Origin of the sequence: Polyangium mundeleinium (assembly GCF_028369105.1) — a bacterium.
GTDB lineage: Bacteria > Myxococcota_A > Polyangia > Polyangiales > Polyangiaceae > Polyangium > Polyangium mundeleinium.
In genome coordinates this window covers 4964877-5022547 of sequence record NZ_JAQNDO010000001.1, presented here as the reverse complement: position 1 = coordinate 5022547, position 57671 = coordinate 4964877, and the positions used below count along the sequence as shown (strand labels likewise).

Below are 57671 nucleotides of genomic sequence, written 5' to 3'. Positions count from 1 at the left end.
CCGCAGGCCGCGACGCACGTCGGCCGGAAGCGCAAGCGCAACGAGGACAGCCACCTCGCAGACCCCGACCTCGGCCTGTACATCGTCGCCGACGGCATGGGCGGCCAGGCAGCCGGCGACGTCGCGTCGCGCCGCGCAGTCGACGTCGCGCGGGCCTACGTGGCCGATCGGGTCGACGTGCTCACGCGCTTCGCGGCAAACCCCTCCCAGGAGAACCGCGTCGCGGCGCAGGAGCTCGTCGCCTCGGCAATCCAGGCCGCATGCGCGGACCTCTGGGCCATGGCCGAGAACGACCCCAAGCTCCGCGGCATGGGCACGACGATGGTGCTCTTCGCGGTCGCAGGAGATCGCGGCGTCGTCGGGCACGTGGGCGACAGCCGCGCCTACCTCCTGCGGCAAGGCGTGGCGAACCGGCTGACCGAGGACCACACGATCGTCGCGGCCTCGATCAAGAACGGCACGATGACGAAGGAGCAAGCCAAGGTGAGCGCCCTTCGCAGCGTGCTCACGCGGGCCGTGGGGACGCAGGCGTCGGTGCAGGTCGACACGCTGCTCGTGGAAATCATGCCGGGCGATCTCTTCCTGATCTGCAGCGACGGCCTCTACGGGTACATCGAGGACGAGGAGGTCCCCGCGCTCTGCGCCGGCGTACCGGACAACCTCGCAGAAGCGCTCGTCGACGTCGCGAACGAGCGAGGCGGCCGCGACAACATCACGGCGCTCGTGCTCTCGTTCCACGGCGCGACAGCAGAGGAGCCGGAGCCAGAGGCGCTCACGAAACACGAGGCGCTGCGCGGCATCCCGCTCTTCATGCACCTGACCTACCGCGAGCAGGCCGAGATCCTGGCGATCTCGGACGTGCGCAGCCACCCGATCGGCGCAGCGATCGTGACCGAGGGCGAGCCAGGCGAGGATCTCTACGTGATCCTGCGAGGGCGGGTGGCCGTCGAGAAGGACAACGTCGCCATCACGTCGATCATGACAGGCGGATACTTCGGCGAGATGGGCCTCGTCGACGACTCGCGGCGCTCGGCCACCGTGCGGGCCCTCGAGCCCGTACGCACGATGGTCATCACACGAACAGACATGATGAACGTCATGCGACGCGAGCCAGTGCTCGCCGTGAAGCTGCTCTGGAGCTTCGTGCAGGGCCTCTCGCAGCGCCTGCGCACGGTGAACACCGAGCTCTCCGAAGCACGCGCCGAGCTTTTCGAAGCCCAAGGCGTCACGCCTTACACGTCGTAGGTGGTTTCGTTTTGAAGGCGCTGCGCTGGGGCTTTGCCCCAGGCCCCAGCAGGGGCTGTCCGCCCCTGCACCTGGACCAGCCAGGGGCTGGACCCAAGCTCGATGAACTGCGCGGTGCGCAGTTCATCGAACAGGCCCGGTCAAGACCGACAGCGGCGTTGCCGACCAAGACAGCCGCGCTGCGGGTTCTGCTGGCAACCTGGGTTCTTCGTCGGCCTGTTTGAAAAACTGCGCACCGCGCAGTTTTTCAAACCTGGGTCCAGCCCCTGGCTGGTCCGGGGTCGAGGGGGCGGACAGCCCCCCGCGGGGACCGGGGCAGCGCCCCGGCGCAGCGGCCCCAACACGAAACGCTCAGCTCAAGCCGTGCGCTTCACGTACTCGAAATCGACGGGCCGCCCTTTGATGCCGTGCTTGGGGGGCCCGATCCAGTTTGCCATCTGCTTCGGATCGTAGATCGGCGCTGTCATGAGGCTCTTCACGTAGGCCTCGTCTGCTTCGCTCGGCATCCACTCGTCGCGACGACGCTCCCACTCTTCCTTCGTGAGGACGTTGCCCTCCACGTCGAAATGGAGCCCGCCGTAGATCCCTGTGCGCCGATGGAACCTTCGGCTCGGCAGCTTGAGCTTGTACGAGATCCCTGCCTCGGCGAGCGCGCGGTTCCACTTGTCGACTCCGCGCTGCGCGTCCTCGATGTACTCGTCGCGCAGCACCTCGTTCATCGCGTTGCGCAGCGGCACCTCCTCGCGACGGAAGCCCGTCACCAGGCCGGGACCTGCCGTGACGGGCACGTCCATCGGGTAGATGCTGTCGACTGCGCGATGATCCTCGTAGCTCTCCTCCTTCGCGCGCCCCTTCAGGCTCGACGCGAAGAAGTTTGCCGCGTTCGACGAGATCTCGCCGCCGAACAGGTCGAGCGACACCGAGTACCAGAAGTTCAAGTACTTCTGCATCGTCGGCAGATCGATGCCGCCTTCGGCGCGCGCGTCCTCGTTCTTGTTCTTCTTCATCAGCTCCGCGGTGCGCTGCACGATGCGCAGGATGCCCGTCTCGCCGACGAACATGTGATGCGCCTCCTCGGTCAGCATGAACCGCGTCGTTCGCGCGAGCGGGTCGAAGCCGCTCTCGGCGAGCGCGAGGAGCTGGTACTTCCCGTCGCGATCCGTGAAGTACGTGAACATGAAGAACGAGAGCCAGTTCTGACACGGCTCGTTGAACGCCCCGAGGATCCGCGGTTTGTCGGGGTTGCCGCTCCTGCGCTCGAGCAGCGCTTCGGCCTCCTCGCGACCGTCGCGGCCGAAGTAGCTGTGGAGCAGGTACACCATCGCCCAGAGGTGCCGACCCTCCTCCACGTTCACCTGGAACAGGTTGCGCAGGTCGTAGAGGCTCGGGCACGACTGGCCGAGGAGCCGCTGCTGCTCGACGCTCGCGGGCTCGGTGTCTCCCTGCGTCACGACGAGCCGGCGCAGCACGTTGCGGAACTCGCCGGGCACGCTCTGCCAGACGGGCTCGCCCATGTGATCCCCGAACCCGATCTTCCGATCGGCGACGGGGTCCGTGAGGAAGATGCCCCAGCGGTAGTCGGGCATCTTCACGTAGTCGAAATGGGCCCAGCCCTCGTGATCGACGCTCACGGCGGTGCGGAGATAGATCTGGTCCTCCTGGAAGCCCTCGGGACCCATCTCCTTCCACCAGTCGATGAACCTGGGCTGCCAAGCTTCGAGCGCCCGCTGAAGCTTCTTGTCGGACGCGAGATCGACGTTGTTCGGGATACGCTCGGAATTGACGACAGAGCTCACGTTCGCCTCCAGTCGAATTCGGGTCGCTCGGGCCGGCCGTACATCGTGAGCGCGCCCCGCTCGCCGACCGCATTCGGGCGCTGGAAGATCCAGTTTTGCCAGGCCGAGAGGCGCCCGAAGATCTTCGTCTCCAGCGTCTCGGGCCCCGCGAATCGCAGCGAGGCCTCCATCCCGGTCAGCGCGTCGGGCGACAGGCTCGCGCGCTCCTCGACCGCGATCCGCACCTCGTCGTCCCAGTCCATCTCGTCGGGCGTGAACGTCACGAGCCCGAGCTTCTTGGCGGCGTCCGCGTCGAGCAGCTCCGTTTGTCCTTCCAGACGCTTCACGGCCGAAGGATCGTGCAGGAACCGCGTCTCCAGACGCGTGAGGCCGTTCGGCATCGGGAACGGGCCGAAGTTCAGCGGCGAGAGGCCGATCACGGGCGGCTCGTCGCCGCCGTCGAGCATGTAGGTCCGGTCGCCGGCGAGGGCCAGCTCGAAGAGGCTGCCCGCGAAACACGAGCCGGGCTCGACGAGCGAGAACACGCTGCGCGCCGTGAGATCCAGGCGCTTCAGGGTGCGGCGCATCTTGAGCAGGATCTCGCGGGCGAACCAGTCGTCCTGCAGCGCGTGGAGCGCGCGATCCGCGGCGCGAACGGCCTCGGGATCGCCCTTCGTCCGGAGCAGCACGAGGCCCGCCTCCGGGTGGTTGAAGCGCAGGTCGAGCAGCGCGTCGTCGAGCTCGCGGAACACGCGCAGCGACCACACGTCGGAGCCGCTCTTGTGGAGCGCCTCCACCGTCGTCTCCGGCGTGCCCTCGGGCGCGCGCACCTCGATCTCGGCGACGCGCGTCGCGCTGTCGATGACGAGCGTGACGTACTTGTACTCGGACTTGATCTTGCTGCCGTCCTCGGAGCGCTTCACGTCGAGCGGGGCGAGCGTGACGCCCGGGCCCTGCTTGTCCTTCGTGCGCGCGGCGATCGCGTTTGCCTCCTCGATCACCACCTGATCGAAGCGGCTCTTCGGGATCGAACGATCGACGAGGCGCCACTCCTCGGCGCGCTTGCCGCGAACGCCCTCGGCGAGCGTGCTGAACACGTCGGCGAGATCGCGGCGGACCTTGCGCTTGTCCACGAGGCGCGTGAGCCCGCCCGTGCCCGGGAGCACGGCGAGCAGCGGCGTCTCCGGGAACGAGACCGCGCTCGATCCATCGTCGCAGAGCAGGATCTTCTCGCACGCGAGCGCGAGCTCGTAGCCGCCGCCCGAGGCCACGCCGTTCAGCGCGGCCACGTAGTGCTGGTCGCTCTCGGCGCAGGCGGCTTCGAGCGAGAGGCGCGTCTCGTTCGTGTACTTGCAGAAGTTGACCTTGAAGGCGTGCGTCGACGAGCCGAGCATGTAGATGTTCGCGCCGGCGCAGAAGATGCGCGGCTGCCCGCTCGTGACGATCACGACCTTCACCTCGGGGTGCTCGAAGCGCAGCCGCTCCACCGCGTCCGCGAGCTCGATGTCCACGCCGAGGTCGTAGCTGTTCAGCTTCAGCGTGTAGCCGGGGCGCATCGGCGCCTCCTCGACCACATCCATCACGAGCCGCGCGATCGCGCCGTCGAACGACAGCTTCCAGTGCTTGTAGCGGCTCGGATGTGTCTCGAAACGGATGGCGGGCGCCTTGGCCCCGCCGCTTTCACTCTCGATGCCCATCGCCGAAAACTCCATCACCGGGGCGGGAGGGTGTCAAGCAATATACTGCGTGCCTTTGCCGCGCTCATGAAATATAGTGCATGACGTGGCCGCCCGAAAGAAGCCCGACGCGGGCGCAGACGAACCGGAAGGCGTGGGCTCGCCGCTCCTGCGGGTGCTCGGCGAGCGGGTGCGCGAGCGGCGGCGCGCGGCGGGTTTGACGCTCCGGGATCTCGGGGTCGCGTCGGGCGTGAGCGAGCGGTTTCTGGTGCTCGTCGAGGGCGGCAAGGCGAACGTGTCCGTGGTTCGTCTCGACGCGATCGCGCGCGCGCTCGACACGTCGGCGTCGGCGCTGCTCGCAGACGCGCCCACGGAGGCGCCGCGCGCAGCCGTGAAGGGCCCGCTCGTGGCGCTGCTCGGCCTGCGCGGGGCGGGAAAAACCACGCTGGGGAGCCGCGCGGCGGCCCGGATCGGGTTGCCCTTCGTGGAGCTCGACAGCCTCGTCGTGACGCGGACCGGCATGAGTCTCACTGAAATCTTCGAGATGCACGGCACGGCCTACTTCCGCAGGCTCGAACGCGAGGAGCTCACGCGGCTCGTCACGCGTGGCGATCGTGGGATCGTCGCGACGAGCGGCAGCCTCGTGACCGATCACGAGACGTTCGAACTTCTCTGTCGCGAGGCCGTGACCGTGTGGCTGCGCGCGCGTCCCGAGGATCACTTCCAGCGCGTGATCGACCAAGGCGACGCGCGGCCGATGGCGAGCCGGCCGGCGGCGATGGAGGAGCTTCGCGCGATCCTGCGCGCGCGACGTGCCCTCTACGAGCGCGCGGCCCACATCATCGACACGTCGGCGCTTGGCCTCGAACGTGCGATCGACCGGCTTGTGAAGATCGTCAACACGGCGAGCCGTGGTAGGCTGCCGGCACCGCCGGTCGGTTGAACGCATGCCCCGCCTCCGCATCCTCAACGTCGTCTCCGAGTGCGTCCCTTTCGCCAAGACGGGAGGCCTGGCGGACGTAGCCGGCGCGCTCCCCATCGCCCTCGCGGCGCGAGGCCACGACGTACGCACCGTCATGCCGCGCTACCGCATCGCGAAGAAACACCCGGCCAAACGGCTGCCGATCTCGCTCGGCGTGCCCGTCGGCGGCAGTGAGGCGTGGGGCGCGGTGTGGGAGGCGCGGCTCGGCGAGAGCACGTCGCGCGTCTACCTGCTCGAGCACGACGAGCTCTACGATCGCAGCGGCATCTACAACGATTCGAACGGGGATTACCGCGACAACCTCGCGCGCTTCACGTTCCTCTCGCGCGGGGCGCTTCGTCTCGCGAGCGTGCTCGGGTTCATCCCCGACGTCGTGCACGTGCACGACTGGCCGACGTGCCTCGTGCCTGTGTACATGAAGACCCTCGACGCCCGTTCGCCGCTCGGCGGGGCCGCGTCGATCCTGACGATCCACAACATGGGTTATCAGGGCTGGTTCGACAAAAACGAACTCTACCAGACCGGCCTCGGCTGGGACGTCTTCCACCACCGCGCGCTCGAGTCCTACGATCGGCTGAACCTGCTGAAAGGCGGCATCAACTTCTCGACGATGCTCTCGACGGTGTCGCCGCGGTACGCGCAGGAGATCCAGACGAGCGAGGGAGGGCACGGGCTCGAAGGCGACTTGCGCGCGCGCGGCGGTGATGTGATCGGCATCCTGAACGGGATCGACGACGAGATCTGGAACCCCGCGACGGACAAACACCTCCCCGCGCATTTCGACGCCGACGATCTGCAAGGCAAGGCCTTCTGCAAGGCCGAGCTGCAGCGCGAGATGGGGCTCCCGGTTCGCCCCGACGTACCGATCATCGGCCTCATCAGCCGGCTCGTGCACCAGAAGGGCATCGACATCTTCGCGGGCGCGCTCGGGACGCTGCTCCAGCGAGACGTGCAGGTCGTGGTGCTCGGATCGGGCGAGAGCTGGGCGGAGGATCTTTTCACGCGGCTCAGCCACTCGACGGATCGATTCCGCGCGCACATCGGTATGAACGACGCGCTCGCGCACCGCATCGAGGCGGGCTCGGATCTCTTCGTGATGCCCTCGCGCTACGAGCCTTGCGGGCTGAACCAGCTCTACAGCCAGCGGTACGGTACGCTGCCCATCGTGCGCGCGGTGGGCGGGCTCGACGATACGGTCGAGCACATGGCGACGGGCTTCAAGTTCCTGGATCTCTCGGCCGACGTGCTTGCCGACACGGTGCTCGAAGCGGCGTGGATCTACCGCGAGCACCCCGAGCACTTCCGCTCGATGCAGAGGCGGGCGATGAAAAAGCCGTTTGGCTGGGATTACGCGAGCCGCCAGTACGAGGCGATGTACCGGCTCGCCATCTCACGGCATCGCGGAGAACGCTGAGCTCGTGGTGAGCAGGGAGCTCGCAAAGCGAGCTCCCTCGAGGGGGTGAATCGGCCGGGCTTTGCCCGGACGAGAGGGGGACGCGAGGCGTCCCCCTCGGGACTAATGCGCGTGACCGGCGTGATCGTCGGGGTGCTCGACCTGCTGCCCCGGCGTCGGGATCCGCCGCGTGGGCGGCCCCGCCTTCGGCTCGACGACCTCGCCCTTCGCAGTGAGCGCGCGCGAGAGGGCGCGGTGCTTCGCCTCGATCACGGAGGTGAACCCGTTGACCAGCGGGAGGAAGCCGTCGGGCTCGATCCCCTTGTCGCTGATCTTCGCCTGGGCCTCTTCCGCGGCCTTCTGGAACGCGCTCAAGGGCGGCACGGTGATCCTCGCCCAGGGATCGTTCGGGTTGTTCGTGCCGAACGTCTTGATGGCCTCGATGTCCTTCGCGAGCGCCGCGACGCCCTCCTTGAAGGCCGCCGTGTCGATCTTCTTCGCGAGCACCGACAGGACGAGCCCGCGCGCCCTGTCGTAGGCCGTGAGCACGAGCCGCTCGCCCTCGTCGAGCTTCGCCGCGTCGACCGGGTGCTCCTTGTGCCACGCGGCGATCGCGCTGCCGAGTTTGTCGGCGTTCTCGTCGAGCTTGGCAAAGTCGGCGACGAGCTTCTTGTGCAGCTCCTTGCCGCGCTCGAACTTGTCCTTCGTGTACTCCTCGCGCTGGTAGTACACGCTGGCCGCGGCGATGTTGCGGCTGAGCTCCAGCGAGAACGGGGCGAACGTCATGAGCGCCGCGTCGACGTCGGGCATCGCCGGCTCCTTGAGATCGGCGGCGACGGTGCACGCCCGCGCGTTGCGCTCGTGCGGAGCGCGCATGCCCATGTCGGCCATCTTGCGGCCTGCGAACGCGCTGTTGCCAGGCGCGGCGGAAGCGCGTGGTGCCGCGGAGGCGACGGGGCCCGCGGAGGGCGCAGCGGAGCCACCGGGCTTCGGCGGCACGAGCGTGGGCGGAGCCGGCGGCAGCGACGCCCCGGGGATGCCGAAGCTCGGGATCTTCTTCTCGCTCGGCTCGTCCTTGCCGAGGCTCCCGAGGTACGCGTCACGCGCTTGACGCAGAGTGAGCGTACCGAAGTAACAAACCTCGAGGCGGTAGTTCTTCATCGCCTGCGGGTCGAACTTCGGGATGGGGGCGATCGGCGTGCGCAGCGGCAGCTTGCCCTTCCCGCTCGGCAGCATCGCCGCAGAGGGCTTCGCCTCCGGCGCGGGCGCGGGCGGCTCCTCCTTCTTGCAGCCTACGGTCAGGGGAGCGAGCGCGAGCACGAACGGAAGGAAAGACCGCAGCCGGATCATGAAGACATGCCTCCTCGAAGATGCCCCACGCCGCGGCAAAGGCCGGGCGAAGGCCGGACCGGCATCATGCCCGACCAGCACGGACTTTCAAGCGTCGCACCGCGGCGATCCTGCCCCCGCCCCTTGCGGCCGCGCGCAGCGGAATCATGTTGGCCGTCGTGAAAAAAACCACCGACCTGCGCCCGCAGAAGCTCGAAGGCAAGAAGGTCTCCGGAAAGGCTCGCGGGCTCGCGCTCGTGCCGCTCCTCCGGGATGCGCCAGCGGCTTGGCGGCTGCTCCGCGACCGGGAAGCCGCGCTCTGGGCCAAGGCGCTCGTCGTTCTGTCGGTGGTTTACTGCGTCTGGCCGCTGGATCTCGTGCCCGACGCCGTACCTTTCATCACCTGGATCGACGACGTGGGCGTGGTGCTCCTCTTCCGGGTGATCCTCCACCGTCAACTCGGCCGGTACCACGAGCCCCGATCGGAAATCGTGGAGGACGTGCGTGGGCCTCGATCCGGAGCCGATGTCCGCGTAGCCTGAACGCGGGTTCCCGTGCGACTCCAACGTTTTACGCTCGAAAATCTCCGCATCGAAGACGAGCGCTCGTACCGACACATCGGTCTCTACGCCGAGCTCAAGCGTGCGCTCGTGCGTGACCACGTCACCTTCCTCGTGCCGAAACCCGGGACACCGGAGGCACGCTGGGATCGAGCGCTCTTCCTCAATCTCACGTTCTGGTCGCCCGACCAGCCTGGCGACGTCCTCGACAGCGACGCCATCCCCGCAGACGTGGTGATGCACGCGGGCTGGCACCACGTCACGCGCCGCGCGCTCGACGCGCTCGGAGCGACGGCGAGCCAGAGCCCCGACGCGCTCCTGCTCGGCGAGTCGATCGCGAGCGCGTTTGATCTCTACCTCGTCGGTCGCTTGCTCGGCCACGCGCCGGACGCCGCGTTCCTCGAAACGCAGGTGCCCGCGATGGCGGAGGCCGCGCTGCAAGCTGGCATGCCGGAAGACGCGTTCGAAGCGATGCTCGACGAGGTGTCGCGTGATCCTGACAAGGCGTTCGAGGATCTGCGCGAGCTGCTCTTCGACGCGAGCACCACGCTCGTGCGCGCGCCCTCCGTCGAGGAAGCGGCCGAGAGGATCGCGCGTTTCGACACGCATCGTTTCGGACCGCTCCTGCACCACTACGAACTCTCGACATGGATCCTGTACGCGCGCGCCTACGCGAAGGACGCCGGCGCGCCGGATCCCCAAGTGATGGCCGTCGACGCGACGATCCGCCGCGCGGACGTCGCGCTCGATTGGCTCGAAAAGCACTGGATCTACGGGCTCTCGGGGGATCCGGGCGGACCCGACGACCGCGAGGTTCTGCCACGATGAGCAAGAAACAAGACGACACGAAGACGGCAGCGGGCAACGTGGAACCCCCGCCAGAGACGATGAAATCGATCCCCGAGCGGACGAGCGTCTTCGACCTCGACGTGTCGGCCGAGGTGGTGACGGTGCCGCCGCCCGCGCTCGCAGGCGCGGACGACAACGTGAAGATCCCGCCGCCGCCGCCGGCGCCGCGCGCGAAAGCAGCCTCGCAGCCATCGATGGCGAAAAACGCCACGCCAATGCCGGCCGCGACGAAGCGCACGCCGACGTTGAAGGACGACGACGACGACAGGCCCTCGTTCTTCGAGGTCTTCGACGTCGACCGGCACGAGGCCAAGCACGCGCAGCCCGAAGCCGCCCCGGAAAAACCCTCGGACAAGGCGGCCCAGCGCGGCTCGCGGCCCGATCCGCGCGAGATCAGCCGCAGCCGGAAGATCGTCGACGAGGATCTGTTCAACCTGAGCAGCAGCCTCTTCAGCAACCAGGGGCTCACGCCGCTCGTGGCGCCCGACGTCTCGGCGCTCGGGATCTCGGCGCTCGGCAAGGATCTCACGACCGCGCCGAAGCCGGCCGATCCGGCCGCAGGAAAAGCCGACGCGGCAAACAGCGGAGGTTCGCTCTTCCTGGCCGCGCCACCCATCACGGCGCCGCCGGCGCCAATGACGAAGTCGTCGATGGACGCGATCGATCTCGACGTCGACGTCGCGGCCGCGACCGGAAAGCTCGATCGCAAGCGTCTCGGGATCGGCGTCGTGCTCGTCGCGGCCCTCGCGGGCCTCGTGTTTTTCCTGGTACAACGCGCGTCGACGACGTCCGAGGAGCCGACGGCCGCGGTCGCTACCGAGTCGACGACCACACCGCCCGGCACCGGGAACGACGCGCCGCTCGCCCTGCAACCGGGGGCCACGAACCAGGCGCCCGCGCCGAACACGAACACCCCGGCGCCGAGTGATCCGGCCGCAGCGGCGAAGGCAGGCACGGAGGCCCCCGCGGACAAACGCGCCGGCGCGGCCGACGCAGCGCCGAAAAGCGACGGCCGGGACAAACCGGCGGCGGGCGGAGACAAACCGCCGGAGAAGACCGACGCAAAACCCGCCGAAACGGCGGCGGGGAACAAGACGCAGGATCTCGCAGCCGCGATGGCCGCGGCGAACAACAAGCCCGCCGTGCCCGAGGCGCCCTCGGGCGGCGGCAACGAGTTCAGCAGGAGCGCCGCGGCCTCCGCGCTCGGCGCCGCCGCCGGCAGGGCCTCAGGCTGCAAGGCACCTGGCGACCCGAGCGGCACAGCCCGCGTGAGCGTCACGTTCGCCCCGTCCGGCCGCGCCACGAAGGCGCAGGTCAACGGCCCGCCGTTCGCCGGCACGCCGACCGGAGGCTGCATCGCCGCAGCGTTCCGCAGCGCCTCGGTCCCGCCCTTCTCCGGTGATTCCGTGACGGTGAGCAAGTCCGTCACGATCCGCTGATCTCCGCGTAGAACGCGTCGACGTTTCTCGTTCCGTTCTTTATCCTCCCGGCCCCGTGCTGGTCGCCCTCCGCGTCAAGAACTTCGTCCTCATGGATTCGCTCGAGCTCCGCCTCGAGCCCGGCTTCAACGTGCTCACCGGCGAGACCGGCGCGGGCAAGTCGATCGTCGTCGGCGCACTCTCGCTGGTGCTCGGCGGCCGCGGCAACGCCGAACAGGTGCGGCCCGGCGCCGACGAGGCCGAGGTCGAGGCGCTCTTCGACGTGACAGGCAGCGAGCAGCTCGCGACGGCGCTCGACGCAGCCGGCGTGTCCTCCGGCGGCGAGCTCGTCATCCGCCGCGTGGTGCAGCAAAACGGCCGCTCGCGCGCGTACCTGAACGGGCGTCTCTGCACCGCGGGCGAGCTGCAAGCGCTCGCGTCGGAGCTCTGCGACGTCGCCTCGCAACACGAGAGCGTCGCGTTGACCGATCCCTCGACGCACCTCGGTTACCTCGATCGTTTCGGCCGTCTCTCGACCACACGCGAGGCGCTCGCCGCAGAGGTCGAGAAGCTTGAAAAGGTCGTCGCCGAGATCCGCGAGGTGCGCGAGGCCGAGCGCGGCCGCGTCGAGCGCGAAGCATTCCTCGGCTTCCAGCTCCAGGGCATCGACACCGTGTCCCCGCGGCCCGGGGAGCTCGAAGAACTCGCGGCCGAGCGCCAGCGGCTCCGCCACGCCGGCCGGCTCCGCGAGCTGACCGAGCACGCGGCCGCGCGGCTCGATCAAGGCGAGCACGCGATCTGCGACGAGCTCGCGAAGCTCTCGAAGGATCTCCGCGCCGCCGCGGATCTCGATCCATCCCTCGAAGCAACAGCGAACACACTCGATGGTTTGTTCTCCGAGCTTCGAGAGATCGCCCGCGAGGTCGATCGGTACGCCGAGCGCGCCGAGGCAAACCCATCGCGGCTCTCGGAAATCGAGGACCGCATGTACCGGCTCGAAGGCCTCCTCCGGCAACACGGGCCCACGATCGACGACGTGATCGCGGCGCGGTCGCGCATCGCGACGGAGCTCGAAGGGCTCGGCAACGTGGAGACGAAGCTCGAAGCACTGGAGCACGAGCGCGACCGGCTGCTGCGCGTGGCGGGAGAGCGCGCGCGGCAGCTCTCACAGAAGCGCCGCGAAGCCGGCGAGAAGCTCGGCGCATCCATCGGCGGAGAGCTTGCCGATCTCGGGATGGGCGGCGCGCGCGTGATCGTGGACGTCGCGCCGCTCTCAGGCGAGAGGTCCGAGCTCGTCATCGACGGCGCGCGGCTCGGCCGCGACGGCATCGACCGAGTCGAGTTCCTCATCGCGCCAAACAAAGGCATCGAGCCGCGCCCGCTGCGCAAGATCGCCTCGGGCGGCGAGCTCTCGCGCGCGCTGCTCGCGCTCAAGCGCACGCTCGCAGAGTCAGGGCCGGCAGGGCTCTACGTGTTCGACGAGGTGGACGCCGGCGTCGGCGGCGCAGTAGCGGACAAGATCGGCCGCGCGATCGCGGACGTAGCGCGCCACCATCAGGTCCTCTGCATCACGCACCTCGCCACGATCGCAGCCTTCGCAGACGCACATTTCGTGGTGTCGAAGCAGGTCGACGGGCCCATCACGAAGAGCACCGTCAAGCGCGTCGAGGGCAAAGAGCGAGTCGCCGAAGTCGCACGCATGCTGGCAGGCGCGAAGGTCGGTCCGAGCGCACTGAAGGCAGCCTCCGAGATGTTGGACGAGGTGAAGGCGCGTTCGGTGGCCGCCGCTGCGAGCCCGAAGCGCGGCGCGAAGGGTCGCGCTTCGTGAGGGGGTGCTCTGCAGCGTAGCGCCGGGGTTTCACCCCGGACCCGACGAGGGGCTGTCCGCCCCTCGACCCGGACCAGGGCCAGCCCTGGACCTTTGGTGCATCGACCGCGATGCGGTCGATGCAAAAACGCATCGATTTGCGCTGTGGAACAGCGCAGTCAGGCACGGGACAATGAGTAGTCGCCGAGATCGACGCGGACGAGACCTTCGAGCCAGGGGTGCACCGCAATCGCCGCGCGGAAGAGCCCCTGCGCGATGCGCCGATAGCTCGCGTGCCCTTGCCGCGCCGATCGCAGCTCGACCACGTGAAAGAGCTCGCGCAGGTTGAGCGTCCAGAGCGTGCGGATGCGGAATCCGAGCGGCACCGCGTACTGCGCTTCCTGCGGGTGTTTGCTCTCGAGCTCCTCCCACGCATCGCACGCCGCGACCATCGCGTCAGTGTACGCCCGATCGAGCTCGAGCTCCGCGAGCTCCGCGGGCGTCTCGAAACCGAGCCGGCACGTGAGCCGCTGCGTCGCCGGCAGGAGCATGCGGTGCCGCTGCAGATCGCGGTACGCGCCGTAATCGAGCATCAACTCGAACGTCATCGTCGTCGCCTCGAAGCCACGCGGCACGGGATCGTGCGCGCCACGCCGCGCGACCGACGCGCGAACGACGTCTTCGAGCTCGCGCGACGTCGCATGCCGCATCGCCTCCGTGAGGCCACGCGCGTGCACGTTCGGCTCGCTGCTCTCGTACGCGAGCGCGAGCACGATCCGCTCCAGCGCGTCCTTGTCGTGCCGCACGAGCCGCACCGGTTGCCCGACAACATTCGTCGCACTCGCGTCCCAGGGACCGGGATCGTAGATCGATCGCAGCTTGTCCCCCACGTCGCCGCGCTGCGCGGACCGATGCTCGCTCCGCCCCGCGTACTTGACCAGGGTCGGCGTGACGGTGCGCGCAGCCACATGCATGGACGTCGCGACGTTGCGGACCTCCGCGAGCGGATGCGAGAGCATCTTCGTGAGCAGCGCTTCGAGCGCGCGCGCATTCGCAGTGAGGCCGAGGTTCGTCCGCGTGCCAGCCGGTAAGAGCCCGCGCAGAAGATCACAAGCATGCGCGCGGATCGCCGCCGCGTGCGCCGCCTCCGACGCGCCCGGCGGCCGGAGCACGCGCACGCGAAGCGCATCCATCACGCGCGCCATGAGATCGACGTACGTCGTGAAGAGCCGCTCCGCGCTGGCCCGGTACGTCTGTCCGAGCGACCCTTCGAGCTCGGGCAGGTCGACGAAACTGTTCCGATCGAAGACGACGTAGCGCGTGCTCTTCTCGGTGTACGAGCCGAGCCGGAGGTCCTCGATCACCTTCGAGGCCACGATGCTCACGTTCTCGATCGCGAGGTGCACGACCGCGTGCTCCGCGACCGACGCGTGTCCGTAGCCAACGACCCATTTTTCGTGGAACGCGCGCGCCTTCTCCGTCGCGAGCCCGAACGAGGGGCGCGTCGTCACGCCTTCCCCGACGTCGAGCTCCTGGTCGGTGAGCAAGCGCGCCAGGTTCGTTCGCAGATCGTCGCGGCTGCGCGAGTAGTAGGCAAAGAGGACGGCGATCACCTCCTCGGGCAAACCCGAGAGCGCGAAGACGTCGTCGGTCAGGCTAGATACGTACGGCGCGATCCGGCCGCGCGCAGCTTCGTCGAGGGGCATGGGACCCGTGGTCCGTTAGCGCGTCGTGGCCGCGGCGGCGACCGAAAACACGTCCCCGAAGATCTCGCTGTTCGAGAGCTGCCTGCTCCGGCGCGTCAGCACCTCGCAGCCGTTCTTCGTCACGACGAGCGTGTGCTCGAACTGCGCGGAGAGCGAGCCATCCGCGGTGACGGCCGTCCACTTGTCCGCGAGGACCTCCACGTCGTGGTGGCCGAGGTTGATCATCGGCTCGATCGTGAAGCACATCCCGGCGCGCAAGCGCATCCCCGTCCCGCGCTTGCCGACGTGCGACACCTGCGGCGCCTCGTGGAACACCCGGCCGATGCCGTGTCCGACGAACGCGCGCACCACCGAGCAGCCCTCGCCCTCGGCGAACTCCTGGATCGCCGCGCCGATGTCCCCGAGCCGCGCGCCCTCACGCACCTGCGCGATCGCGAGATCGAGCGAGCGCCGCGACACCTCGGTCACGTGCTTGGCCGCGGACGAAGGTTTGCCCACGTAGAAGGTCGCCGACGTGTCGCCGTAAAACCCGTTGTAGATCGTAGTCACGTCGACGTTGATGATGTCGCCCGGCTCGAGGACCCGCGCCCCCGGGATCCCGTGGCAGACGACCTCGTTCACCGAGGTGCACACGCTCTTCGGGAAGCCGTGGTAGTTCAGCGGCGCGGGCCAGCCGCCCCGCCGAACCGTGTCGTCGTGGACGAAACGGTTGATGTCCTCGGTGGTGATCCCCGGGCGGAGCATCTCCCCGACATCGAGCAGCGTCTCCGCGGCCATCTGGCACGCGGCCCGCATCCCTTCCACTTCCTTCAACGTTTTGATGCTGACGTTGCTCACGATCCGGACAGCTCCGCGAGGGCGAGGGCATCCGTCACGGCAGCCGCCACCTCGGCGGTGTCCGGCGACAGGTGCCAGTGAAGCCTGCTCGGCTCGTCTCCCTCGCCCGCAAAGCGACGGAGAAAGCCGATGAACGACGCGCCACGCAGGCGCATGTCGAACGCCTGCGCGACCCCGTAGGACGGGGCGGCGGGCCCAATGACGAGCTCGAAGGCCGTCTGCTCGAACGCCGGCGTGCCAAAGGCCGGCGGGACGACCTGAAGGACGAGGTGGTAGGTGCGGACCTGATCGAGCGATTCGACCGTCACCGTGCTCACCCGCACCCGCGAGACCAGCTCCGAGCCACGTGCCCGCTCTTTCAGGAGCGGATCCTTCTGCGCGTTCGAAACATCTGCGCCGAGGCCGAGGGCGCCCGCATCGACGACGTCGTCGAAGAGCTCCCGGTCGTGCCCGAGCCAACGCGGATGCACGACGACGTTCGGGTCGCCCTGGACGCCCGCAGCCCCGCACCCGGACACGAGCCCCCCGAGGGCCGCGCCGAACGCGACCGCCCTGGCCCGCCTGGCCGTCCGCGTCAAGAGCTGCGCCATGGGGCCTGCACCTAGCACGTCCCCTCCGATCTGTCAGTGCTGGCAGCCTCCTGCCTCGATCGGATCCCTTTCCATCGATCGGACGCGGGCTTCGTCCAACACCCCGAAGACCTCGGCGGGCCCCTTTTCCCGCAGAATCTGGTAGATCCCGTTTGCCGGCCGTGGGCCGGCGGGGCGGAGGAGTGGAGATGAAGGTGAACAAGCTTTGGGCGGCGCTCCTGGCGACGACGTTTGGCCTCGCGGCCACGGTGACCCCGGTGGTGGTCGAGGCGCAGGCCAAGAAGAAAGCGGCGACCGCGCCCGCCCAGATGGGCCCGGCGGTCACCAAGAAGCCCATCGCGCTCGAGCCGGCTTCGCTCAAGTGGGGCATGACGACGAAGCAGGTCGGCGAGGCGATCGACGCGCAGCTCGACGAGGCGTACAAGCCGCTCTACCAGAAGGTCTCGCCCGGCGTGAAGATGCGGGAGCTCGACGCGGCGCTCGCGGAAGAGAAAAACGCCTTCCGCCGCAGCAAGATCGAGTTCGGCAAGTTGCCGGTCGCCACGGACTCCACGCCGCTGCGCGGCGAGTACAGCTACCTCAACAAAGAGTGGATGTTGTCGATGAACCGGGACGGCAAGACCCGGTACTTCTTCTTCATCCAGGACAAGCTCTGGAAGATCATCGACGAGATCAAGCTCTCCAAGAGCGCATCGCTCGGCGCGAACTTCCAGGAAGCCGCCGTCAAGCTCTCCACGGCGTACGGCGCGCCGGGCCGGATCATCCCGCCGAACCCGGACCTCGGGATGTTTGCGACCGTCGTCGACTGGAAAGACGCGACGACGCACGTGCGCCTGATCGAGCGCGGTGATCCGGCGATCGCGATCGCGTACGAGGACAACGCGACGCTGCAGAACATCGAGTCGCTGCGCCCGAACAAGCCGAAGCAGGAAGACGCCATCGATCCTGCCGTGGCTGCCGCGATCCGCGGCGAGGAGAAGGCGCCCGAGCCGCCGCCTCCGCCCGCCGACAAGAAGAAGAAGTGAACCGACGAGGGCCCCGAAAGCCGCGGGGCCCTTCGCGTTTCAGGGCGAAACGCCCTCCCCCCTCTCCAGGACAAACCAAGGCCGACACGCGAGCGCGTCGCCTTCGCGGCCCCGCGTGGGCTCAGGTGACGAGCGACGCGCCTTCGGGGATGCGGATGCCGCTCGTCACGACGACCCGCGCCGAAGGCGCGACCGCGTGCACGGCCGGCTCGATGACGCCCTTCGTGGTGAGGTTCGCGCCGGGGCAACCCGCGCACATCCCAGCAAGGTGGAGCGTGATCTGATCGGGCTCCACCGCCACGAGGTAGAGTTCGCCTTGATCCGCGCGCACGAGCGGAGCGATCACCTCACGGCAAACCTTGAGCATCTGGTCGATGTTCGCAGGCATTCTCGAGCAATCTCCGGGAGCGAACGTAGCATGAAGCGATGTGCTCGCGCAGAGGTCGTTCTGCACGTTCGTTCGGCTGGGATGAGCGTTGGCTCCGCAACAACGCAGAACCGCAGCGTCAAAGCGTGAAGCAGACCGGGTAGCGATAAAGCAGGCACTGGAGGCGGAAGCTCGCGCGCTCGATCGCCCGGGCGTCCTCGGAGGTCCACACGTGGCCCGGCTCGGCCATGGCTTCGAGGCGGCTGCGATCCCCGAGGATCCGCGCCGCGGTGATCGGGCTCGTGCCAGGGATCGAACTCCAGGGCTTGGCCGCCGCGTCGAAGGCGAACCGGAGCGTGTCGCGATCGGCCGCGAGGTCCTCGCCGCGCGGGTCGAAGGAGAGCGCAGGCGGCGCGGCGTCGAGCGCGGCGACGAGGGAGGCGATCCAGCGCGAGGTGCGCGCCATACGGTCGTAGAAAAGCGTGTCCGGGAGGTCCGAGGCGCGGTGGTACCGAGGCGTGCGGCCGCTGGAGAGGAAGAGGAACGGGACGCCGTGATCCCGGAAGACGTCGTAGTCGGAGAAGGGCTGCGGCGCGTACCCAGGGATGTTCTCGACCGCGTGGATGCCGAGGCGGCGCACGTCGAGGCCAGGCTCGCGGACGTCGTCGACGATCGCCGGAAGGCCGAGGGTCTTCTCGGCGCCACATGCGTAGATGGCGTCCGCGGTGCGGCGCCAGACGACGCCGCCGATGAGGTCGAGGACGACGGCGAGGCGGACCGAGGTGAGGCCGCCGATCTCCTTGGGGAGCGCGGCGACGAAGCGTTGCGAGCCCTGGCGCGGCGTGCCGAAGTAGGGCGACTCTTCGGTGTTGAAGAAGGCGACGGCGATGCCGTACGGGCGTGGATGCTGCGCGAGGAGCGAGGGAAGCGCGCCGAGGAGGACGGCGACGGCCGCAGCGTTGTCGTCGGCGCCGAGGAGGAGGCCCTCGTCGGTCCTGCCGAGGTGATCGAAGTGCGCGCCGAGGACGACGGTGCCGCGCGGCTCGCCTGGGCCTTCGGGCGGGATCCATCCGAGCACGTTGTGCCCGAGCGGCGAGGTCGGCGCGGCGAGCGGCGCGAGGTAACTGCCGAGCGAAGGGAAAGGTTTTACGCCGGCCGCAGCGAGCGCGTCGGCGAGGTAGCGCGCCGCCGCGGCGTTGCCCTCGCTGCCGGGGATCCGGCCGGCCCACGCGGGCGCGGCGAGCGCCTCGACGTGCGCGCGCAGCACGGGCGAGAGCGGGTCGGTCTGCGGGAAATCGCGGCCCGAGAGCTCGCGCACGCCGACCTGATCGAGGACGAGGAGGAGCGCGAGCGCGAGGACGACGAGGGTGGCGATCCGGCGACGACGCGAGCGAGGCTTGTGTCGCGCGTTTGCCGCGGGGTCACGGGCCGGAGGCGCGGGCGGGGGCTCGCTCGCCACGACACACCACGCTTCAGATCGAGGAGGCGATCACGGAGAGGATCGTGCCCTCGCCGAGATCGGGCACGCGCTGGGCCGCGACGCCGTAGAAGCGGTTCGTGATTTCGAGGGAGCCGCGGTAGGGGCCGCTCTGCGTCTTGTTCGCGAGATCCATGGCCTCGACGGCCTGCGCGTTGACGTCGGGTGTGACGGGGGCGCCGTAGGCCTTCCCTTCGCGGACGAGGAAGACGTAGACGATGGGGACCTTCTTCTGCTTCTCGCGCTCGGCGCGGTCGAGCAGTTCGCGTTTCGCCATCTCTTCGAGGCGGAGCGCGAAACGCCGGAAGGACCAGCCGGTGACGAACATGCCCTTCACCTGGCCTTCCTTGTCCTTCACGGGATGCGCCGCGACCCACTGCGTGTCAGGCCCCGTGCGCACGCCGCGCATCTCCTGCATCTCGCCCCACGCCTCGACGACGCCCGCGCTCGGTTCAAGGCCCTTCTTCAGCGTAGGAAACGACGAGAGGACCGACTTCTGCGCGAGCAGATCCGGATCGGCCTCGCTGCGCAGAGCGATGCCCGTGGTGTCGACGAAGGTGAAGAAGGTGCTCTTCGCGATGTCGAGATCCTTCACCGACGCGCGCGCCCCGCGGACGGCCTTCTGCAAGGCGAGGAGGTTCGCCCCGGGATCGGCGTCGACGACCTCGCCGAGCTTCTTCGCGCCCTCGGGTAGTCCACGGCGCACCTGCGCGGCGTCCTCGTTCGCGATGGGCACGAGCTTGTCGAGCACGTACCCCGCGGCTTGCTCCTGCTCCTTCGTATTGTCCTCACACGCAGGGAGCGTCGCCACGAGGGCGGCAGGGACGATCAGAGAAGCGAGCCAGCTCGAACGCATCGGGACCTCATGCGCGAAAACGACGCGCGCGGCTGCATGCTACTAGAATGTCTCGGGGGTGACGAAGACGATCTCGACGCGCGCGTTGCGCGCCCGATCGCTGCCCGCAGGATCGACGACGGGTGAGGCCGCGCCTGCGAGGACGACGTCGACCCGCGGCGCGTTCGCCCCCTGGAGCGCCGCCGCGACGGCGTCCGCGCGCGCCTTCACGGCCGCCTGTTCCTTCGCCGAGGGCTCCTTGTCCTGGTGCACGACGACCGCGAGCGGGAACCGCGGGTTCTGCGCCGCGAGCTTGCCGAGCCGCGTGATCTGCTCGGTCGCGGCCGGCGTGAGCTTGTCGCCGGCGAAGAGGTTGCGCAGCGTGACCACGATGCCGCGATCATCGCGCGAAGGCGAAAACGACCGCGTGGCGGAGATCTCGCCGAGAAGCGCGTCCCCCGCGCCCGGCGCGCGCGTGACCGGCGTCATCGCGCGGCGCATGCCCGTGAGCGCGGTGAGGCAACTCGAACGGGCGCGCGTCGCGAGATCGATCGGCGCAGGGCCCGTCTGCGCGAGCGACTCGTCGAGCTTCTTCACGATGAGCTGGGCCTCGTCGAGCTCGGCGACGAGCGCCTCGCGGGTCGGCGCGCCGATGGGCGCAGGCGTGTCTGCCTTCGGCGCCGGGACCTCGGGCAAGAGCAGGCGCGCCGCCGTGCAGAGCATGCGCGCTTCGAGGGCGAGCGAGCGCGCTGCAGCCACGCGGGCCTTCTCGCGCGCCGCGTCTGCGGGGCCGGACGGCGCGACGGGCTGCGCGTCGCGGGCGACCTTGATGCGCGCTTCGAGCGCGGCGACCTCGGCGGCCGCGCGGGTCTGCTCGCCGTCGAGCGTCGCGAGCTCGGCTTGGCGCGCGGCGAGCTCGGCCTCGGTGCTCTTCGCGTCGGTCTCGGCGCGCGCGACGCGGGCGAGCGTCTGGGCATGGGCGTACGCGGCGAGCGCCCACTCGGCGTGGAGCTGCGCGCCCGCGACGTCGTCGGCCTCGAACGCGGCGTGCGCCTCCTTCCGGTGTTTTTCGGCGCGCGCATAGGCGAGCGGCGCGAGATCACGCGCCTCCTTCGCCGCAGCGCCCTGATCGACGGCGTCGACCTCGGAGAGGATCGGCGGGCGCGGCACGGGCGCGCAGGCCGAGGCGAGCGCGACGAGCACCACGAGGAGCATTCGCTTCATCACTTCCCCTTCCCCTTCTTCGGGACCGCGGCCGCGCCGCCGGCCTTCTTCGGGGCCTTGGCGTCGTCCTTCTTGGCCGGTTTGTCCTTGCCCTTGCCCCCGGCGATGCGCGCCTCCTCGGCCTTCGCGGCGGCCTCGCGGGCCTCTTTTTCCTCGGCCGTCGCGCGCTCGAGCTCGGCCTCGGCGCGGCCTCTCCGCGCCTGCGTCTCTTCGAGCAGCGCGCGCGCTCGCTCGGCTTGCGTCGAGGCCTCCTTCGCCTTGTCGGCGACGGCCGCGGCCGACTGCTCGGCTTCTGCCGCGCGGAGAAGATCCCGCGCCGTCTCCGCCCATTCGAGCGCGAGCCCGTCGAGGATCCGGGCATGCGGGACGTCCCCCGAAGCGCGCGCGCCGTGCGCCCGTTCGAGCGCCTTTTTCGAGCGCGTGATCGCGTCCGCGACCGTCTTCTTCGAGCGCGGATCCTGGGCCTTGGCTTCAACGTCGCGCAGGATGCCCGCTGCCGTCGCGCCGTCGCCGGGCGGCGGCGGCGGGACCTCGATCGGCGGGCTTGCTACGCCTCCGCCGTGCGCGAACGCCGGCGCGGCGAGCAGCGCAGGCACGAGGAACGCAACACCGGCGAGCGACCTGGGCCGCGGGCGGTGGAGCCGAAGGCCGAACGAGAGGAGGTGACGCACCAGACGCGGGGTAGCAAAGGGGCCGAGCGCAAGCAAGACGCGTCGCGAGCGCGGGGGCTCCGCGCGGACGGGCCGAGCGACGGCGTCAGTGATGGAGGAAATTCTTCACCGACCAGTCGATCTGCTCGGCGAGCCGCTGCATCTGCGGCCGCGCCCCGCCCGCTTCGAGGATGAACACGCGATCGTCGGTCACGAAGATCGTCAGGTAATAGAGGTACGGCTCGTCGCCCTCGTCGTGACCGAAGCGGAGCTGCGTCCCCGTGAGGCCGGCGCGATCCTTGACCTCGCGTTTTTCGAGGAGCGCGTACCCCCCCATGTCGCGCGTGCGGTTCTCGACGGCGCGCACCCAGAAGGCGCGCTCGCCCTTGGGATCGTTGTCGAACGCGCGGATGCCGATCACCACGCCGTCGGCCGTCGTGGCGCGGTACTCGGCGCGGCCGTACCGATCTTCGAGCTCGACGAACCCGGGCGGCGTGGCCGGCTCGAAGGGGCGGCAGGCCGAGACGAAGAGCAGGGCAAGCAGAGCGATGGAGTCAAATCGGGATCGCACGCAACACTCCGTCACAGGCTGAGCAGCCGGCCGAGGCCAAGCTCGTAAATCCAGGGCACGGGCAGGTTGAAGCGACGCTTGCCGAGCTCGGCCGAGCTCTGCGGCTGGAACGTCACGGTGATGGTCGAGAACGCCGCGCGATCACGCAGGAACTTCATGCGCCCTTCGAGCCGGTCGATGGTCTCGGCGACGCGCTCGAGCTCCTTCTCGATCTGGATCGACTCCTCGACCTTCGTCGCCTTCGCGAGGAGCTGCTCCAGCCGCTCGCGCACGGCGCGCGCGTTCTTCAGGCGGATCTCGGTGTCGTGGAACTCCTCGGTCACGTCCTCGACCTGCACGTCGCGCGAAAGCATGTCGCCGAGCTTCTCGATACGCCGGATCGCCTCGTCGAAGCGGGTGGCCGGCACGCGGATCGTGATCGACTGATCGTTCCTCCGCGCGAGGAAGCCACCGAGGCTCCGCGCGAGCGACTCGACCTCGCCGAGCGAGCTCTTCACCTCGTAGACGGCCATGTTCACGCGGGCCGTGTAGACGAGCATCGGCGCGCGCATCACGGCCACCGTGCCGTCGCCTTCGAGCTTCTTGCCCGTCGGCTCGCTGCTCGGCGCCGTCTGCGTGCCGGGCGCCTCCTTCGGGGGCGCCTGGTCCTTCTTGGATCCCGCCGGCGGCGGCGGAGGCGGTGCGGGCGCCGCGTTTCCTTCCGCCAGATGCAGGCCGAGCGCGAGGCCTCCTCCCGGCGTGCTCGCGAGCGAGATCCCATCTTCCTCGCCGCCGCTCGCCGTGAGCGCATCCTCGTTGGACTCCTCCCGGGCGACGGCCATGCTCATGTCGCCCATCGATCGCGCGGGCGCCGCGTAGGAGCGCGCTTGCGCGCCCGCGGAACAAGCCGGCAAGAGCCCGAGGATCACGCTGGAGAGCGCGAAGATCGCTTTCGGTCGCATCGTTCGTCCTGGTCGAGGAAGCCTTCGGAGCGCGACAGCCACACTACATGGGCACACGTCGCGCGCGAAGGGGCTCGTGCGCCTCAGGTGCCGCGCGGCGACCCGCCCGCGAGCCTCCGCGCCCGCTCGATTTCGCGCGTCCAGTACGACACACCCGCCAAGGTCCCCACGCACGCCGACGCGACGAGCGCGCCCTCCACGAGATGAGGCGCCGTGATCGCCGTGACCACCGCGACGAACTGCACGCACGTCGCGAGCTTGCCAGGCACGTTCGCCCGCGCCCCCGCCCGCCGCGCCCCGCGGAACCTCCGGCTCACGAGCACCCACGCGAGCAGCGGCGCTTCCAGGATCTCGCGCGAGAGCAAGGCCAGGGGCGCCCACGCGGGCATGCGCCGGGTGTAGAGCAACGTGACCACCACGGTCACCGCGAAGACCTTGTCCGCGATCGGATCCACGACCGCCCCCACGGCCGTGAGCTGCCCCCGACGCCGCGCGAGCCACCCGTCGAGCACGTCCGTCAGCGCGGCCGCGAACAGCACGGCGAGCGCGGCCCGTACGTCGTCGACGACGAACGGGAAGACCACCGCGAGCGGCAGGCGCAACGCGCTGAGGACGTTCGGCAAGAGGCCGAGATCAGCGACACGGTACTGCGGCATCCGAACCCCCCCCGGGATCGTTCAGTCCGCCCGCACCGTCACCACGGGGACCGAGCTCTTGCGCACGATCTTCTCCGCCACGCTGCCGAGGATCAGGTGTGCGACGCCGGTGCGCCCGTGTGTGCCCATGACGATCATCGTCGCGCCGAGCTCCTCCGCTGCCGCGAGCACCTCCGTCGCGGGATCGCCCTGGCGCAACACCGCGGACACGCCTTCCTGCTGCGCGAGTTGCTCCACCGCGCGTTGCGCCGCCGCGGCCACCTCCGTGTGGAAACCGGGGAGAAGCGTCGGTTCGAGGCCCGGGTACGTGTAGACCGGGAGCTGGTAGGCGTGCACCAGCACGACCTGGCCTCCGAGGCGCGCGGCGAGATCCTTCGCCAGCGCGAGCGCCTTGGCCGAGGCGGCTTCGAAGTCGATGGGGACCAGCAGTTTCTCGTTCGCTCCCGTCGTCATGGATGCTCCTTTTCCCTGGGGAGCGCAGGTTGCAGGCTCACCCCGAGTCACGCAACCGGGGAGAGCTCCCCCCGAGCGGCACCTCCTTGCTCGGCGGCCAGGGCCTGCCCGAGGGGCTTGCACGCGCCGAGCCAGCGCGGGGCGCACTGCTGCTTTCTCGCGGCGCGGGGAGGCATCGCGGTACGCTCGTTCTCGCCGTGAAGAGCTCGAACCTCCGCGCCACCGTCACCGTGCACGCCTACGCCGTGACCGTCGTGGACGACTCCCAGCGCGCCGGCGCCCTCCCGCACGAGAGCGCGAGCCCGCCCTCGGTGGTCATCATGCCGACCATCGACGACGTCGTGGGCGGCGTCTACCGCCTGAAGCGCCTGCTCGGCGCCGGCATGTTCGGCAAGGTCTACGTCGCCCAGCGCGAGGACGTCCCCGAGCACCAGGTCGCGCTGAAGATCCTGCCGCGATCGCACTTCGCCGGGCGCAACGTCGAGCGCGAGCTCGTCATGCTGGCGACGGTCGGCCACCCGAACGTCGTCCAGATGAAGGACCACGGCACGACGCCCGAGTACGTGTGGCTGACGATGCCCGTCTACCGCGGCGAGACCCTCGCCGAGCGGCTCGAACGCGGGCCCCTCGGCCTGCGCGAGGCCCACGACGTCGTCCTCGCGATCGCCCGCGGCCTCGAAGCGCTGCACGCCGCGGGCCTCCGGCATCAGGACATCAAGCCGGACAACATCTTCCTGGCCACGTTCGGCGGGCGCGTGCACCCGATCTTGCTCGACCTCGGCGTCGCGGCGGAGCGTGAGGGCACGTTCGTCGCGGGCACGGCGCTCTACGCCTCGCCGGAGCAGCTCGCCGCGATGAAGGGCAACCCCGGGGATCTGCCCATCAGCGAGAAGATGGACACGTATTGCCTCGCTGCGACGCTGCTCGTCTCGCTCGTCGGCGAGGACCGCTACCCCGGCGCCTCGGCGAACACGATGGACGACCTCGAACGGGCGCTCGACGTCCGCGCGAAACACCCGCTGCCCGAGGGCGCGCTCCCCGAGGTGCGCGGCGAAGCGCGTGGCATGATCGATCGGGCGCTCACGCGGTGGCTCTCGCACGATCCGCGCGAGCGGCCGGCGATGAGCGAGCTCGCCGAGGAGCTCGACGTCTTGCTCGAACCGGAGCGCGCGATCACCCGCGCCGAGGAGCGGCAACGGCAGAAGCAACGCGCCGCGCTCCAGGCCTTCCGCGTGTCGGCGGGCGCGCTCCTGCTTCTCGCCGCCGCGGGCGCCGTCGTCGCCTTCTCCAAACGGGAGACCTTCAAGCTCGCGACCGAGCTCGAACGCGCGCGGGCCGAAGGCGCACGGCGATTCGATCAGATCGAGATCTGCAACGCCTCCTACAAGACGGCGATGTCGGACGTCGACAAGTGCAAGGCGTCCTGGGGCAAGGACAAAAAGCTCTGCGACGAGCAGCTCGACGCGCAGATGAAGCTCTGCGAGTCGGGCAGCGAGCTCGACTGCGCCATCGAGATCAAGAAGCTCCGCGACCAGGGCGCGGCGCGCCTGCAGACGTGCGAGGAGACTACCGAGAAGGCCGAGACCGAGTGGAAGCGCCGCGAGGCCGAGTGGGACAAACAGCGCGTCGCCCTGGGAAACGAGCGCGATGAACAAAAGGCCCTCGCCGAGAAGAGAGCCGAGGAGCTGAAGAAGCTCACCGAGGAGCGGGATCGCGGAGTCGCCGAGCAGAAGGCGTGTAGCGACGAACGGGAAAAACTCCGCGCCGAGATGAAGCCCTCCGGGTCCGGCGCGACGCTCCCCGCGGCCTCCGCGTCCGTCTCGCCTCCGCCCGCCCTCACGTCGCTCGCCTCCGTGGGCCCGCCCCCTCCCCCTCCACCGCCTCCGCCGCCTCCGCCGCCTCCGCCGCCTCCGCCGCCTCCACCCGCGCCGCCGACCCCGTAGCCCCCCCGTTTGCGCGGTCGATCCTCGTCGACGACCCCTCCCCTGCCCACTAGCTTCTCCGCAGCGCGGCGCGCTTGTTCCACCGGCGCGGCCTTGCTATCCGTAGGAAAGCTTCCGATGCGTAACATTTCGCGCCGTGAGATGATCGAGCGCCTCGCCGCTGTGGGGCTCGTGCTCGGCGGGGCCGGGGCCCTCGCGAAGATGCGCTTCGATCGCGGCTCGATCACGGAGGGTCCCTCGAAGGATCGGCCGCAGACGCGGGATTATCGGCTCAAGGACGCGCTGGCGAAGCTGCCGACGCTCGTCATCGCGAAGAACGAGGCCGAGCCCGAGGCGCTCGTGCGCAAGGCGATCGCAGCGCTCGGCGGCATGAACCGCTTCATCTCGCGCGGCGACATCGTCGTCGTGAAGCCGAACATCGGCTGGGATCGCACCCCGATCCACGCGGCGAACACGAACCCGCGGGTCGTCGCCGAGGTGGTCAAGCTCGCCTACGACGCGGGCGCCAAGCGCGTCGTCGTCACGGACGCCTCGTGCAACGAGCCGAACCGCTGTTTTCAGCGCTCCGGCATCTGGAAGGCGGCGTACGACGTCGGCGCCGAAGTCGTGCTCCCCGCGGCGCACCGCTTCCGCGGCATGCGCCTCAAGGGCGAGGTCCTCGACGAGTGGCCGGTCTACACGCCGCTCATCAACGCGGACAAGGTCATCAACGTCCCCATCGCCAAGCACCACAACCTCTCGAAGTACACGGCGGCGATGAAGAACTGGTACGGCTCGCTCGGCGGGCGCCGCAACCGGCTCCACCAGAACATCGACGTCTCCATCGCGGATCTCGCCACCTTCATGCAGCCAACGCTCACGATCGTCGACGCCTGGCGTGTCCTCGTGCGCAACGGCCCCCAGGGCGGCAACATCGCCGACGCGAAGGAGATGCGCATGCTGCTCGCCTCGACCGATCAGGTCGCCGTCGACGCGTACGGATGCCAGCTCGTCGGCCGTACGCCCGAGGAGATCCCGTACCTGCGCATGGCCCACGAGCGCGGGCTCGGCACCATGCACTGGAAAGACGTGCCCTGGGTGGAGGTCTGACCATGGCCGCTCCCGCTGTCGTCGGAACGACCAAGGCCCCGCCTGCCAAGCCCACCAAGCCCGCCAAGGTGAAAGGGCGCCCCGGCTCGGGCATCGAGGCGCGGTTGTCGATCCGCATCCTCGTCTGGGTGCGTCGCGTCTCGCAGGCCGGCTTTCTCTCGCTGTTTCTTTATTTCCTCTTCCAGACCGCATTCCGCGGCTCGTTCGCGTCCGCCGAGACCGCGGTGCGCTTGCCCCTGCCCGTCGAGGCGTATCTGCTCGCCGACCCGTTCGTCGCGGCGATGACGCTCCTCTCGACGCACACGGTCTACCGCGGGCTCGCGTGGTCCGTCGGCCTGCTCGCGGTCACGCTCGTCTTCGGCCGCGTCTTTTGCGGGTGGATCTGCCCGTTCGGCACGCTGCACCATTTCTTCGGCTGGATCTTCCCCTCCCGTTATTTGCGCGGAAACAAGCGCGTCGAATCGAACAAGACCGCGCCGCGGCAGCAGGTGAAGTATTACCTGCTCTACGCCTTCCTCGCGGCGAGCGTCGCCGGCAGCGCGATCGGCGGCCTCTTTGATCCGATCTGCGTCGCCGTCCGCGCGATCGGCCTCGGCGTCGTCCCGGCCCTCCAGTACATCATGGGCGTCGCGAGCGTCGCGGCGGGCCAGGCCGGCGTGCGCCCCGTGCAGGGCGCGACCGACGCCGCGCAGGACTTCCTGGCGCAGACCGTCTGGCAATCGAAGCAGTTTTATTTCCACCAGACCTGGTTCATCGGGATCCTCCTCGTCGCGATCCTCTTCATGAACCGCGTGATCCCGCGGTTCTGGTGCCGCGTCCTCTGCCCGCTCGGCGCGTTCCTCGGCGTCTTCGCCCGCTTCGCGCTCTTCGGCATGGAGAAGGACCACGCGAAGTGCACCGATTGCAATTTGTGCATCGTGCATTGCCAGGGCGCGGATTCGCCACAGGGGGGCGTGAAGTGGCGCCAGGACGAGTGCCACATGTGCCTGAACTGCGAGAATGCCTGCCCGGAGGACGTGATCAAGTTCCGCTTCCTCCCGAGCCGCAAGAGCACGATCTCGAAGCCGGACACGGGCCGCCGCACGGCCATTGCCTCGGCCGCGGCGGGCGCCGTCGTCATCCCGGCGATGCGCATCGCCGACGTCATCGACGCGAACTACGACCACCGCGTCATCCGCCCGCCCGGCTCGGTCGAGGAGCGCGAGTTCCTCGAGCGCTGCATCCGCTGCGCCGAATGCATGAAGGTCTGCCCGAACAACGCCCTGCACCCGGCGTTCTTCGAGGCCGGCGTCGAGGGCATCTGGACGCCGATCCTCATCCCCCGCATCGGTTATTGTGAGCACTCCTGCGTGCTCTGCGGCCAAGTTTGTCCGACCGGCGCAATCCAGAAGATCACCGAGGACCAGAAGCTCGGCATTGGCCAGAAGCCCGTCTCGATCGGCACCGCGTTCTACGATCAGGGCCGCTGCCTGCCCTGGGGCATGGCCACGCCGTGCATCGTTTGTGAAGAGTTCTGTCCCACCTCGCCCAAGGCCATCTGGGTCGAGGAGGTCGACATCCCGAAGCGCCTGCCCATGGCGGGCGAGGACGGCAAGGAGCCCGGGATGACCACCGTGCACGTGCAGCGCCCGCACGTCGACCCCTCGCTCTGCATCGGCTGCGGCGCCTGCGAAAAGGTCTGTCCCGTTCAGGACAAGCCCGCCGTCTACGTGACGAACGTCGGCGAGACCCGCTCGAAGACGAACGTCATCCTCCTCGAAGACACAAATTACAACCGACCCGGCTGAAGCGCCCCGTCGCCAAGCCACCAAGCCGCCGTCCGCAGCACGTCGCACGCCCGCGCTCGGCCGCGTCCCGCGCAAACCGGAGGCACGCGCAGGCTCGACGAGCCATTCTCGATCGATTCCGCTTGTGTTAGCTTCATGGTTCGTTCAGCAAACCAGCGGCGCTCACGTGAGCAAGTGGAGGGGAACAACCTGGCCAGCATGGATGGGGATGGGCATGGGCACCGGCCCCGGGCCGCATGCCATGGAGGGCTCTGCCGCGCGTGACTGGACACGCGAATCCGTGGCGAAGCCCTTCGAGCGCCTGTACACCACGGCGCTCCACGCGCTCGAAGCCGATGTTCTCCTGCTTTACCTGCCGAACGCGAGACGCGCGCTCGAGCTCGTCGCCCATCGAGGCGGCCCGCCGGAATGGCCCGAGCCGCTCCACCGCATCCCCTTGACCGCGTCGAGCCTCGTCGCTCGCGTCGTCCGCGACGGCACGACCGAGGCCGCCGACGCCAAAGCGCCCACGGCACCCGAGGACGTCCGCATGGCCCACACGGCGAGCGGCGTGCGCCATTTCATCGCCGCGCCCGTCGACCTGCCCGGCGGACGCACCGGCGCGCTCGTCGCGGGCTTTTCCCGACCGACCAGCCCCAGGACCCGCGACACGTTCGAAGCGCTGGCCGGCCTCGCGGCGAGCGTGCTCGAGGAAAAGCAGGCACAAGCCGAGGCCGAAGCCAAAGCCGAGGCCTGGCAATTCGCGTTTCAACGATTCTTCGACGTCGCGATGGGCAGCATCCTCGTCGCGAACGACGACGGCCGCTTCGTCGAGGCGAATGCCGCGGCCTGCAGCCTGCTCGGCCGGAGCCGCGAGGAGATGCTGAACCTCTCGATCCACGAAATCACGACGGCCCACGGCAATGCCCGGTTCGAGGAGCTCTGGCGAACGTTCTTGGTCGAAGGAATCCAATCCGGCCATTTCACCCTCGTCCGGGGCGACGGCAGTACGATCGACGTCGCGTATCACGCGCGGGCGAACGTCGTCCCCGGCTGCCACGTGGCGGGGTTTTCGGACGTGACGGAACAGAACCGCGCCGCGGAGCGAATCCGGCGCGACCATGAGAGCCTTTCGCGCGCGCAGCGGGTCGCGCGCGTGGGCAGCATCGACTGGGACATCCGGGGCAACGAGGTCCGCTGGTCGGAGGAGTGTTATCGCCTGCTCGGCCTCGAGCCCACCCCCACCCCGCGCACGCTCCGGGACGCGAACGCGATCCTGGAGGCGCGGATGAGCCCCGAGGAGCAGGCGCGCCTGCGCGCGGCCTACGAAGCGGCGCTGAAGACCGGCCGGAGCTTCTCGGTCGACATCCACATCCGCCGCCCGGACGGCGAGGAGCGGCTCCTCCACCAGGAGGCCGACATCGAGTGCGACGCCGCGGGCAAGGCCGTGCGGATCGTCGGCACGCTCCAGGACGTGACCGAGCAGCGCCGCGCCGAGCAGGCGCTCCGGAGGAGCCGCGAGAGCCTCGCGCGGGCGCAGGCCGTTGCGCACGTGGGCCACTGGGAGTGGGACGCGGCGACCGGGGAGTCGTGCTGGTCGGACGAGGTCTACCGCATCTTCGGCCTGCCGCCGCGCGCGGGCCCCGAGCCACATCAGACGCTCGCGGGCGTGCTCCACCCCGAGGATCGGATGCGGATCCTCCTCGGCTTCCGCTCGCTCGTCGAGAAAGGCGAGCCTTTTTCGTGCGAGCACCGGGTCGTCCGGCCGGACGGCGAGCTCCGGATCGTGCACGTCGAGGCCATGCTCACGCGGGACGAGGCGGGGCGGCCGCTCAACGTACTCGGGGTCGTGCAGGACATCACCGACCTCCGCCGCGCGGAGCGCGAGCGCGAGGCGCTGCTCAGGGCCCTCGCGGACGAGCGCCGCTGGCTCCGGGCCGTCATCGAGAGCTCGCCGGTCGGCATCCAGCTCTGGCAGGGCGTGGCGTCGCCGCGGGTCACGCAGAACCGCATGGCGGATCTGCTCATCGGCAACCTCGTCGACGCCAACCCGAACCTCGACGCCCTGCGCAGCACCGTCACGTACCCGGACGGCACGCCGGTCGAGACCGGCGATCTGAGCATCGAGCGCGCGCTGCGCGGCGAGGTGGTCGTCGGCCGCGAGCTCATCCGGAGGCAGCCGAACGGAACGAGCATGCACACGCTCGTCAACGCCTCGCCCGTGCGGGACGAGAGCGGTCTGATCCACGGCGCGGTGGTCCTCTTCAGCGACATCACCGCGATCAAGGAGCTCTCACGGCTGCGGGAAGAGTGGACGACCATCGTCGCGCACGACCTCCGGCAGCCCGTGACCACGATCCTCGCGACCGCGGCGCACCTGGCCCGCTACGTCGTCGAGCCGAACACGAAGCGCAAGGCCGAGCGGATCCGGGCGAGCGCCGAGCGGCTCATCCGCATGACCGACGATCTCTCGGACCTCTCGCGCCTCGACACGCACAAGCTCGAGCTTGTCCGGACCCCGACGAACCTGCCGGCGCTCTTGCGCCAGATCGTCGAGGACATGGCTGACGAGGAGGCGCGCGCGCGCGTCTGGCTCTCGATCGATCGGGACATGCCGCTCGTGCACGTCGACCCGGCGCGCATCCAGCAGGTGGTGGAGAACCTGGTCTCGAACGCGGTGAAGTACGGCAGGCCCGGGACGCCGATCGCGCTCCGGCTGCGGGTCGTGCCGGGGGAGGTCGTGCTGGGTGTGTGCAACGAGGGGCCGGGGATCGATCCCGAGCTCATGCCGCGGCTCTTCTCGCGCTTTCAGCGGGGGAGCGCGGGAGCGACGCGGATCAAGGGGCTCGGACTCGGCCTCTACATCTGCCGCGGCCTCGTGGAGGCGCACGGCGGTCGGATGATGGTCGAGAGCGAGCCCGACAAGACGACGACGTTCTCGTTCACGCTGCCGATCGACGAGGGCGGGTCACCCGATCACGACTGAGCGCGGAAGCCCTCGGCGGGGCGGAGGCGGGCGGCGTAGAGGCTCGGGACGATCGTGGCGACGAGGCAGATCACGATGGCGATGGCGCCCGTGATGATGAACTCGAGCGGCCGCACCTGCACGGGCAGCTCCGAGATGAAGTAGACCTTCGGATCGAGCGGGAAGCCGTAGACGAGCAGGCCCTTGCAGACGGCCACGCCGAGCAAGAGCCCGAACGTCGTGCCGAGCAGGCCGATGATCCCGCCCTGGTAGAGGAAGATGCGCAGAATCTCCCCGTCCTTCGCGCCCATCGCCTTGAGGACCGAGATCTCCTTCGTCTTGTCGAGCACGACCATGATCAGCGTGGCCACGACGGTGAACGCGGCGACGACGATGATCAGCGCGAGCACGCCGCTCATGAGGATCTGCTGGATGAGCAGCGCCGTGAACAGGCCGTGGTTCAGCTCCTCCCAGTCCATCGTGTGGTAGAGGCCGCTGGCGAGGTTCTGGCTGATCTGCTTGGCGATGGGCTTGGCCTCGTCGATGTCGTCGACCTTCATCTCCACGCCAGTGACGGTGTCGCCTTGGTCGTAGAAGGTCTGCGCCTCGTAGAGGTCGGTGTAGACGAGCTTCGAGTCGTACTGATCGAAGCCGGCCTCGAAGAGCGCGATGACGCGGAACCGCTTGGCCACGGGGGGCTTGAGCGACCCGCCCGAGTACGAGTAGCCGATCGTCGGCGACGTGACGGTGACGCAGTCGCCGAGGCTGAGCTTCAAGGTCTTCGAGAGCGAGACGCCGACGACGATGCCGGGCAATTTCGCGACCACGGCGGGGTCCGCGCAGAGATCGGGATCGATCTCCTTGGGTACGTCGTCGTCATCCGGCAGCTTGCTCGCGTAGCCGCCCTCCGGCTCGACCGAGCCAACAGGCGCGCCGTCCGCGACGCCCGCGTCCGCGAGGTCGTCCGCCGCGGCGACCTTGTCGTCCGCCGGTTTGTCGGCCTCGCCCTTGTCCGAGCCGCTGAACTTGCCGGCCTCGATCGCGAGGATCTCCTCGATGCCCCCGCCGCTCGGCTCGAGCTTCTCCTTGTCGGGCGCGGGCGCCTTCTCGGCCTTGCGCAGATCCTCCTCGATCGCACGGAGCAACCCCTGCGTGCCCCCGCCTCCATCGGCGCCCGCGTCCGCGTCGAGTGCGCGTTTGTCCTGGAGCACCGGCACGGGCGGCAGCTCCGGCCCCCCGCTCCGCCGCTCGGGCGGCTTCGCACCGGGCAGGCGCAGGCCGTCGAGCGAGCCCTTCTTCACCTGCTTCGGCAGATCCAGGACGTACGGCGACCCCTCCGGCATGCCCACGCCGAGGCTCGTCGCGGGATCGACGCCCTTGAGCAGCACGCCCGTGGCCGTCGCATCGCCGTGGGTCAGCATCATCGGGTTGATGCTGAACGGCGCCACGGCGCGCACGCCGGGCACCTTGGCGACCTGCTCCATGATCGAGCGGTACTCCCGGAAATCCGTGGAGTACTTCAGCACGAGCACGTGGGCGTTCACGCCGAGGACCTTCTCGCGGAACTGCGCCTGGAAGCCCCCCGTGACGCTCATCACGGTGGCGAGCGCGGCCACGCCGAGCGTGACGCCCAGAATCGCGAAGGCCGTGCCAACCGAAATGAACGCGCGCTTTTTGCTCCCCAGGTACCGGAGCGCAACCTCGAGAGGGTAGCCCATCTGGCGGAGCCTCTAGCAGAAGGGGCGCGGCGCAGCACGTGGGAGCTTCGGGGCGGGCATGGGAGGCGTGTCGGGACGACGGCGTGGGGCCCTTCGGGGGGTGCCTGATCGCGTCCCTGACGGCCAATCGAGCCTGGACCGGACAGACGTCCTCCACGCTCTTCTCGGGCTCGCCGCGTCCTGCTACGATGGCCCCTAGCTTCCCGAACTATCTGCGATCTCCTGCATGTCGCCCCCCGACAACGAGCCCCCTGCCCTGCCCAAGCCGCCTGCGGTTCCCAAAGTCGCAGCGGGGAGCTCGCCCCAGCCCGGGGGCGGGAAACCCGCGACGAAACCGCCGCCTGCGCCTTCTGCCGCGCCGAAGCCGCCGCCCCCCGTGCCGCCGATCCCCGCGGGAGCGGCGCGTGCGTCTTCGCCCGGCATCCCGCGTCCGGCAACGCTGCCCTCGCTGAAGAAGCCGCCGCTCCCGTCGACCGCGCCCGCCGCGGCCGCGACGAACCCCGCGAGCGTGCCTCCGCCAGCGATGCCGAAGAAGCCTTCGATCCCCGCACCGCCGCCGGTGATCCAGATCGAAGAGGAGCCGCTCGATGCGGACCTCGCGATGCTGGCGAGGTCGCAGATCGAGATCGACACGGGCGCGCGTCGGAGCCGCATCTCGACGCCCGACGGTGATCCCCCGCGCCGCAGGCTCAGCTCGAACCCCGACGAGCCGCAGCCGACGTCGCGGCGCTCGTACGAGGATCTCCTGCCTGCGTCGCGCCGCGGCGAGCAGGACCCGGACATCCCGCCGCCCACGCACGTCGACGCGGAGCGCCCGCCGGGCTCGAAGGATCCGTACATCGGCACGACCTTCGATCATCGCTACAAGATCGAAAAGCTCCTCGGCGAAGGCGGCATGGGGTTCGTCTACCTCGCCCGCCACAAGGTCATCGACAAGAAGGTCGCGGTGAAGGTCCTGCGCTCCGACATGGCGCGCGACCGCGAGATCCTCGAGCGCTTCCTGCAGGAGGCGCGCGCCGCGTCGAGCATCGGCAACCCGCACATCATCGACATCTCCGACTTCGGGGATCTGCCGGACGGCTCGACCTACTTCGTGATGGAGTTCCTCGACGGCAAGAGCCTGATCCAGCTCAACGAGGACAAGGCCAAGCGGCTCGAGCCCGAGCTCATCGCGAAGGTCGCGATCCAGATGGCGAACGGCCTCGCGGCGGCGCACGAGCGCGGCATCATCCACCGCGATCTCAAGCCCGAGAACATCTTCATCATCCAGCGCGGGATCGACAAAGAGTTCGTCAAGATCCTCGACTTCGGCATCGCGAAGGTCGCGACGAGCGGCGACAACAAGCTCACGCGCGCGGGCGCGGTGTTCGGCACGCCGCACTACATGTCGCCCGAGCAAGCCGCGGGCGCGCCGCTCGATCACCGCACCGACATCTACTCGCTCGGGATCATGCTCTACGAGATGGTGAGCAACCAGCTCCCCTTCGTCGCAGACAACTTCATGGGCATCCTGAGCCAGCACATGTACCAGGCGCCCACGCCGCTGGCGAAGCTCGGCCTCGAGCCCCCGTGCCCGTTCGATCTCGAGGCGATCATCTTCAAGTGCCTGTCGAAGGCGCCCGAGGATCGTTACCCCGACATGGCCGCGCTCGCGGCCGATCTGCAGCGCTTCCAGCAGGGCCACGTGCCCGACGCCGTCGCGGAGATGACCTCGCGGCCCGACGGGCTCACGGCCTCCGTGCCCGACGGGGTCGCGGACAAACCGAAGAAATCGCCCTGGCTCCGCTTCATCGCCGTCGGCGCGGTGGTCATGGGCGCGACGCTCGGCACGGTGCTCATCCTGCTGAGCGGCCCGCCGCCGAAGACCGATCCCGGCGCGGTCACCTCGCAGGTCGTCACGGCGCCACCCGCGCCCACGGCCACGAGCGCCGCGAAGAAGATTGTGCTCGTCGACGTGGATCCGCGGGACGCGAACGCGTCGACGACCTACGCCGGCAAGCAGCTCACGTTCCCCGCGAACTTCGAGGTCGAGCCGGGCAAACCCGTGACCCTCGAAGTGAAGGCCACGGGCTACACCACGCAGACGATCACGATCGACGGCTCGCAGGAGAAGCAGACGCTCAAGCTCGTCGCGATCGCGGGGACGACACCGGCCACGACCGACGCCGGGACCGCGCGCCCGCCGACGACGAAGGGCGGCGGCGGCGTGCACGTGGGCCCCCTGCCCACGACGAAGAAGGGCAACAACGCGGCGAGCAGCGGCGGGGACATCGTGGACATCTACCACGGCGGCTCCAACAAGCCGTGACAGGCGTCTCCGCGCCAGAAGCGTGGTAAAGCCGAGCGCCGTGGAAGGCGTCGCTCACCTCATCGAAAAGGTCCCCGAAGACGTGCTCGGGATCTGCCGCCGCCTGCGCGAGAACGGCAAGCGGGGCTGGATCGTGGGCGGCTGCGTGCGCGATCTCCTGCGCGGCGAGCCCGCGAAGGACTGGGACGTCGCGACCGACGCGCGGCCGGAGGAGGTCATGCGGATGTTCCGCAAGGTCATCCCCACGGGCCTGCAGCACGGCACGGTCACGGTCCTCCTGCGCGGCGTGCACTACGAGATCACGACGCTGCGCGGAGAAGGCGCCTACAGCGACGGGCGCCGCCCCGACGCGGTGGAGTTCGTCGACGACATCAGCGCGGACCTCGCGCGGCGCGACTTCACGGTGAACGCGATCGCCCTCGATCCCGTGGACGGCCACGTGATCGATCCCTTCGGCGGCGAGCGTGATCTCGACGCCCGCGTGGTGCGCGCGGTGGGGGATCCGCGCGAGCGCTTCGGCGAGGACGGGCTCCGGATCCTGCGGGCCGCGCGCTTCTCGGCGACGCTCGGGTTCGCGATCGATCCCGACACCGAGCGCGCGATGGGCGAGCCGCGCTCGCTCGTCACGTTCCGCCGCGTGAGCGCCGAGCGGGTGCGCGACGAGTGGCTGAAGAGCATGCGCGCGCCGCGGCCGAGTGTGGCGTTCGAGGCCATGCGCCGCACGGGCGTCCTCGAGATCACCTGCCCCGAGCTGCTCGAAGCGGTGGGCTGCACGCAGAACAAGTGGCACGCCTTCGACGTCTGGGGCCACGTGATGGCCTGCCTCGACGCGAGCGAGCCCGCCCCGCTCCTCCGCGTGGCCGCGCTCCTGCACGACATCGCGAAGCCGCGGACGCGCGCGTTCTCCGACAAGACCGGCGACTACACGTTCTACGATCACGAGAAGATCGGCGCAGAGATGACGACGGAGATCCTCGGCCGGCTGCGCTTCTCGAACGACGAGCGCGACCGGATCGCCGCGCTCGTCCGGCATCACCTCATCTGTTACGACGAGGGCTGGACCGATGCGGCCGTGCGGCGCTGGATCCGGCGCGTCACGCCGGATCTCGCGCCGGACCTCTACGCGCTGGCGCTCTCGGACGTGCGCGGCAAGGGGCGAGACCCGACGGACGAGGTGCACGCGATCGAGCGGCTGCGCGAACGCGCGACGAGCCTGCTCGCAGCGGGCGCGCCCCTCGGGACGAAGGATCTGAAGATCCGAGGAAACGAGCTCATGCGAGAGCTCGCCATCCCGCCCGGGCCCGTGGTCGGCGAGATCCTCGCGGCGCTCGTGGAGGTCGTGACCGACGATCCGACCGAGAACGAGCGCGGCCGGCTGCTCGTGGCGGCGCGGCGGCTCTACGACGAGCGACGGAAGAGCGACGGGTGAGAGCTGTTCCGCAGGCGAAAACGCGTCGACACGCGGTGCCCGGTTGGGTAGACGGCGCTCCGTGACGCGCACGTCTCTTCCCGCTCCGAGCCTCGTGTGCAAAACGTCCCCCACGAACGCCGCTTGAACCATGCAGACGACCCACGAGCCCTCCGAGAAGAGACTCCCGACGCTGCCGGACCGCGCAGGGATCGGTGACGAGGAAAAGCGCCTCGGCGAGGCGTTTCGCGCGCGGTACGCCTCCGAGTTCCGCGAGCTCGTCGTGCGCCGCGAGGTCAAGGATCCCGCCGTCACGCTCGTCGTGATCTCCTACCGCGCCGGCGACTACCTGCTCGACTGCTTGCGCCACCTCCGCGGGCAAACCGTCGCGCTCGATCTGCCGTACGAGATCCTCCTCGCGGACAGCGGCGGCCTCGAACATCTGCGGGATCGGTACGGCAACCTCGTCGACGTCGAGCTCCGGCTGCGCGACGGGCTGCCGCTCAACGTGGCGCGGAACGCGGCGATGGGCTGGGCGCGTGGCGAGCTCGTGGCTTACATCGACGACGACGGCCTCGTCGTGCCCGATTGGGTCGAGTACGGCGTGAACCTCTTCCGCGACGAGACCATCGGCGCCGCGCGCGGCCGCATCGTCCCGCACAAGCACCCCTGGTACAACGTGTGGGCCGGCCACTACGACCGCGGCGACGACCTGTGGGACGAGGACAACGTCTCCACCGAAGGCAACATGCTCATCCGCCGCGCGGTCTACCTCGCGATCGGCGGCTTCCGCGACGATCTCTACGGCGGTGAAGGGCTCTACCTCGCCTACTGCATGAAACGCGCCTTCCCCGCGCTGCGCTCGGTCTACGCGCCGGGCATGATCATGCGGCACGACTACTGCCGATCCGTGCGGGAGTTCATCTGGAAGTCGCGCCGGTACAAGGACGTGCGCAAGAACATCACCGGCATCGAGCCCGCGTTCGACGCCTACATGGCGACCTTCGACGCGCGGAAAAAGCCCGTCCGCAAGCGCACGCCGACGGAAGAGGTCGTCCTCGCCGGCATGCGCGCGGCCCAGAAGACGATCGCGCGCATGCCGATCTTCGACCGCGTGAAGCGACGCTGACTGCCCTCAGGTCACGCGCACGATCGTGGACTCGGCCTCACGAAGCTCGCCTTCGAGCTCCACGACCGTGAGCAGACCGAGCACGATGCGCAGGATGCGCGCCTTGTGCGAGCGCGCGTGCAGGAGCAAGAGCGGCGAGCGCAGGGCCGTCAGCGCCCGGGACGACGCCGGCTGGGGGACGCCGAGCACCACCGCGGCCACGTCGAGGAAGGCCCGGAGACGCGCCGGAACGACGAGAGGTTCGAGCAGAGACGTCGCGTCTTCGAGGCGCTCGCGGATCACGCGCCACTGCCCCACGAGCGCGGGCTCTTGCCAGCCCGAGCCCAGGATCGGCCGCGCGTGCGGCACGGGCTCCATCGTGATCGCCGCGCGCGCGTTCGTGCTCCGCGCGACCATGTCGGCCTTCCACGAGGCCTTCGCGAAGGGCAGCTCCACGAGCTCGGGCCAGAGCCGCGACATGAGCTCGAAGTGCACACGAGCCCCCGTGCGATCCGCGAGCGGCAGACCGCCGAACGCGCGCTGGATCGCGGGGTGGTAGAGCAGGTTCAGGACGAGCGCGGTGATGCCGTCGCCGAGGCGCGCCTGGCCGATCCAGCGCGGGACGTACTGCCGCGCGTAGTAAGCCTCGTGCAGGTGCTCGGGCGCCGTGCCCCGATCGAGCTCGCCCTTCATCCAGCGGGCCGTGCGCGAGACCTGCGTCGAGAGCGCCTCCGGGCGAAGCACGCCGCCGAGGTTCGGCGCGTGGAACCAGAAGCGCGCCGCGGCCTCGGGATGGGGCGAGGCTGCGCCGCGGCTGCGGTAAAGCTCGCCGAAGAGGCCGTGCAGACCGAGGCGCGCGTGGTACGTGACGGCGCCCGTCATGTCCCACGCGTTGAGCGCGCCCTCGGTCAGCGCCACGTGGCGGCGCAGGTCTTCGAGGATGCGGGTGCGCGGCGGCGGGTCGATCCGTTCGAGGTTCAGGCCGAACCGATCGGCGATGCGCCGCGCCACGAGGTGATCGGCGTGCTCGGGCGGGACGCTGATGTAGAGGTTCGCGCGCTTCTCCAGGCCCGCGCTCTTCAAGGCCGCGAGGACGAGCCGGCTGTCCTTGCCTCCCGTCAGCGCGGCGAGGATCGGCTTCTGCGTGCCCGCGATCCACATGAAGTTCGAGCGCAGGTGCTCCGCGAGCCTGTCCCAGTCGGGCGTCGCGCCCGGGATCGCGGGCTCGCCGCCGCCGAGCGCGCGAATCTCGACGGGGCCCGCGTCGCGGGGCAAAACGACGGCCGTGTGGGCGTCGACGAGCCGCACGCCGCGCACGGCCGTGCCTTCGGTGCAGACGAGGTAGCCGGGTGAGATGAGCCCGCCGAGCGCCTCGAAATCGGGCGCGGGGCGCGGGCCGAGGGCCTTCATGAGCTCCCAGAGCAGCCGCGCGCGGTTCGAAACCGCGAAAAACCCCGACTGCTCCGTCATGTACACGTGCTCGGTGCCGACCGGATCACAGGCCACGAAGAGCCCCTCGTCCGTGAGCCTGCACATCGACCACTCGCCGTGAAAACGGCGGCGGAGGGCCGGGGCGTCGGGCTCCCGCAAGACGTCCACCGCGCTGAGGAGGCGGCGATCGTCGGCCACGCCGTACCCCGTGATCACGGCGGCCCCGCTCGCGTCCTCGTGCCAGCGCGGCTCGGGCCAGAGGCCCTCGTCGCGCAGGAAGGCCCAAAGCTGGATGCCGCCGCGCGTGGCGGACAGCCGCGCCTCGGGCACGAATGGCAAGGCGCGATCGAGGCGCGCGGCCAGGCCCTCGGGCAGGGTTTGGGGGTCCTTCAGGCGGAGGGCGAGGTAACACGAGGACATCGGCGCGCCGGGTCCTGTATACCCGATCCCGAGGCTCCTGCTTGCGCGGAGGCGGCCTCGTGTGACAAGGGGTTCGGGTGTTCGTCGACGAGTCGGAGTGGATCCGCGACGTGCTCGTAGCAACGCCGCTCGAAAAGGGCGCGACGGTGCTCGACATCGGCTCCTCCACGCTCCACTTCCGCACCGTCGTGCAGCCGCACCTCGATCGGAACGTGTTCGCGCCGCTCCGCGCGCGGGGCCTCCAGGTCCTGCACCTCGACGCGCGGCCGGAGCCGGGCGTCGACATCGTCGCCGACGTGACGAACCTCAAAGGCGTCGATCGCACGTTCGACCTCGTGCTCTGCACGAACCTTTTGGAGCACGTGACCGATCGCGAGGCGACGCTCCGCCACGTGGCGCGGGTCGTCGCGCCCGGCGGCCTGCTCGTGCTCACGGTGCCGCGGCGGTACCCGATCCACCGGGACCCGATCGACACGGGGTATCGCCCCACGGCGGCGGAGCTCGCGGCCCTGCTCGGCTGGCCCGAGGTCCTGCGGCAGGAGGTCCTGACCATCCGCGCGCCCGAGCACTACCAAGGCTTCAAGCGCGCGCTGCGGCGGATCTTCTCGCCGTGGCAGATCGCGTGCGTGCTCGCGCGAAAGCCTGCGTAAAGCGGCTCAGCGAGGCGCCCACACGCGCTCGGAGAGCACCAGGCTCGCGAGCAGGGCGATCTGCGGCATGCCGCGACGTGAGCCCGCCTCGACGCCCGCGAGGAGCCGCGCGACGGACGCTCGGTCGAAGCAACCGAAACGATCGACGCCGGTCCGGGGGTCGAGGAGCAGGTCGCGCAAAAACCCGCGAAGGCGCGCCGATTTGCGGAAGACCGCGTCATGATCGAAAAAGGCCGCGGCGGGCGGATACGGCGGCTTGCGGAGGCGGCGGACGAGCGTCTCCACGACACCTCCGCGCGGGACGGGCCAGCCGATGCGCTGCCAGGGGATCGCCGCCATGCGAGGAAATCCCTGCCAGAAGAAGGGGGCCTGGAGCGCGGCGTCGAGGCGCGCCTCGGGGGCGACGGCGAGCAGCCGATCGATGAAGCGCGGCGCGAAGAACGGAAAGGCCGAGCGCGCCACGCTGCGCCAGAGCAGCGGGCCATTCACCGTGAAACGCCGGATGCGGTGCCGCAGGATCCAGAAGTCGGACCAGCGGGGATCGTCGAGCGGATCGGCTTCGAGGCTCTTCGCGAGGGAGGCGCGGGCGAGATCGAGCATCTCGCCGCGGGCCTCGGGCACGAGCAGCTCTTGCCAGGCCGGGCGTTCGAGGCGCGCGCGGGAAGCCCAGAGCAGGCGATGGCGCGCCTCGGGGCTGCGCGCCGTGAGGTGCTCGCGGCGGAGGAAACTCCCGCCGAGCACGACGTCGCCGGCGAACCCGTCGAGCCGCAGGATCCCCTCGGGAAACGAGCCCGTCAGGCTGATGCCATAGGCGTGCAGCACGTTGAGCTGACCGTCCGTCAGCACGGACGCGCGGACGGCGTGATCGACCAGCCAGTCGTCGTCGAGGCCAAGCGCGCGCCACGGGACGCCGAGCGTGCGGCAGACCTCTTCGGCGATGCCGATGTCCGGCGTGCGCTCGCTGGTGCCGGAGAACGTGAAGGCCGAAGCGGAGGCGCCCGCTTCGACGGCCGACGCGAGCAGGAGCCGCGAGTCGAGGCCACCGCTCAGGGGAACGACGAGGGGCTGATCGCCACGGGTCGCAAGCGCGCCCGCGAGGCCCTCGCGCCAGAGCGGGATCAACGCGGAGACGGCCGCCGCCGGCGACATGCCGCGATCGATCGGAAGCTCGGCGTAACGGAAGCGACGCGGGAAACTCAGGCCCGCGGGGCCGATCTCGAGCGCGGCGCCTTGCGGCAGGGCGGTGACCTCGCGGCGCAACGTGCGCTCGCCGAGCAGGTGGTCGAAGGCGAGCAGCTCGGCGAGCGCGTGCCGATCGATCGAAGAACGCGGCGAGAGCTTTCCGAGGAGGGCCGCCGACGTGGAGACCACGACACACGCGCCCACGGTGCGGACGTAGACGAGCGCGAAGCCGTGACGATCGACCTCGACGACGGCCACGCCCCGCGCGGGATCCCAGCTGCAGAGCAGCCACGGCGGTACGAGGCGCGCGGCAGGGCTCTTCGTGTCATCCCCGCCGAAGCCGATCGCGTGCCCCGCGGCGCCGGGCGCGCCGGGGCAAACGATGCGCTCCCCGGCATGCTGGGGGAAGAGGGCCGCACGGAAAGGTCCTTCGTGCAGCGACGAAGCCGCGCTCCCGAGATCGCGGGTCAGCTCGCGAAAGAGCGCGGCCCCCTCGCGCTCGGCCCCCGCGGGCGTGTACACGCCGATGAGCGTGGGCATCAGAGCGCCTCCTTCGGGGCCGTCTCCTCGACGGGCGCCTCGGCTGCTGCCGGAGCCTTTGCGGGCGCCTTCTTGTCGCGCTTGAAGTACCCGAGGAACGCGCGCACCTCGGTGGTGATGGGCGGGTAGATCACGCGCAGCGTCGCGACGTACACGAGCAGCATGATCAACGTGAGCCCCACGAGCCGCGCGACGTCCCCGACGATCCCTGCGGGCAGCAGCGTCGCGAGCTCGAGCCGCGCGATCCCCCCGGCTGCGGTCGCGGCCGCGGTCGCGACCGTTGGCACGACGAGCACGCCGAGGAGCCGCGAGAGCTTCATCTCGATGTAACGACACGCCAGCCACTCGGTGAAGAGCGTACCGGGCACGCAGAGGATCGAGATGCTCACGGCGACGCCGAGGGTCCCCCAGCGCACGCCGATGCTCATCGCCGTCGTGAGCCCCACGAGCCACGCGATGTTCCAGTAGAGCTCCACGGCGGGTTTGCCGCGGGACTTGAAGATGATCCCCACGAGCGTGCCCACGGCCTTCAGCGCGCCCGCCACGCTGAGCGCGCGCAGCGGCCCCACGGCCGGCAGCCACCGCGGCCCGTAGGCCAACGCCACGAGCTCGGGCGCGACGACCGCGACCCACGCGAGGATCGGAAAACTCACGATCGCCACGGCGCGCGAGATCTTCAGGTACGTCTCGCGCATCTCGTCGAGCTTGTCCTGGATCGTCGCGAACGCCGGGAACATCACCTGGCTGAAGAGCGAGGCGATGCGCGTGAGCGGGAACGTCATCGTCTCGTACGCGAACGTGTACGTGCCGAGCGCCGCGGTCCCGAGCCGCTTGCCGACGATCATGTAGTCCATGTTCGCCGACAGGTAGTTGATCGCGTTCGCCCCCGCGACGTAGGCGCTGAACGAGAAGAGCTCACGCGCGTGCGTCCACGTCGCGCGGAAACGCGGCCGGAACGGGCTCGACAGCGTGTACGCGATGACCGCGACGAGGTGGCTCGCGAGCGGGCCGAACACGAGCGACCAGTACCCGACGCCGAACGCCGCGAGCCCCAGCGTGGCCACGCTCGCCGCGACATTGCGCCCGGCCTCGATCGCGGCGACACGCCCGAACCGAAGATCACGCCGCAGGAGCGCGGCGTGCGTCGAGGCGAAGGGGCCGATGAGCAGCGGGAGCGCGGAGACCAGGACGAGCGACACGACACGCGGCTCGCGGTAGAAGACCGCGAGGGCCGGGGCCGCGGCGACGCTCACGAGGAAGAGCACGGCGCCCATCGAGATGCTCATCCAGAAGGCCGCGTCGCGGTGCCCGTCCGTGAGCTCCTTGCGCTGGATCGTCGCGGCCGTGAGGCCCATGTCGCTCAGCGCGCCGAGGAAGCCGAGCAGCACCGTGCAGAGCCCGACGAGGCCGAAGTCCTCCGGCACGAGCAGCCGCGCCAGGACGAGCGTCCGCACCCAGCCGAGGGCCGTGGCGAAGGTCTGGCTCGCCCCGAGCGCGACCCCGCCGCGCGCCGCGCTCCGTAGAACGCTCATCCGGCGGCGCGGCGGCCTTCACGCGCGAGGAAATCGCGGTACCAGGCGGTCGTGCGATCGAGGCCGGCGACGAGGCCATAACGAGGCTTGATGCCGAGCACGCGCCGCGCCTTCTCGGCGTCGAGGTACTGGTGCGCGATCTCGTGCGTCGCTTGCCCGCGCACGTCCGGTTCCAGGCTCGACCCCATGCGCTCCAGGATCGCGCGGGTCATCTCGAGCACCGTGAGCTGGTTGCCCGCCGAGATGTTGAACGCCTCGCCGTGGACCGCGGGATCTTCCATCGCGCGGGCGAGGTCGAGGTACGCGTCGACCGCGTCCTCGACGTAGAGGTAGTCGCGGATGAGCGTGCCGTCGCTGCGGATGACGGGCCTGCGGCCGGCGACGATGTCGCGGATCACGCCGGGCACGATGCGGTTCCAGTTGAGGTCCCCGCCGCCGTAGAGGTTCGCGCAGCGGGTGATCGTGATGGGCAGGCGGTAGGTCACCCAGTACGTCCGGGCGATGAGGTCCGCGCAGGACTTCGAGACGTCGTACGGATGCTCCCCCCGCAGCGCCATCGACTCGGTGTACGGCAAGGTCTCGTGCGAGCCGTAGGCCTTGTCGCTCGACGCGAGCAGCACGCGGCGCACCTTCGGCGACCTGCGCGCCGCCTCGAAGACGTTCCAGGCGCCGGCCACGTTGCTCTCGAACGTGCTCACCGGGTTCGCGTTCGCGATGCCCACGATGGTCTGCGCGGCGAGGTGGAAGACCGAGTCGATCTCGTGCTCGCCCATCACGCGTTCGAGCAGCTCGCGGTCGCGGATGTCGCCGCTCACGAGCGTCATGCCCTCGGCGATCGTCGTCCCCTTCGCGCCCTTGGCGAAGAGCCTGGACGTGGGGACAAAATCCCGCACGAGGCCCACGACGTTCGCGCCGAGCGAGACCAGCCGCTCGCTGAGCCACGATCCGAGCAGCCCCGTCGCGCCCGTGACGAGGACGTTCCGATCGCGGAAGAACGCGCGATCCGCCTCCTCGTCCCTCACCAGACCTTCCACGGCGCTCCTCCCGTCCACAGGCTCCGGAGCATCTCCAGATCACGCATCGTGTCCATGCACTGCCAGAAGCCGCGGTGCTCGTAGACCATCAGCTCGCCGTCCTTCGCCAGCCGCGCGAGCGGTTTTCCTTCGAGCACGCAGCCATCGTCGTCCTCGAGGTAATCGAAGAACTTGCGGCTGAAGACGAAGAACCCGCCGTTGATGCAGCCATCGTGCATGAGGGGTTTTTCGTTGAACTCGACGACACGCGACCCGTCGCGGAGCAGCTCGCCGAAGCGCGACTGCGGAAAGACGCCCGTCACGGTGCCGATGCGCCCGTGCTCGCGGTGGAACGCGAGCAGCCGCCCGATGTCCACGTTCGACACGCCGTCGCCGTACGTCACGCAGAACGTGTCGGTGTCGACGTACTTCTCGATGCGCTTGATGCGCGCGCCCGTCATCGCGCGCTGGCCGGTCTCGGCGAGCGTCACACGGAAATCTTCTTCCTCGGCGGCCGGCGACTCGTGCAACGTGATCGCCCCGCCCTTGCCGAGATCGAGGGTAAAATCGCGGCTCATGGCGCGGTAGTCGAGGAAGTACTGCTTGATGACCTCGCCCCGGTAGCCGAGACACACGATGAAGTCGCGCAGCCCGTGGTGCGCGTAGCTCTTCATGATGTGCCAGAGGATCGGACGATCCCCGATGGTGATCATCGGCTTCGGCCGAAACTCGGTCTCCTCCCGGAGACGCATCCCCTGGCCACCCGCGAGGATGACGACCTTTTCACGCGACACGGCCAAAAGCGTTTAATCGAGAGGCCGACGCAGAGCAAGCGCGGCTAGCGCGTCGTAGTGCGCCTCCAGCGTGACGGCGAGCTTGCGCGCGTCGTAGGTCGCGAGCGCCTTCTGCCGCGCCGCCTCGCCCATGCGCGCGCGCAGCGCGGCGTCCTTCGCGAGGCGCACGAGACCCGCGGCGAGGCCCTCCTCGTCACGTTCGGCGTAGAGCAAACCGCTCTCACCATCGACCACGATCTCCGGGATCCCCGCGTGCCGGCTCGCGACCGCGGGCAAGCCCGTCCCCGCGGCCTCCACGAGCACCGTGGGCACGCCTTCCTTGTCGCCGTCCGCCGCTGTCACCGAGGGGCAGAGCATGAGATCACTCTCGCGCATCACGACGGCGGGATCCGACTTCGGATCGAGGATCTCGACATGGGGCCCGAGCCCGAGCTCCTCGATGAGCGCGCGGAGCGGCGCGCCGAGCGGCCCAGGCGCCGGCAGCCAGCGCACGCGCAGATCCACGCCCGCGGCCCGCGCCCGCTGCACGGCGCGGAAGCCATGGGCAAATCCCTTCTTCTCGATCTCGCGGCCGCACATCACGACGGAGAGCGGCCCTGTGCGATCGGCGCGCGGCACCGGGCTGAAGCGCTCGAGATCCACGCCGTTCGGGTGGATGCGCAGCTTCGACGCGGGGCAACCGAGCCGCACGAGATCGTCGCGCATCGCGGTCGAGAGCACGAGCACGAGATCACTGCCCTCGAAGAGCGCGCGCTTGCCGAGGATGTAGTGCCAGTAGCGCCGCAGGTGCTTCCGCGGTTCGAGGAGGATGCCGACGTCGCCGCCGTAGAACGAGGTGACGACAGGCAACCCGAGCTTCTTGCCGTACACCGCGGCGATGAGCCCATTCGTGCCGAACTGACCGTGCAGCACCGTCGCGCGTGTCTCTTGCAGCGCCTGCATCCACGCGGGATCGAGCGTGAGCCTCCCGTGTAGCGGGCGGAGCGCCTGGCCGATCTTCGAAGGCTGCCTTCGCCCGAGGATCCGCGGCTCGGTCCAGGGAAACCGCTCCTCGTTGGCGACGCGGTTGCAGAGCGTGATCGCCTGGTACCGCGCGAGGGAGCGCATCTGGTTGAAGAGGAACGTCTCGGTGAACGAGAACGCCGTCCCGAGGAGGAACGCGACGGCGGGGCGCGCAGGCTCCGGGCCGCTCACTTGGACCGCTCCTCCCGGGCTGCATCGATCGTGCGATCGACGCCTTCTTCCAGCGACACCTCGGGCTTCCACCCGAGCCGCGCCTCCGCGGGCGCGGGATCGCCGTAGTGCGCCTCGGGCTCGTCTGCGGGGCGCGCCGTCGCGCCGAGCACGGGCCCGCCGCGCGCCGGCTGGATGCGATCAACGACGAGGCGCACCACGTCGGCGACCTGCCGCGGCACGCCGGTGCAGATGTCGATCACGCGCCCCACGGCGTCGGGCGCCGTCGCGGCGAGGGCCACCGCGCGGGCCACGTCGCCCACGTACACGAAATCGCGCCGCTGCAGGCCATCCGTCATCGGAAACTCCCGCCCTGCGAGGCAAGCGGCGATGAGCGCGGGCAAGAGCTGCCGCGGCTGCGCGCCCGGCCCGTACACGAGGTACGGCCGGAGCACGACGGCCGAGAGGCCCTGCTCGCGCAGAGGCCCGAGCACCATCGCATCCGCCTCGGCCTTCGTGCGCGCGTACGGCGTCCGCGGCGCGACCTCGCCTTCCGCGTCGTGCGGCGAAGGGAGTTTTCCGTAGACGTCGCTCGTCGACACCACGACGAGCCGCGCGGAGGCCTCGATCGAAGCCTCCGCGAGCCCACGCGTCACGCCCACGTGGAGCGCGCGCATCGCCTCGACCTCGTCCTCGGAGGCACGGGCGCGCGCATCGGCCGCCAGGTGGATCACCACCTCGGGCCGCGCCCGCAACATCTCCGCGCGGACCGCCTCCGCCACGCCGAGATCGACCCTGCGGAGCTCGGTCCGATCGAGCCTCGTACCGGCCACGCGAAAGAGCCGCCCGAGCTCCGAGCTCGGCCGCGCGAGCAGCGTCAGGCGCGCTTCCTGGTCGAGAAGCGCTCGCGTCACGTGCGCGCCGAGAAACCCCGTGGCGCCCGTGATCAGCACGCGAAGGCGGCTCACGGCCGGCCCTTCGTTCCCTTCGCCTCGACGTACACGAAGAGGTTCACGCTCGTCTCCTCGCGGAAGAGGCCCCGCGCGTACCGCTTCGCCTTCCACCACGAGAACTCGCCCGGGAGCCGCTGCCGCTTCGAGGCGAAGGCTTCCTGATCGAGGTCCACGATCCGCAGCCGGAGCCCCGGCCTCCGCGCCTCGAGAGCCCGCAGGATCCGCACGACGCGGCCCTTCGTGATGTACTGGATCGTATCGAGCCCCGCGGTCGGCTTGCCGATCGCCCGCAGGTAGGCGCGCGCGAGCGGCCGCGGGAAGAGCGGCAGCCAGGGCAGCCGGTAGTGCCCCTCGAACGTGCCCCGGTAATCCGGGCAGCGAAGGTGGATCCCGCCGCCCGCCCGCGTCACGCGCACGAGCTCCGCGAGCACGCGGTCGACGTCCTGCACGTGCTCGATCGTCTGGTAGCTCGTCACGCAGTCGAAATCGTCGTCGGGGAACGGGAGCGCTTCGCCCACGCCGTCGTGGAAGCGGCTCATCCACGCCGCGGGATACCCACGCTCCTTCGCCTTCATCCCGTTGAACGTGTGTTTCCACCCCTCGGGATCGATCCCGACCATGTCGTAGCCGTGGAGCAGCCCGTAGAACACGGCGCTCCCGCAGCCCGAGGCCATGTCGAGGATCCGCTTCGCCGAGGGCAGCGCGGCCTCGATCGTGTCGAAGCGATGCTTCGAGTTCGTATCGTCGGCCATCCACGCTTCGACCACGCCGTCGAGGAACGGGCGCGGCGGCAGGCCGAACCACGCGCTGTATTCACGTTCGAGCTCGGCGCGCAGGAAATCGCGGGCAGCGGACATAAGCGATGCCGGGGTATAGGGCCCCTCGCCGAGCGATGCAACCGCGCGCGGCGCCCGGGGGCCCTCGTGACTTGACGCATCCGAGCGCGCGTGGCACTCGGCCGTTCGTGGCGCGTGACGAGGCCCGCGCGGCGGGCGAAGGCGACGAAGCGGAGGAGATACGCCGCTTCTACCGCGAGCGTTTCCTGCCGCAGAACGCGTGGTGGCCGATCCTGCCGCACGCGTACCTGTGCCAGCGGCAACGCCAGCGCCGCATTCGCCAGAGCTTGCAGGAGATCGGCGCCTCCACCTTCGAGGATCTCCGCGCGCTCAAGGTGCTGGAGGTCGGCTGCGGCGGCGGATCGAACCTCGCCTGGCTCGTGGAGATGGGCGCGGATCCCACCGGGCTCGTCGGCGTGGACCTCGTGCCCGAGCGGATCGAGCAGGCGCGGCAGCGCTGCGCCGGCGTGCGTTTCCTCGCGGGCAACATCCTCGAAACCGACGTGGGCGGGCCCTTCGACGTGGTGATGCTCTTCGCGGTGCTCACCTCGGTCACGAACGCCGAGACGAAGCAAAAGATCATGGAGACGTGCTTGTCGCTCCTCCGCCCCGGGGGCGCCTTGCTCTTCTACGACCTCATGACCCGCCGCGAGGATCCGGGGACGCCCAACTACAAGAAGCTCACGTACGCGGAGTTCGAAGGCTACCTCGGCGGCCGTCGTCCCCGGTACTTCAAGCGGGACTACCTGCGGCGCGACGTCGCCGAGCGCATCGTCCCCCTGCCCCGCGTCGGGCTCTTCGCCGCCGAGGCCCTCCAGGCGCTCGGCTGGTTCAACATCGAGGCGACCTTCGCGCACGTGCGCGTCTGAGCCCCCTCTCCGCATGAACGCACCTGCTTCGAGCGCGCCGCTCCTCACGATCGGCATCACCTGCTACGCCGAGGGCGACTGGCTGCTCGACTGCTGGAACAGCCTCCTCGCGCAGACCGATCCCCGCTGGTGCGCCGTGCTCGTGATGGATGGAACCGAGCACGCGCGGACCCGCGAGATCTTCGCGGCGCTGAACCATCCGCGCCTCGTCAAGTACGCGATGCCCACGAACATGGGCCCGTACCCGACGCGCAACAAAGCCTTCGAGCTGACCGAGACGCCGTTTCACTTCTACCTCGACGGCGACGATCAACTCGTGCCGAGCAGCGTCGCGCTCGTCCTCGACACCTTCACGCGTCACCCCGACGCGGCCTTCGTCTACGGCGACAACGAGCGCTTCGGCGCCTATTCGCGCGTCCACAAGCACCGGCGCGAGGTCACGTGGGACGACTTCATCGCGGGACAGCCCACCCCCGGCCCCTGCGCCTACCGCAAGGATCTCTGGATCGAGCTCGGCGGGTACACGGACGAGCTCGCGCGCGGCAACGGCGACTACGACTTCCTCATCGGCGCCGCCGAGGCCGGGCGACGGGGCTACCACTGCGGCGAGATCCTCTACCGCTACCGCGTCGGCAACGCCGCGAAGGTCTCGAAGAGCTACGACCGCCGCTACCACGAGACGCACGAGATCATGGTGAAGCGGCATCCGCGGTTCTTCGCGGATCCCGCGCGGCGGGATCGTTTCCTCGCCCTCGCCTACCTGCGCTCGGCCGAGGCGAACCTCGCCGTCGATCCACGAAGGGCGCGCGAGCTCGCGCGGAAGGCCATCGACCTCGGCCTCCGCTTCGACACGCGCCCGTGGAAGACCCTCGCGAAGGCGGGCCTCGCCGAGCTCAGCCGAGCACGTTCTTCCAGGCGCGGAGGAGCTCCGCCACGCTGAAGGCCTGCGCCGGCCCGCCGTTCGGCGAGAACGGCATCACGCCGCTCGCGAGCTCGGGCACCTGCCCCACGGCGAGGTCCCGATCGGCCGCCGCGGCGATCAAGTCCGGCAGCTCGACCACGAGCGGATCCTCCGCCGGCAGCACACTCCGCACGGCGCGCACGTAAAACCCGAGCAGCCACGGCCAGGCCGTCCCCTGGTGGTACGAAGCGTCGCGCTCGAACACGTTGCCGCCGTAGTGGCCGCGGTACGACGCATCCGAAGGCGCGAGCGTCCGCAGCCCCGCCGGCGTCACGAGCTCGGCCCGCGCCCGCGCGATCGTCGCGCGCGCCTGCTCCGGCGAGAAGCAGGTCGGATCGATCGCGAGCGCGAGGATCGCGTTTGGCCGGATCGACGCGTCCACGAACGCGCCCTCCCCCGTCGGGGACTCGGAGATCACGTCGAACGGATACGACGTCTGCTCGCACCAGAACCGCGCGTGAAACGCAGCGCGCGCCCTCCTGCAAGCGATGTCGGCCCGGTCGGCGAGCGAGCCTGCGTCCGCCGCGTGCGCGAGCCGCGCGAGCGTGTGGCAACCCCGCGCCCACAACGCCGAGAGCTCGATCGCGCAGCCCACGCGCGGCGTCACCGGGACGCCGAACGCGCGCGCGTTCATCCACGTCGGCGCGTCGCCCGACTTGCCCGCCGCGAGCAGCCCGTCCGCCGTCACGCGGATCCCGTTCGGCGCGTCGCCGCGCAGGATCGCCTCGAACGACGCCGTCATCGCCGGCACGAGCTCGCCCTGCAGGAACGGATCCGACGCGCCGAGCACATCGGCAAAACACCGCGCCGCCTCGAAGAGCCAGAGCGTCGCGTCGGCTGACGCCGTGTCCGGGCGGCCATCTTCGTCGGCCCTCCGGCTCGGCACGAGCCCGCCCTGCATGCTGGCCACGATCCCGCGCGCCACGCGCTTCGCTTCTTCGATCTTGCCCGTCGCGAGGTAGAGCCCCGGCAGCGCGATCAAGCTGTCGCGCCCCCAGCCCTCGGCCCACGGATACCCCGCGACGATCGCCGGCTCCGGCGCGAGATCCGCGCGGTAGAGCTCCGCCGCGACCGAGAGCTTGCGCTCCAGCGCGGGAACCGAGGGGCCCGGATCCTCGGCTTCGAGCGCCGCCGTCGTGGCGGCGATGAGCTCCTCGGGTTTGCCCTCCGGGAGCTTCTCCACGCCGACGACGAGGAAGCTCGGCGTGCCCGATCCATCCGCGCGGATCTCGAACACGCCCGGCGTCCAGAGATCCTCCTGGAACTCGAGCCCGCGGTCCCGTTCGAGCAAATACTCGAAGCGCCGCCACCAATCGGGCGAGCCCACGAACGTGCCTTCGTCGTAGCGGAAGCAGAGCTTCGGCAGCGCGCGCATCGGACGCACGCGCATCTCGCCCGCGCGCAGCTCCACGCGTTGCTCCATCGCCCCGTGCTCGCGCATGAGCACGTGCATGTGGCGCATCGCGAGCAGCGGCCGCAGCGTGAGCACGACCGGATGCGGGCCGCGCCACGTGTAGCGCAGCACCGCCGCGTTCTCGCCGCGCACGAGCGCGAGCAGCACCTCGAGCTCGCCGCCCGCGACGCTGTAGGTCCAGCGCGGCACCGGATCCTGATCAAAGCGGTTGAGGTAAAACGGCCCGCGCTCCGGGTTGATCCCCGGGAACTGGTGTGTCGCGAGATCCCACACCCCGCGCGGCGCGAGCGACTTGATCGCCACGTCGACGTGCGAGAGCACCACGTGCCGCGCGCGCGGCGGCTCCAGCGCGGCGACGAGCAGGCCGTGGTAGCGCCGCGTGTGCATGTTCGCGATGGTCGAGCTCGCGTAGGCGCCGGCGCCGTTGCTCGCGACCCACTCGCGGAAGAGCGCGCGGCCGAGATCCCGACGCACGTCGACGTGCGGCCAGATCGACGCGTTCGAGGCGTCGCTGCCGCTCATACCGTGTGCCCTCCCCGATCGAGCGCGCCCTCGGCGGCCCGCCGCATCACGTCGAGCGGCGGCTCTTGCCCGGTCCACAGCACGATCGAGCGGGCGGCTTGTCGCACGAGCATCCCGAGTCCGCCTTCGGCCCGGATGCCTCGGGAGGCGGCGGCGTGCAGGAACGGGGTCATTCTTGGGGTATACACGACGTCGTACGCGAAGACGTCGCTTCCGAGATCGTCCCAAGGAACGACATCCCGGACCGACTCGCCCGGGTCCTTGCCGAGCATGCCCGCGCTCGTGGCCTGCACGACCAGCGACGCGCCACGCGCGAGATCCCACCATTGGAGCCGGAGGGCCTGCGAGGCGAAGCTATCGGGCGCGGGTTCGCCCGGACCGGGCCAGGGCAAGGGCAGCGCCCCCATCCGCCGCACCTGCTCGGCCGACGGCGACGTCTCGACGTTCTCCGACCGCGCCCACGAGCGCGACGTCACCGCGATCAGTTTGAACCCCAACCGCTTGCACGCGGCCACGGCCGCGACCCCCGCCCCGCCTCCGCCGATCACCATCGCCCGCTTGCGCGAGGCGTCGGGCGCGAGCGCGGCGATGTCGTCCGCCAGGGCGTCCGCGTCCGTGTTGTAGGCCCGGAGCCGGCCGTCCTCGCCGCGGCAAAGCACGTTCGCCGCCCCCGGCTCGATCGCGCTCGTGTCGACCTCGTCGGCGTGATCGAGCACCGCGCGTTTATGCGGCAAGGTCACGTTCACCCCGCCGAGCGCGCCGGACCGCAGCTCGTCGAGGACCGCGACGAGCTCGGCCGCGGTCGGCACGTCGATCGCCCGGTACACGTGCGGCAGGCCCAGCGACGCGTACGCGACCGTATGGATCACCGGCGAGAGCGAGTGCGCGATCGGATGCCCGAGGACGGCGAAGACCCTTCCCTCAGCCATCGCTTCCATCGCCTTCTGCCGGATCGATCACCGCCGTCACCTCGGCGCGGAGCGCGCCCTCGTGCACCCGCACCGTGATGGACTCGCCCACGGCGACCTCCTTCGCGGCCCGCACCGCGCGCCCCGACGTCGTCGTCGCGATGGCGTAGCCGCGGGCGAGCACGCCGAGCGGCGAGAGCGCGTCGAGCCGCGCCGCGTGCCGCCCGAGCGTCGTCCGCAGCCGCTCGATCCGCCGGCGCTCGGCCGCCACGAGCCGCACTTCGAGCGGGCCGATCGCAGCGCGTGCCACGGCGATCACCGCCCGCGGGTGCCGCTCCGCGAGCCGCCGCTCGATCTGCGAGAGCTCTTCTTTGCGCCGCGACGCCGCCCGCTCCATCTCGCGTCCGAGCTTGAGGGTCAGCTCGTCGAGCTTCTGCTGCCGCACCGCGAGCAGATCCTCGGGCGAGCCGATCGACCGCGCGAGCCTGTCGACGACGACACGCCGCCGCTCGATCGCCTGCCGCGTGGCGCGCGCGATGCGCGTGTACAGGTGCTTGAGCTGCTTGCGCCGCTCCACCCGATCCGCGACGAGCAGCTCCGCGGCCTGCGAGGGCGTGGCCGCGCGCGCATCCGCCGCGAGATCCGTCAGCGTCACGTCGACCTCGTGCCCGACGGCGCTCACGACCGGCACGGGGAAACTCGCCACCTTCCGGACGAGCGCCTCGTCGTTGAACGCGGAGAGATCCTCGGCCGATCCGCCGCCGCGCCCGAGGATCACGACCTCCACGTCCGGCACGCGCGCGAGCTGATCGAGCGCGCGGGCCATCGACTGCGCGGCCCCCGGCCCTTGCACCGTCGCCCGCGCGAGCAGGATCCGCGGCGCGCCGCGCCGGAACGACACGGTCACGATGTCGTGGATGGCCGCGCCGTTGCCGCTCGTCACGACCCCGATCACGGCCGGATCGACGGGCAGCGCGCGTTTTCTCTCGGCCGCGAAGACCCCCTCCCCGGCGAGCTTCTGCTTGAGCCGCTCGAGCGCTTCGAGCAACGCGCCGCGCCCGACCGGCCGCACATCCGACACGGAGAACTGGAGCTGGCCGCGGGGCGCGTACACCGTGGCGCGCCCCGTCAGCACCACACGCGCCCCGTCCGCGAGCAGCTTCCGCGCCCGCGGCGCGGCCGTCTTGTACATGACGCAGTTGATGAGCGCGTCCTCGCGCTCGTCCTTCAGCGTGAAGTACGCGTGCCCACTCGAATGCAGCCGGAAGCCCCCGACTTCGCCGAGGACCCGCACGTCCTGCGACGCGTGCTCGACGGCGCGGCGGAGCCGCTGATCGAGCGCGGCCACGGAGAGGACCTCGGGCTCCTCCTCGGCTGCGCGGGCTTCCAAGGAACTCCCCCGAGGCTGGTAGCCCGCCACCTCGTCGGATCCTCCTGCCTCGTGGAAGGAGAGCGCGGGGCCCGATTCGCGTCGCTGCACGGGGGGCGAGAGGTAGCTCGTAACTGGCCAGAGGGAAAGGGATTCGTTGCACGGAGATGGGGCGTCGCCCCAGGCCCCAGCAGGGGGCTGTCCGCCCCCTGCACCCCGGACCAGCCAGGGGCTGGACCCAAGCTCGATGAACTGCGCGATGCGCAGTTCATCGAACAGGCCCGGGTCAAGACCAGCAGCGGCGTTGCCTACCAAGACAGCCGCGTGGCTGGTTCGGCTGGCGACCCGGCTTCTTCATCGGCCTGTTTGAAAAACTGCGCACCGCGCAGTTTTTCAACCCTGGGTCCAGCGCCTCGCTGGTCCGGGGTCGAGGGGGCGGACAGCCCCCCGCGGGGTCCGGGGCGGAGCCCCGGTGCGCAGCCCCGGTGCGCATGCTCAGCCACCCTCCCGGCCCGAGCCGTGCTACGTGGGCGTCCGTGATTCGCAAGGTCCTCATCGCCAACCGCGGCGAGATCGCCGTCCGCATCATCCGCACGCTGCACGAGATGGGCATCGCCGCCGTGGCCATCTACAGCGAAGCCGACCGCAAATCCCTGCACGTGAGGCTCGCCGACGAGGCCTACTGCATCGGCCCGGCGCCCGCGCGCGAGAGTTACCTCTCGATCGAGCGTGTCCTCGACGCCGCGCGCAAATCCGGCGCCGACGCGATCCACCCCGGCTACGGCTTCCTCTCGGAAAAGAGCGAGTTCGCGGAGGCCTGCGAGCGGGCCGGCATCGTGTTCATCGGCCCCCCGTCCCGCGCGATGGCCGCGATGGGCTCGAAGACGGCCGCGCGCGCCAAGATGGCCGCCGCCGGCGTGCCGATCACGCCCGGCGGCGACGCCTCCACAGTCGAGGAAGCCCGCGCGACGGCCGAGCGCGTCGGCTACCCGGTGCTGATCAAGGCCGCGATGGGCGGCGGCGGCAAAGGCATGCGGCTCGTGCACAACGCGGACGAGATGCCGAGCGCGTTCGAGCGCGCCCAGAGCGAGGCCGCGCGCGCCTTCGGCGATCCGACGGTCTACATCGAAAAGGCGATCCTCCGGCCGCGGCACGTGGAGATCCAGGTGATCGGCGATCGCCACGGCAACATGGTCCACCTCTTCGAGCGCGACTGCTCGATCCAGCGCCGCCACCAGAAGGTCGTCGAAGAGACGCCTTGCCCCGTGGCGACGCCCGAGCTCATCCGGCGCATGGGCGAGGTCGCGGTGAAGGGCGCGCTCTCGGTCGGGTACTTCTCGGCCGGCACATTCGAGTTTTTGCTCGGCGAGGATGGCAGTTTCTACTTCCTCGAAATGAACACGCGCCTCCAGGTCGAGCACCCGGTCACGGAGTGGATCACGGGGACGGACCTCGTGGCGGAGATGGTGCGCGTGGCAGCGGGCGAGCAGCTCTCGTGGCGGCAGGAAGAGATCGTGCGTCGCGGCGCGTCGATCGAATGCCGCATTTACGCGGAGGACCCGATCGGCTTCCTCCCGAGCCCCGGCAAGATCGAAGCGCTCCGCGTGCCCGCGGGCCCGTGGGTGCGCGACGACGGCGGCTTTTACGAGGGCGCGACAGTGCCGAGCCATTACGACCCGCTCGTCTCGAAGGTGAGCGTATGGGGCCCGGACCGGAAAACGGCCATCCAGCGCATGCGCCGCGCGCTCTCGGAGTACGTGGTGACGGGCATCAAGACGAACATCGTCTTCCACGAAAAACTGCTCGCGCATCCGGCGTTCGTCGAAGGCCGTTACACGACGGGTTTCATCGAGGAGAACAAGGAAACGCTGCTCGGCTATTCGGACGTGCGCGAAGAGGACGAGGCGACGCTGGCCGCGGCGATTGCGGTGGCGGCGGCCAGGGCGGAGCGGAAGGCGCAGCGGACGGAGGGGCAGGCGCTGGAGGATCGCGGGCGGCTGTCCCCGTGGGTGGAGCAGCATCGGGGGCGGGTGTTGCGGTAGGCTCACCCCGAGCCCCTCTCCCTTGCGGGAGAGGGGCGGGCGCGTGTGGCTCAGCCGGTAGGCTCGCTCGGCGCTTCCTCGTTGGCGCGCGCCTTCTCCTTGGTCGCGACGGCCTTCAGGGCGGGCGCGGATTGGTAGGCGAGCAGCTTCTCGAAGGGCGCGAGGATCTCGGCGCCGTCGGGGGAGCGATCCGCGCGGCGGCGGATCTGCTGCACCATTTCGCCGAGACGCATGGCGATCTCGTGGCCGCGCATGAGGCGGGTTTCGTGGAGGAGCTCGAGGAGCTTCTCGACGGCGGGGACGACCTCGTCGATGCGCTGGACATCGGCCCAATGCGCGGCAAGGGTCTGGACCTCGCCCGGGTGGATGGCCGCGCGCTGGAGAGCGAGAG

At 70.0% G+C, this 57671-nt stretch carries 47 protein-coding genes (2 of these 47 cut by a window edge); 19 read left to right on the top strand and 28 right to left on the bottom strand.

The features are described 5' to 3' along the window. Positions 1-1245 carry the 3' portion of a cyclic nucleotide-binding domain-containing protein gene (locus POL67_RS20115; RefSeq protein ID WP_271919384.1) on the top strand. The gene continues 18 nt to the left of window position 1, outside the view, so 1245 of the gene's 1263 nt are visible here — the last part of the coding sequence; its start codon lies beyond the left edge, outside the window; the stop codon is at positions 1243-1245. Positions 1246-1601: 356 nt separating this feature from the next. Here the strand turns inward: POL67_RS20115 and boxB are convergent, their stop codons facing one another. After that, positions 1602-3041: a benzoyl-CoA 2,3-epoxidase subunit BoxB gene (gene boxB / locus POL67_RS20110; RefSeq protein ID WP_271919382.1), complete on the bottom strand. Its 1440-nt coding sequence runs from the start codon at positions 3039-3041 to the stop codon at positions 1602-1604. After that, on the bottom strand, positions 3038-4732 hold the full coding sequence (gene boxC, locus POL67_RS20105; protein WP_271930848.1) for a 2,3-epoxybenzoyl-CoA dihydrolase: 1695 nt from the start codon (positions 4730-4732) through the stop codon (positions 3038-3040). Before boxC ends, boxB begins: the two co-directional genes overlap by 4 nt. 70 nt (positions 4733-4802) lie before the next feature. Between boxC and POL67_RS20100 the strand changes: the two genes are divergently transcribed. Together POL67_RS20100 and glgA are read left to right on the top strand one after the other, a co-directional pair. Continuing rightward, the gene (locus tag POL67_RS20100; protein WP_271919380.1) at positions 4803-5639 is read left to right on the top strand and encodes a shikimate kinase; all 837 of its coding nucleotides are present in this window, start codon (positions 4803-4805) and stop codon (positions 5637-5639) included. Positions 5640-5643: 4 nt separating this feature from the next. After that, complete coding sequence (glgA, locus tag POL67_RS20095) at positions 5644-7092, top strand: glycogen synthase GlgA (RefSeq protein WP_271919379.1); 1449 nt, start codon at positions 5644-5646, stop codon at positions 7090-7092. Between the two features lie 102 nt (positions 7093-7194). On the opposite strand, the gene POL67_RS20090 is transcribed toward glgA, so the two are convergent. After that, positions 7195-8421: a DUF3829 domain-containing protein gene (locus POL67_RS20090; RefSeq protein WP_271919377.1), complete on the bottom strand. Its 1227-nt coding sequence runs from the start codon at positions 8419-8421 to the stop codon at positions 7195-7197. 158 nt (positions 8422-8579) lie between these two features. Here POL67_RS20090 and POL67_RS20085 point away from each other — a divergent pair, with 158 nt between their 5' ends. The 4 genes from POL67_RS20085 to recN are packed head-to-tail and all read left to right on the top strand — an operon-like array spanning position 8580 to position 13055. After that, positions 8580-8942 carry a YkvA family protein gene (locus POL67_RS20085; protein ID WP_271919375.1) on the top strand — a complete coding sequence of 121 codons (363 nt, stop codon included), beginning with the start codon at positions 8580-8582 and terminating at the stop codon, positions 8940-8942. Between the two features lie 12 nt (positions 8943-8954). Beyond that, the gene (locus tag POL67_RS20080) at positions 8955-9788 is read left to right on the top strand and encodes a hypothetical protein (protein ID WP_271919373.1); all 834 of its coding nucleotides are present in this window, start codon (positions 8955-8957) and stop codon (positions 9786-9788) included. Beyond that, entirely contained in the window at positions 9785-11248 is a 1464-nt protein-coding gene (locus tag POL67_RS20075) for a hypothetical protein (protein WP_271919371.1), read from the top strand. Before POL67_RS20080 ends, POL67_RS20075 begins: the two co-directional genes overlap by 4 nt. 55 nt (positions 11249-11303) lie before the next feature. Beyond that, positions 11304-13055 carry a DNA repair protein RecN gene (gene recN, locus POL67_RS20070; RefSeq protein WP_271919369.1) on the top strand — a complete coding sequence of 584 codons (1752 nt, stop codon included), beginning with the start codon at positions 11304-11306 and terminating at the stop codon, positions 13053-13055. Between the two features lie 158 nt (positions 13056-13213). Here the strand turns inward: recN and POL67_RS20065 are convergent, their stop codons facing one another. From POL67_RS20065 to POL67_RS20055, 3 genes are read right to left on the bottom strand one after another with little or no spacing between them, the layout of a single operon-like run. Beyond that, positions 13214-14740: an FAD-dependent thymidylate synthase gene (locus POL67_RS20065; protein ID WP_271919367.1), complete on the bottom strand. Its 1527-nt coding sequence runs from the start codon at positions 14738-14740 to the stop codon at positions 13214-13216. Positions 14741-14755: 15 nt separating this feature from the next. Then, positions 14756-15577 (bottom strand): type I methionyl aminopeptidase, encoded by an 822-nt coding sequence (gene map, locus POL67_RS20060; RefSeq protein WP_271919365.1) that lies wholly within the window; start codon positions 15575-15577, stop codon positions 14756-14758. Further along, on the bottom strand, positions 15574-16167 hold the full coding sequence (locus POL67_RS20055) for a cobalamin ABC transporter substrate-binding protein (protein ID WP_271919362.1): 594 nt from the start codon (positions 16165-16167) through the stop codon (positions 15574-15576). Before POL67_RS20055 ends, map begins: the two co-directional genes overlap by 4 nt. Before the next feature lie 188 nt (positions 16168-16355). Between POL67_RS20055 and POL67_RS20050 the strand changes: the two genes are divergently transcribed. Continuing rightward, positions 16356-17192, top strand: a complete 837-nt coding sequence (locus POL67_RS20050) for a hypothetical protein (RefSeq protein WP_271919360.1) — start codon at positions 16356-16358, stop codon at positions 17190-17192. Positions 17193-17313: 121 nt separating this feature from the next. Here the strand turns inward: POL67_RS20050 and POL67_RS20045 are convergent, their stop codons facing one another. From POL67_RS20045 to POL67_RS20005, 9 genes are all read right to left on the bottom strand, one after another. Further along, positions 17314-17580 (bottom strand): NifU family protein, encoded by a 267-nt coding sequence (locus POL67_RS20045; RefSeq protein ID WP_271919358.1) that lies wholly within the window; start codon positions 17578-17580, stop codon positions 17314-17316. Between the two features lie 118 nt (positions 17581-17698). Next, complete coding sequence (locus POL67_RS20040; protein WP_271919356.1) at positions 17699-19018, bottom strand: M28 family peptidase; 1320 nt, start codon at positions 19016-19018, stop codon at positions 17699-17701. A 13-nt stretch (positions 19019-19031) separates the two neighbouring features. After that, on the bottom strand, positions 19032-19892 hold the full coding sequence (locus POL67_RS20035; RefSeq protein WP_271919354.1) for a hypothetical protein: 861 nt from the start codon (positions 19890-19892) through the stop codon (positions 19032-19034). A 42-nt stretch (positions 19893-19934) separates the two neighbouring features. After that, complete coding sequence (locus POL67_RS20030) at positions 19935-21095, bottom strand: hypothetical protein (RefSeq protein WP_271919352.1); 1161 nt, start codon at positions 21093-21095, stop codon at positions 19935-19937. After that, positions 21095-21766 carry a hypothetical protein gene (locus POL67_RS20025; RefSeq protein WP_271919350.1) on the bottom strand — a complete coding sequence of 224 codons (672 nt, stop codon included), beginning with the start codon at positions 21764-21766 and terminating at the stop codon, positions 21095-21097. Before POL67_RS20025 ends, POL67_RS20030 begins: the two co-directional genes overlap by 1 nt. 85 nt (positions 21767-21851) lie before the next feature. Continuing rightward, entirely contained in the window at positions 21852-22316 is a 465-nt protein-coding gene (locus tag POL67_RS20020; RefSeq protein ID WP_271919348.1) for a serine/threonine protein kinase, read from the bottom strand. An 11-nt stretch (positions 22317-22327) separates the two neighbouring features. Beyond that, positions 22328-23257 (bottom strand): DUF4349 domain-containing protein, encoded by a 930-nt coding sequence (locus POL67_RS20015; protein WP_271919347.1) that lies wholly within the window; start codon positions 23255-23257, stop codon positions 22328-22330. A gap of 83 nt (positions 23258-23340) precedes the next feature. Beyond that, positions 23341-23913, bottom strand: coding sequence for a CDP-alcohol phosphatidyltransferase family protein (locus tag POL67_RS20010; RefSeq protein WP_271919345.1), 573 nt, complete (start codon positions 23911-23913; stop codon positions 23341-23343). A gap of 21 nt (positions 23914-23934) precedes the next feature. Next, positions 23935-24366 carry a universal stress protein gene (locus POL67_RS20005; protein WP_271919343.1) on the bottom strand — a complete coding sequence of 144 codons (432 nt, stop codon included), beginning with the start codon at positions 24364-24366 and terminating at the stop codon, positions 23935-23937. 197 nt (positions 24367-24563) lie between these two features. Between POL67_RS20005 and POL67_RS20000 the strand changes: the two genes are divergently transcribed. From POL67_RS20000 to POL67_RS19985, 4 genes are all read left to right on the top strand, one after another. After that, the gene (locus tag POL67_RS20000) at positions 24564-26309 is read left to right on the top strand and encodes a serine/threonine protein kinase (protein WP_271919341.1); all 1746 of its coding nucleotides are present in this window, start codon (positions 24564-24566) and stop codon (positions 26307-26309) included. Positions 26310-26426: 117 nt separating this feature from the next. Next, complete coding sequence (locus POL67_RS19995) at positions 26427-27398, top strand: DUF362 domain-containing protein (protein ID WP_271919339.1); 972 nt, start codon at positions 26427-26429, stop codon at positions 27396-27398. 2 nt (positions 27399-27400) lie between these two features. After that, entirely contained in the window at positions 27401-29185 is a 1785-nt protein-coding gene (locus POL67_RS19990; RefSeq protein ID WP_271919337.1) for a 4Fe-4S binding protein, read from the top strand. 214 nt (positions 29186-29399) lie between these two features. Then, positions 29400-32150 carry a PAS domain-containing sensor histidine kinase gene (locus POL67_RS19985; protein ID WP_271919335.1) on the top strand — a complete coding sequence of 917 codons (2751 nt, stop codon included), beginning with the start codon at positions 29400-29402 and terminating at the stop codon, positions 32148-32150. On the opposite strand, the gene POL67_RS19980 is transcribed toward POL67_RS19985, so the two are convergent. Next, entirely contained in the window at positions 32141-33847 is a 1707-nt protein-coding gene (locus POL67_RS19980; protein WP_271919333.1) for an ABC transporter permease, read from the bottom strand. The two genes, POL67_RS19985 and POL67_RS19980, sit on opposite strands and share 10 nt — an antisense overlap. 226 nt (positions 33848-34073) lie before the next feature. Here POL67_RS19980 and POL67_RS19975 point away from each other — a divergent pair, with 226 nt between their 5' ends. From POL67_RS19975 to POL67_RS19965, 3 genes are all read left to right on the top strand, one after another. Beyond that, the gene (locus POL67_RS19975) at positions 34074-36155 is read left to right on the top strand and encodes a serine/threonine-protein kinase (protein ID WP_271919331.1); all 2082 of its coding nucleotides are present in this window, start codon (positions 34074-34076) and stop codon (positions 36153-36155) included. Between the two features lie 40 nt (positions 36156-36195). Next, complete coding sequence (locus POL67_RS19970; RefSeq protein WP_271919329.1) at positions 36196-37584, top strand: CCA tRNA nucleotidyltransferase; 1389 nt, start codon at positions 36196-36198, stop codon at positions 37582-37584. 130 nt (positions 37585-37714) lie between these two features. After that, entirely contained in the window at positions 37715-38692 is a 978-nt protein-coding gene (locus POL67_RS19965; RefSeq protein WP_271919327.1) for a glycosyltransferase family 2 protein, read from the top strand. Positions 38693-38698: 6 nt separating this feature from the next. Here the strand turns inward: POL67_RS19965 and POL67_RS19960 are convergent, their stop codons facing one another. Beyond that, positions 38699-40522: an asparagine synthetase B family protein gene (locus POL67_RS19960; protein WP_271919324.1), complete on the bottom strand. Its 1824-nt coding sequence runs from the start codon at positions 40520-40522 to the stop codon at positions 38699-38701. Between the two features lie 77 nt (positions 40523-40599). Here POL67_RS19960 and POL67_RS19955 point away from each other — a divergent pair, with 77 nt between their 5' ends. Next, the gene (locus POL67_RS19955) at positions 40600-41172 is read left to right on the top strand and encodes a class I SAM-dependent methyltransferase (RefSeq protein ID WP_271919322.1); all 573 of its coding nucleotides are present in this window, start codon (positions 40600-40602) and stop codon (positions 41170-41172) included. Between the two features lie 6 nt (positions 41173-41178). Here POL67_RS19955 and POL67_RS19950 read toward each other — a convergent pair whose 3' ends face one another. From POL67_RS19950 to POL67_RS19920, 7 genes are read right to left on the bottom strand one after another with little or no spacing between them, the layout of a single operon-like run. Beyond that, the gene (locus tag POL67_RS19950) at positions 41179-42894 is read right to left on the bottom strand and encodes an asparagine synthase-related protein (RefSeq protein ID WP_271919320.1); all 1716 of its coding nucleotides are present in this window, start codon (positions 42892-42894) and stop codon (positions 41179-41181) included. After that, on the bottom strand, positions 42894-44426 hold the full coding sequence (locus POL67_RS19945; protein WP_271919318.1) for a lipopolysaccharide biosynthesis protein: 1533 nt from the start codon (positions 44424-44426) through the stop codon (positions 42894-42896). Before POL67_RS19945 ends, POL67_RS19950 begins: the two co-directional genes overlap by 1 nt. Then, on the bottom strand, positions 44423-45460 hold the full coding sequence (locus tag POL67_RS19940; protein ID WP_271919316.1) for a GDP-mannose 4,6-dehydratase: 1038 nt from the start codon (positions 45458-45460) through the stop codon (positions 44423-44425). The genes POL67_RS19945 and POL67_RS19940 overlap by 4 nt, the downstream gene beginning before the upstream one ends. Then, on the bottom strand, positions 45445-46233 hold the full coding sequence (rfbF, locus tag POL67_RS19935) for a glucose-1-phosphate cytidylyltransferase (RefSeq protein ID WP_232379526.1): 789 nt from the start codon (positions 46231-46233) through the stop codon (positions 45445-45447). The genes POL67_RS19940 and rfbF overlap by 16 nt, the downstream gene beginning before the upstream one ends. A gap of 12 nt (positions 46234-46245) precedes the next feature. After that, entirely contained in the window at positions 46246-47427 is a 1182-nt protein-coding gene (locus tag POL67_RS19930) for a glycosyltransferase (RefSeq protein WP_271919313.1), read from the bottom strand. After that, positions 47424-48374: an NAD-dependent epimerase/dehydratase family protein gene (locus POL67_RS19925; RefSeq protein WP_271919311.1), complete on the bottom strand. Its 951-nt coding sequence runs from the start codon at positions 48372-48374 to the stop codon at positions 47424-47426. Before POL67_RS19925 ends, POL67_RS19930 begins: the two co-directional genes overlap by 4 nt. Then, a complete protein-coding gene (locus POL67_RS19920) occupies positions 48371-49216 on the bottom strand; it encodes a class I SAM-dependent methyltransferase (RefSeq protein WP_271919308.1) in 846 nt (281 codons plus the stop codon). Before POL67_RS19920 ends, POL67_RS19925 begins: the two co-directional genes overlap by 4 nt. 107 nt (positions 49217-49323) lie before the next feature. Between POL67_RS19920 and POL67_RS19915 the strand changes: the two genes are divergently transcribed. Together POL67_RS19915 and POL67_RS19910 are read left to right on the top strand one after the other, a co-directional pair. After that, the gene (locus POL67_RS19915) at positions 49324-50064 is read left to right on the top strand and encodes a class I SAM-dependent methyltransferase (RefSeq protein ID WP_271919306.1); all 741 of its coding nucleotides are present in this window, start codon (positions 49324-49326) and stop codon (positions 50062-50064) included. Between the two features lie 13 nt (positions 50065-50077). Next, complete coding sequence (locus tag POL67_RS19910; protein ID WP_271919303.1) at positions 50078-51004, top strand: glycosyltransferase family 2 protein; 927 nt, start codon at positions 50078-50080, stop codon at positions 51002-51004. On the opposite strand, the gene POL67_RS19905 is transcribed toward POL67_RS19910, so the two are convergent. From POL67_RS19905 to xseA, 3 genes are read right to left on the bottom strand one after another with little or no spacing between them, the layout of a single operon-like run. Beyond that, positions 50958-52961: an amylo-alpha-1,6-glucosidase gene (locus POL67_RS19905; RefSeq protein ID WP_271919301.1), complete on the bottom strand. Its 2004-nt coding sequence runs from the start codon at positions 52959-52961 to the stop codon at positions 50958-50960. The genes POL67_RS19910 and POL67_RS19905 overlap by 47 nt on opposite strands. Next, positions 52958-53890 carry a shikimate dehydrogenase family protein gene (locus POL67_RS19900; RefSeq protein WP_271919299.1) on the bottom strand — a complete coding sequence of 311 codons (933 nt, stop codon included), beginning with the start codon at positions 53888-53890 and terminating at the stop codon, positions 52958-52960. The genes POL67_RS19905 and POL67_RS19900 overlap by 4 nt, the downstream gene beginning before the upstream one ends. Further along, on the bottom strand, positions 53883-55349 hold the full coding sequence (gene xseA / locus POL67_RS19895; protein ID WP_271919297.1) for an exodeoxyribonuclease VII large subunit: 1467 nt from the start codon (positions 55347-55349) through the stop codon (positions 53883-53885). Before xseA ends, POL67_RS19900 begins: the two co-directional genes overlap by 8 nt. Positions 55350-55774: 425 nt before the next feature. On the opposite strand from xseA, the gene accC reads away from it, so the two are divergent. Continuing rightward, positions 55775-57280 (top strand): acetyl-CoA carboxylase biotin carboxylase subunit, encoded by a 1506-nt coding sequence (gene accC, locus POL67_RS19890; RefSeq protein ID WP_271919295.1) that lies wholly within the window; start codon positions 55775-55777, stop codon positions 57278-57280. Positions 57281-57330: 50 nt separating this feature from the next. On the opposite strand, the gene POL67_RS19885 is transcribed toward accC, so the two are convergent. After that, positions 57331-57671, bottom strand: the 3' portion of a protein-coding gene (locus POL67_RS19885) for a hypothetical protein (RefSeq protein ID WP_271919293.1). The gene runs 151 nt beyond the window's last position; the window shows 341 of its 492 coding nt (coding positions 152-492); the start codon falls outside the window, past its right edge; its stop codon occupies positions 57331-57333.

Excerpts from the sequence above, each read along its gene's own strand:
- POL67_RS19980 (WP_271919333.1), bottom strand. The coding sequence starts at position 33,847 with ATGGGCTACCCTCTCGAGGTTGCGCTCCGGTACCTGGGGAGCAAAAAG.
- POL67_RS19960 (WP_271919324.1), bottom strand. The coding sequence starts at position 40,522 with ATGTCCTCGTGTTACCTCGCCCTCCGCCTGAAGGACCCCCAAACCCTG.
- POL67_RS19975 (WP_271919331.1), top strand. The coding sequence starts at position 34,074 with ATGTCGCCCCCCGACAACGAGCCCCCTGCCCTGCCCAAGCCGCCTGCG.
- POL67_RS19985 (WP_271919335.1), top strand. The coding sequence starts at position 29,400 with ATGGGCACCGGCCCCGGGCCGCATGCCATGGAGGGCTCTGCCGCGCGT.
- POL67_RS20075 (WP_271919371.1), top strand. The coding sequence starts at position 9,785 with ATGAGCAAGAAACAAGACGACACGAAGACGGCAGCGGGCAACGTGGAA.
- POL67_RS19995 (WP_271919339.1), top strand. The coding sequence starts at position 26,427 with ATGCGTAACATTTCGCGCCGTGAGATGATCGAGCGCCTCGCCGCTGTG.
- POL67_RS19990 (WP_271919337.1), top strand. The coding sequence starts at position 27,401 with ATGGCCGCTCCCGCTGTCGTCGGAACGACCAAGGCCCCGCCTGCCAAG.
- POL67_RS20045 (WP_271919358.1), bottom strand. The coding sequence starts at position 17,580 with ATGCCTGCGAACATCGACCAGATGCTCAAGGTTTGCCGTGAGGTGATC.
- POL67_RS19950 (WP_271919320.1), bottom strand. The coding sequence starts at position 42,894 with ATGCCCACGCTCATCGGCGTGTACACGCCCGCGGGGGCCGAGCGCGAG.
- boxC (WP_271930848.1), bottom strand. The coding sequence starts at position 4,732 with ATGGAGTTTTCGGCGATGGGCATCGAGAGTGAAAGCGGCGGGGCCAAG.
- POL67_RS20015 (WP_271919347.1), bottom strand. The coding sequence starts at position 23,257 with ATGCGACCGAAAGCGATCTTCGCGCTCTCCAGCGTGATCCTCGGGCTC.
- POL67_RS19965 (WP_271919327.1), top strand. The coding sequence starts at position 37,715 with ATGCAGACGACCCACGAGCCCTCCGAGAAGAGACTCCCGACGCTGCCG.
- POL67_RS19910 (WP_271919303.1), top strand. The coding sequence starts at position 50,078 with ATGAACGCACCTGCTTCGAGCGCGCCGCTCCTCACGATCGGCATCACC.
- POL67_RS20090 (WP_271919377.1), bottom strand. The coding sequence starts at position 8,421 with ATGATCCGGCTGCGGTCTTTCCTTCCGTTCGTGCTCGCGCTCGCTCCC.
- POL67_RS20035 (WP_271919354.1), bottom strand. The coding sequence starts at position 19,892 with ATGCGTTCGAGCTGGCTCGCTTCTCTGATCGTCCCTGCCGCCCTCGTG.
- POL67_RS19900 (WP_271919299.1), bottom strand. The coding sequence starts at position 53,890 with ATGGCTGAGGGAAGGGTCTTCGCCGTCCTCGGGCATCCGATCGCGCAC.
- POL67_RS20030 (WP_271919352.1), bottom strand. The coding sequence starts at position 21,095 with ATGAAGCGAATGCTCCTCGTGGTGCTCGTCGCGCTCGCCTCGGCCTGC.
- glgA (WP_271919379.1), top strand. The coding sequence starts at position 5,644 with ATGCCCCGCCTCCGCATCCTCAACGTCGTCTCCGAGTGCGTCCCTTTC.
- POL67_RS20065 (WP_271919367.1), bottom strand. The coding sequence starts at position 14,740 with ATGCCCCTCGACGAAGCTGCGCGCGGCCGGATCGCGCCGTACGTATCT.
- POL67_RS19905 (WP_271919301.1), bottom strand. The coding sequence starts at position 52,961 with ATGAGCGGCAGCGACGCCTCGAACGCGTCGATCTGGCCGCACGTCGAC.
- POL67_RS20055 (WP_271919362.1), bottom strand. The coding sequence starts at position 16,167 with ATGGCGCAGCTCTTGACGCGGACGGCCAGGCGGGCCAGGGCGGTCGCG.
- POL67_RS19920 (WP_271919308.1), bottom strand. The coding sequence starts at position 49,216 with ATGTCCGCTGCCCGCGATTTCCTGCGCGCCGAGCTCGAACGTGAATAC.
- POL67_RS20010 (WP_271919345.1), bottom strand. The coding sequence starts at position 23,913 with ATGCCGCAGTACCGTGTCGCTGATCTCGGCCTCTTGCCGAACGTCCTC.
- POL67_RS20005 (WP_271919343.1), bottom strand. The coding sequence starts at position 24,366 with ATGACGACGGGAGCGAACGAGAAACTGCTGGTCCCCATCGACTTCGAA.
- POL67_RS20050 (WP_271919360.1), top strand. The coding sequence starts at position 16,356 with ATGAAGGTGAACAAGCTTTGGGCGGCGCTCCTGGCGACGACGTTTGGC.
- POL67_RS19945 (WP_271919318.1), bottom strand. The coding sequence starts at position 44,426 with ATGAGCGTTCTACGGAGCGCGGCGCGCGGCGGGGTCGCGCTCGGGGCG.